The organism is Streptomyces narbonensis, from assembly GCF_014649015.1.
Classification (GTDB): domain Bacteria; phylum Actinomycetota; class Actinomycetes; order Streptomycetales; family Streptomycetaceae; genus Streptomyces; species Streptomyces narbonensis.
Genome location: NZ_BMSF01000006.1, coordinates 1 through 54,746, shown reverse-complemented (window position 1 = coordinate 54,746; position 54,746 = coordinate 1). Strand labels below are relative to the sequence as shown.

Below are 54,746 nucleotides of genomic sequence, written 5' to 3'. Positions count from 1 at the left end.
CCGTCGCCGGCCCCGCCCTCGCCCTCTGGCTGCACCGCTACGGCTTCACCCCCACCGTCGTCGAGCGCGCCCCCGAGCTCCGCACCGGCGGCTACAAGGTCGACATCCGCGGCACCGCGATCGAGGTCTGCCGGCGGATGGGCGTCCTCGACGAGATCCGCGCCAAGTCCACGGACATGCGCGGCGGTTCGTACGTGGACGACGCCGGCCGCACCATCGGCGAGCTGCCCGCGGACATCTTCGGCGGACGCGTCGAGGAGGACGACGAGATCATGCGCGGCGACCTCGCCCGCATCCTGTACGAGCGCACCCGCGACGACGTCGAGTACCTCTTCGACGACTCGATCGCCGCCCTCGCGGAGGACGCCCACGGCGTCACCGTGACCTTCGACAGCGGCACCGTCCGCCGTTTCGACCTCGTCGTCGGCGCCGACGGCCTCCACTCGAACACCCGCAAGCTCGCCTTCGGCCCGGAGGAGCGGTTCAAGCGCCACCTCGGCGCGTACATCTCCATCTTCACCGCCCCCAACCACCTGGGCCTGGACCGCTGGGAGACGTACCACGCCCTCCCGAAGAAGCTGCTCTGCGTCTACAGCGCCTCCGGCGAGACGGACGCCAAGAACCTCTTCATCTTCTCCGCGCCCGAGGACGTCCCCTACGACCTCCGGGACGTCACCGAGCAGAAGCGGCTGCTCGCCGACACGTTCGCGGGAGACGGCTGGGAGGTCCCCCGCCTCCTCGGCCACGCGGCCGACGCCGACGACTTCTACCTCGACTCCATGTCCCTCGTCGAGATGGACCGCTGGTCGCGGGGGCGCGTCGTCCTGCTCGGCGACGCCGCCCACTGCTCCTCCCCCGCCTCCGGGCAGGGCACCGGCCTCGCCCTCACCGGCGCGTACGTCCTGGCGGGCGAGCTGGCCCGGGCGGGCGGTGACCACACGGTGGCCTTCGCCCGCTACGAGGAGCGGATGCGGCCGGGCGTGGAGCAGAACCAGAAGATGGCCGAGGGCTTCGTGAAGGAGATGACGGTCGGCTCCAAGTGGAAGATCGCCCTGCGCATGCTCATGGTGCGGACCCTGCCGAAGACCCCCTGGAAGAACCTCATCGCGAAGAAGATCCGCGACGGGATCCAGGCGGCGGCCAACGCGGTCCCGATCGAGGACTACGGCGTCCCGACCGCCACGCCGACCGAGGCCCCGGCCACCGCACCGACCCCCGGCGCCCTCGCCACGCCGACCCCCACTCCGGCCGCCGGCGACGACACCCCGCGTCCTACCGTGACGGCATGACCGACTTCCACCACGCCCTCCACTCCCTCCGGGTCTGGGACACCGAGCTCCCCTCCTTCGACCCGGCCGGCGCCCCGCCCGAGCCCCTCGCCCTCTTCCACGGCTGGTTCACGGAGGCGGTCGCGGCCGGCCAGACCGAACCGCACACCCTCTCCCTCGCCACCGTGGACGAGGACGGCAGGCCCGACGTCCGTACGGTGATGCTGCACGACGCCGACGAGCGCGGCTGGCACTTCGCCTCGCACGCCACCAGCGCCAAGGGCCGCCAGCTCGCCGCCCGCCCCGAGGCCGCGCTCGGCTTCTACTGGCCGGTCCAGGGCCGCCAGGTCCGGATCCGGGGCACCGTCACCACCGGCACCCCCGAGGAGGCGTATGCGGACCTCCACGCCCGCACCACCGGCGCCCTCGCGTCGGCGCTCGTCGGCCGGCAGAGCGAGGTCCTGGACTCCCCGGAGACCCTCGCCGAGGCGAGCGCTGCGGCCTGGCGCCGGGCCGAGGCGGAACCGGACGCCCCCTCCCCCACCTGGACCCTGTACGTGGTCCAACCGACCGAGGTCGAGTTCTTCCAGGGCGACGCGCGGCGCCGCCACCTCCGCCTCCGCTACCGCCGCACGGACGAGCGCTGGATCCGCGAGCTGCTCTGGCCGTGAAACTAGAGAGCGGCCCCCGCCCCGTACATCTCGTCGATCTCGCGCGCGAAGTCCCGCAGCACGGCCCGCCGTTTGAGCTTCAGCGACGGGGTCAGATGGCCCGAGCGCTCCGAGAACTCGGTCGTCAGGAGCCGGAAGGCGCGGATCGACTCCGCCCGCGAGACCAGCCGGTTGGCGTCGTCCACGGCCCGCTGGACCGCGCCGAGCAGCTCCTCGTCCCGGGTCAGCTCCCAGAGCGCGAGATGGTCCTTGTGCCGCATCCGCCGCCAGTGCGTGAGGCCCTCGTGGTCGAGGGCGATCAGGGCCGTGACGTACGGACGGTCGTCGCCCACGACCATGCAGTGCGAGACCAGCGGGTGGGCGCGCAGCCAGTCCTCCAGCGGGGCGGGGGCCACGTTCTTGCCCGCCGAGGTGATGAGGATGTCCTTCTTGCGGCCGGTGATCCGCAGATAGCCGTCCTCGTCGAGCGAGCCCAGGTCGCCGGTGGGGAACCAGCCGTCGTCGGTGTACGGCACGGCCGCCCCGCGCTGGGCGTCCCAGTACCCGGCGAAGACGTGGGCACCCTTGAGCCAGACCTCGCCGTCGTCGGCGATCCGGACGGCCGTGCCCGGCAGGGGCCAGCCCACGGTGCCGGTGCGGGGCCGCCGCGGCGGGGTGACCGTCGAGGCGGCCGTGGTCTCCGTCAGGCCGTACCCCTCGAAGACCGCGACGCCCGCACCCGCGAAGAACTCGGCCAGCGGTGCGCCCAGCGGGGAGCCGCCGCAGATCACGTACTTCACCCGGCCGCCGAGCGCGGTGCGGATCCGCCGGTAGACGAGCGGGTCGTACAGCGCCCGCGCGAGACGCAGCCCGAGCGAGGGGGCGGAACTCCCGCCGTATCTGCGGGCGATGGTGGCGGCGCGGTCGAAGGCGGCGGCCTTGCCTCCGCGTTCGGCGGTGGCGCGGGCGGTGTTGAAGACCTTCTCCATGACGTACGGGATGGCGAGGAGGAAGGTGGGCCGGAAGGAGGCGAGGTCGGCGAGGAGTTCGTCGCCCTCGGCGGAGGGGGCGTGGCCGACGCGGACCCGGGCCCGCACGCAGCCGACGGAGACCATGCGGCCGAAGACGTGGGAGAGCGGCAGGAAGAGGAGGGTGGCGGCGGGCTCCGTGCTCTCCGAGACGAAGACGGGGTGGAGGAGCCGGACGGCGTTGTCGACCTCGGCGAAGAAGTTGGCGTGGGTGAGGGCGCAGCCCTTGGGGCGGCCGGTGGTGCCGGAGGTGTAGACGAGGGTGGCGAGGGTCTCGGGGGTGAGGAGGCCGCGCCGGGCGGTGACGGCCTCGTCGGCGACCCGGGAGCCGGCCCGGCGCAGCAGGTCGACGGCGCCGGTGTCGAGGGCCCAGAGGTGGGCGAGGCCGGGGAGCTGCCGCCGCTCGGCGGAGACCAGCCGGGCCTGTTCGGGGTCCTCGACGACGCAGGCTGCGGCGCCGGAGTCCTGGAGGATCCAGCGGGTCTGGAAGGCGGAGGAGCTGGGGTAGACGGGGACGGTGACGAGTCCGGCGGCCCAGGCGGCGAAGTCGATCAGGGTCCACTCGTAGGTGGTGCGCGCCATCAGGGCGAGCCGGTCGCCGGGGCGCAGGCCGTGGGCGATGAGCCCCTTGGCGACGGCGTGCACGTCGGCGGCGAAGCGGGCGGCGGTGACGTCGTACCACTGCCCGTCGGCGTCCTTCCGGGAGAAGAGGGCGGCCTCGGGGTCCTGGCGGGCGTTGTCGTACGGCAGGTCGGCGAGGGAGCCGCGGCGCACTTGGGGCACGAGGGCGGGGACGGAGGCCTCCCGTACCCGCCCGTCCACCAGCACCTTCTGTGGCTCGACCGGCTCGATCTCGGTTGCGGCGGTGACGACGGACACTGCGGCTCCTCGGTCTGCGCGATGAACTGAGGTCGTGCGTCGGTACGTTGAGCCCTACGATCCTTTGACTAGCCGGTAACCTTACTGCGCAGTAAGGCTCAACGGGGAGACCAGCGCTCGCTTTTCATGAGGTTCCCGAGCCCGGCCCACGCGAAGTTCATCAGCGTCGCGGCGGCCTCCTTCGCCGTCACCCCCGGCGTCTCGTCGGCCCACGTGGCCAGGGACTCGGCGGACCCCGCCAGCGCCTGCGCGAGCGCGTCCACGTCCCGCCCACCGCTCCCGCACGCCCCGCGGCAGCCGCCGCGTCCTCACCGCGTCACCCATGGCACCCACTCCTGTTTCCAAGATCAATCGGCTGCCCCGCAGAAGACTACGTGCCCCCTGCCGGACGGGGCAGGGGGCACGTAGGCGTTCAGGACAGGCCGTGCGGGACGGCCCTGCGGGGTCAGGCGGCGGCCGTGACCGCGACCTTCTCGTCGGTCTCGCCGACCGTGACCAGCTCGTCGATCGGGGACGCGGAGGCGTTCGCGTACGCGGTGTGGTCGAGGATCTTCTCGCGGGCGGCGACGATCACCGGGATCAGAGCCTGCCCGGCCACGTTCGTGGCCGTCCTCATCATGTCCAGGATCGGGTCGATCGCCATGAGCAGGCCGACGCCCTCCAGGGGGAGGCCCAGCGTGGAGAGGGTGAGGGTCAGCATGACCGTCGCGCCCGTCAGGCCGGCGGTGGCCGCCGAGCCGATGACCGAGACGAAGGCGATCAGCAGGTAGTCGCCGATGCCGAGCTGCACGTCGAAGATCTGCGCGATGAAGATCGCGGCGAGCGCCGGGTAGATCGCGGCGCAGCCGTCCATCTTGGTGGTGGCGCCGAACGGGACGGCGAAGGAGGCGTACTCCTTCGGGACGCCGAGGCGCTCGGTGACCTTCTGGGTGACCGGCATGGTGCCGACCGAGGAGCGGGAGACGAAGGCCAGCTGGATCGCGGGCCAGGCGCCCTTGAAGAACTGGATCGGGTTGACCTTGGCGACCGTCGCGAGCAGCAGCGGGTAGACGCCGAACATGACCAGGGCGCAGCCGATGTAGACGTCGGCGGTGAAGGTCGCGTACTTGCCGATCAGGTCCCAGCCGTAGTCGGCGATGGCGAAGCCGATGAGGCCGACGGTGCCGAGCGGGGCGAGGCGGATGACCCACCACAGGGCCTTCTGGAGGAGCTCCAGGACGGACTCGGAGAGGGTGAGGATCGGCTTGGCGCGGTCGCCCAGCTTGAGAGCGGCGATGCCGGCGACGGCGGCCATGAAGACGATCTGGAGGACGTTCAGCTCGGTGAAGGGCGTGATGACGTCCGTCGGGATGATGCCGGTGAGGAAATCGATCCAGGAGCCCTCGCGCTTCGGCAGCTTGCCGTCCTGCGGGGTGAGGCCGGTGCCGGCGCCCGGGTTGGTGATCAGGCCGATCGCGAGGCCGATGCCGACCGCGATCAGCGAGGTGATCATGAACCAGAGCAGGGTGCGGGTGGCGAGCCTGGCGGCGTTGTTCACCTTCCGCAGGTTGGTGATCGACACCAGGATCGCGAAGAAGACGAGCGGGGCGACGGCCAGCTTGAGCAGCTGGACGAAGATGTCGCCGACCTGGCCGAGGGTCTCCTTCAGCCAGGAGACGTCCTGGCTGCGGGCGATCCAGCCGAGGAGGGCGCCGAGGGCGAGACCGGCGATGATCTGGGCCCAGAAGGGGACCTTCGGTATGCGCGAGGAAGCCGGGGACTTCTGCGCGGGTGCGTTCGCGGACGCGGACACAGACACACTCCACAGGTGCGTATCGGGAAATACGGGACGGGGGTGCGGCACGCACGCGCTTTCACGCGGGCCGCTGCATGATGCCGGGTCAGAGCTCGCGGCAACAGACCGCGGACATACTGGGGGTCCCCCCTGCACGAGCGGAGCCGAGTCCTTGGGGGAGGCACAGATCGACGTGCAGGCGCGCCACGAGCGGGGTGCTCGCGGCATGAGAGGGGCGCACTGCTGTCGTCATGTCGAACACGTTAACACTTGAACTTTGAGAACCTCAAAGCCATTCTTTGGGATGCGGGAGCCTCGTTCCGCCTCCGAAACGCAGAACACCCCAGGCCGGAGCCTTGGAAGGCCCTACCTGGGGTGGATGTCTGTGAGGAAGCTTACGCAGCCTTTACGGCGCTACAGCATGTCCTCCTGGGACCGGTTCGAGGCGAGCCGGTCCTTGGCGCGGTCGACCTTCGCGACGACCTCGGCGCTCGCCTCCTCCCGCACCTTGCGCAGGAGGACGAAGCTGAGCGGGGCGGAGACGACGATGGCGAGGACGAGGACCCAGAGGAGGTTCGAGTCGCCCAGGCCGCGCGGCAGCGCGCCGACGTAGACGAGACCCCACAGGGCGAAGAAGCACCCGGCGAAGATGCCGAACCGCATCAGCGAGTAGCGGAGCATGTCAGTCAGTCCACTCTTCCGTTCCGAAAAGTTCCCATACGGGACGAGCGCGCCTCCAGTGAAGCACGGGCCGGGGCACGCGCCGGGAGCGGGGGGTTGGGCGGGGCGGGACCGGCACCCCTTGAGCCACACGGTAGGTAATAGGTAGTGTCTACTCATGACCCTTACGTTCGAGGTGGACCCGGCCGTCGACCGGACCCTGCGCGACGGCGTGCTCTCCCTCTGGGCCGACGTCTCCAACGCGGGCGGCGCCGTCGGCTTCGTACCCCCCGTGACCCCCGACGAGATCCGGCCCGCGCTGCTCAAGCACCTCGTCGCCATGACCGAGGGCGGTACGCGCCTGCTGGTCGGCCGCGACGAGGACGGCGAGGTCGCCGCCACCGCCTTCTTCACCTTCAACACCCACCCGCTGATGACCCACTGGGTGTGGCTCTACACGGTGATGGTCCACCCCCGCCACCAGGGCAAGGGGTACGGCGCCGACCTCATGGCCGCTGCCGAGCGGACGGCCCGCACCGCCCCGGGCTTCGAGGCGATCGAGGCGATCCGGCTGACCTGCCGGGGCGGCACCGGCGTCGACGGCTTCTACGCCAAGGCGGGCTACAAGGAGGTCGGCCGCGTCCCCGACGCGATCCGGGTCGCCCCCGGCGACGACCGCGACGACATCATCATGCTGCTGCCCCTGAACTGACCGGGGACGGAGGAAGGGCCGGCGGGACTTCCCGCCGGCCCTTCCTCCGTCCGTCACCCGAGGCGGTCGGAACCGCCTCGGAACCGCGTCAGAACCGCATCGACTGCGGCGTCTCGCGCCGGTCCGCGTCCGGGCCCGGGTACTCGCGGATGATCTCGTACCGCGTGTTCCGCTCGACCGGGCGGAAGCCGGCGTCACGGATGAGCTCCAGCAGGTCCTCGCGGCCCAGCTTGTTCGGCGTGCCGTAGTTGTCGGCGTCGTGCGTGATCTTGTACTCGACGACCGAGCCGTCCATGTCGTCCGCGCCGTGCTGAAGCGCCAGCTGCGCGGTCTGGACGCCGTGCATGACCCAGAAGACCTTGACGTGCGGCACGTTGTCGAAGAGGAGCCGGGAGACCGCGAAGGTCTTCAGGGCCTCGGCGCCGGTCGCCATGGTCGTGCGCGCCTGGAGCCTGTTGCGGACCTTGCCGTCCTGCATGTCGACGAAGTCGTGCTGGTAGCGCAGCGGGATGAAGACCTGGAAGCCGCCGGTCTCGTCCTGGAGCTCGCGGAGCCGCAGCACGTGGTCGACGCGGTGGCGGGGCTCCTCGATGTGCCCGTACAGCATCGTGCTCGGGGTCTTGAGACCCTTCTCGTGCGCGAGGCGGTGGATCCGGGACCAGTCCTCCCAGTGGGTGCGGTGGTCCACGATGTGCTGCCGGACCTCCCAGTCGAAGATCTCGGCGCCGCCGCCGGTGAGCGACTCCAGGCCGGCCTCGATCAGCTCGTCGAGGATGTCGGAGGCGGACATCCCGGAGATCGTCTCGAAGTGGTGGATCTCCGTGGCGGTGAAGGCCTTGAGGGAGACGTTCGGGAGGGCCTTCTTGAGCTCGGAGAGCGAGCGCGGGTAGTACCGCCAGGGCAGGTTGGGGTGGAGCCCGTTGACGATGTGCAGCTCGGTGAGGTTCTCGTTCTCCATCGCCTTCGCGAGGCGCACGGCCTCTTCGATGCGCATGGTGTACGCGTCCTTCTCGCCGGGCTTGCGCTGGAAGGAGCAGTAGGCGCAGGAGGCGGTGCACACGTTCGTCATGTTGAGGTGACGGTTGACGTTGAAGTGCACCACGTCGCCGTTCTTGCGGGTCCGGACCTCGTGGGCCAGCCCGCCGAGCCAGGCGAGGTCGTCGGACTCGTACAGGGCGATGCCGTCCTCGCGGCTCAGCCGCTCACCGTCCCGGACCTTCTGCTCAAGTTCGCGCTTGAGGCCCACATCTTTGATAGATGCAGTCATGTACGGCCGCCTCCCAGGTCTGACAAGTTCAAAGCTCCCCCACCGTACTCTCAGCCCTCTTCGGGCAGGTCTCCGACCCGGTTCTCCCACTTGGTGGAGAGCACGATCGTCGTACGGGTGCGGGAGACGCCCTTCGTGCCGCTGAGGCGGCGGATCGTCTTCTCCAGGCCGTCGACGTCGCTGACGCGGACCTTGAGCATGAACGAGTCGTCGCCGGCGATGAACCAGCAGTCCTCGATCTCCGCGAGGTCCTTGAGCCGGCGGGCCACGTCCTCGTGGTCGGCGGCGTCGGAGAGGGAGATGCCGATGAGGGCGGTGACGCCGAGGCCGAGCGAGGCGGCGTCGACGGTGGCGCGGTAGCCCGTGATGACTCCGGCCGCCTCAAGTCGGTTGATGCGGTCGGTGACGGAGGGGCCGGAGAGCCCGACGAGCCGGCCGAGCTCGGCGTACGAGGCACGACCGTTCTCGCGCAGAGCCTGGATGAGCTGCCTGTCCACGGCGTCCATAGGTATGAAGCCTTCCATTGTCCAGCGATACCGCGAGTTTAGGTATAGAATCTAAGGTACACAGGGAAGACGCCCTGTGAATCTTTCAGTAGATCAAAGACGATCTTTCAGGAGTGGTGTTCACCGTGTACACGATCGAGATGGCCTACGCCCGTATGCGCGAGCTGCAGGAACTGGCCAACCGCTCGCGTGCCCACCAGTCGGTCTCCGCCTCGAAGCGTGCCGCGAAGAAGCACGCCAAGAAGCGCTAATCAGCCCGGAGAGCAGCACCCAGCTCTCCCTCCCAGCGGCGGTACAGCCGGTGCGGCACCCTTGCCGCGTCCAGCACCCGCCCGGCGACGAAGTCCACCAGGTCCTGGATGTGCGTCGCCCCCGCGTAGAACGCCGGAGAGGCGGGCAGCACCACGGCGCCCGCCTCGTCCAGCGTCACCATGTGCTTGAGCGTCTGACCGGTCAGCGGGGTCTCCCGCACGGCGACCACCAGCGGCCTCCGCTCCTTCAGCGTGACGCTCGCGACCCGTTGCAGCAGGTCCTTCGAGAGCCCCAGTGCCACTCCCGCCACCGCGGCGGTCGAGGCGGGCACCACCAGCATCCCCTTCGCCGGGTACGAGCCCGAGGACGGCCCCGCGGCCAGGTCACCGGCCGCCCAGTACCGCACGTCCGCCAGGTCCGAGGCCGTCACGCCGAACGTGCCGGGCTTCCCGTCGGCGCCCCGCGCCAGCCAGGTCGCCAGGTCCTCGCGCCAGTGCGCGTCCCGGAAGGAGATGCCCGTCTCGTCGAGGAGCGTGAGCCGCGAGGCCCGCGACACGACGAGGTCGACGCTCTCCCCGGCGGCGAGCAGCCCCCTCAGCACGGCGGCGGCGTACGGGGTGCCCGACGCACCGGAGACCCCCACGATCCAGGGCCGACGACTCTTCAATTCCTGCGACTCCACGACAGAGAGCCTATCCGGCCAGGAAAAAGCGGGCCTGGGCACGGCACCCTCGCCACCTCCCCGGCCGGCCGTCCCGGTCGGGCGTCCAGGTCAGGCGTCCCGGAAGCGCAGCAGCCGCTTCGCCGTGCTCTTCACGAGCCGGTCCGCCTCCGTCAGGGGGAGGCGTTCGCGGCGGAAGCGGAGGGAGGGGAGCCCCTCGGCCCCGAAGCCCTCCTTGAAGAGCGCGAGCGAGGAGCCCGGCCGGGAGTCGCCCATGACGTAGGCCCGCCGGCCCTCGGCGCACGCGTCCTCGATCGCGCGCCGCTGCAGCAGGAAGTTCGCCCGCACCGGATGGGCCAGGTCCCGGTCCATCGCACCGCGCCAGTACTTGGCCTTGTCCCCGTACGACAGCACCACCACCCCGGCGGCCGGCTCCCCGCCGACCCGGGCCAGATAGACGGCGCACGAGTCGCCGAACCGGTCGGCGACCTCCTCCAGATACCGCCGGGGGAACGCCCTGGACCGGCGGAGCCGGGCCAGCGCCCTCGGCTCGTGCTGCTGCCCGGCCCAGCGCAGCATCGACGTCTCGTACAGCCCGTAGAACTCCCCCACCAGCCGGCCCCCGCGGTCGACCTCCACCTCGACGGGCGAGCGCTCTGCCTTGCGTGCGTCGCGCCGCACCCGCTGGCGGAAGCGGTGCCCCCAGACCTCGTCGAAGCCGCCGCCCAGGTCCAGCACGTACGTCGTCAGGGCCTCGGTGGCGAAGCCCGGGGCGGCGGCGGAGGACCACACCGGGCCGGCGCCCGGACCGAACCGCACGCCGACCCGCAGCGCCGGGCGCCGGGCGAGGTCGCGCAGGACGACGAGGGCCTCCTCCTCGTCGGGCGTGCCCGGGGCCGCCAGCGGTCCGCCGATACCCCAGCCGGACGGCCAGGACTCCTCGGCGGTCAGCCGTCCGGGCAGTCCGCGCCGTCGGACGAGGGGGACGACGAGCCGGCGGCCGCCCTCGAAGGCGTACAGCCGGCTGGCGTCCTCGTAGGGTCCCGTCGCGCAGACGCACTCGAGCCAGGTCGGCGTCTGGGTGACGAGCGTGGCCGGGTCCTCCTCGGCCAGCCGCCACCACTCCTCGCGCGGGGCCGGGGCCGTCACCCGCACCGGGCCCGCCCCCGTCGTCCGGTCGAGGACCTCCACCGTGCCCGCCGCCTCCCGGGTCACCGCCGCGCCACCTCGGTGAGGACCGGGACCACGTTCCCCGTCACCCAGCGGCGGCTGCGGCCGTAGCGCGCGGACTTGGCCGCGTTCCCCGCCACGTGCCACAGCCAGGTGAGCAGCGGCAGGAGGGCCTCGTCGGGCTCCTGGCCCGGGGGCGGGACGTCGGAGCGGGCGAGCAGGTCCCGGTCCTCGGGCAGCAGGCCGCCGCGGCGCACGGCGTCGGCGACGATCCGCCCCAGCTCCCGCCGCTCGCGCTGCTGCCGCAGGGTGAGGACGAAGAGATAGGAGTCGACGGCGCACGGCCCGTCGGGGCGCGCGTCCGCCCAGTCGATCACGCCGGACAGCGCTCCGCTCTCCTCGTCCACCAGGATGTTCCCCGGGTGGTAGTCGCCGTGGGTCCAGGCGGTGGTGAGGGTGCGCCCGGCCAGTCCGCCGAGGAGGCGGTCCCGCAGGGCCCGCACGGCGGTCGCGCCGCGCGCCCCGGCGCACCAGGGGACCTCCTCGGTCAGCACCGTGAGGCGGGCGTCCACCCAGTCGGCGGTCCTGCGATCGGCCCGCTCCGGGCGGCCGGTCGCGCGGTGGAGGGCCGCGACGGTGTCGAGCGCCGCGACGGCCAGGGGCAGGGTCCTGCCGGGTGTGCGCCGGAGGAGTACGTCCGCCTCGACGCCCGGCAGGCAGCGCTCGGCCACGAGGAGCAGCCGGCCCTCGTACCGCAGCTCCTCGGCCGGCGGCAGCAGCCGGCGCCACTCCCCGACCCGGTCGTCCCCGGTCAGCTCCCGCAGGGCCGCGCAGCCGTGGGTGAGGGATCCGGCGGCGCGGGCGCTGCGCGGGTGCTTGATCACGAGGGGGTCGGCGGCCCGGTCCTCCAGCCGGAAGACCAGCAGGTCGGAGACGGTCCGCTCCAGCCGGTGCAGATCGCGGAAGCGGACGGTCCCGCCGCGCAGGAGTACGGCGAGCCGGTGGGCCCGCACCAGGTCGGACGGGCGGGTCAGGAGCGGGTTCGGATCGAGCGGAAGGAGACTGTTCCATCCCGCACGTCCGGGGCCGGGCCGCTCCCCGGGCACGGTCCGGGGGAGAGCGGTGTCCACGGATCCTCCCGGCCACGCATCGAACCGTCGAGTCGTCGCGTTCGTCGAGTCGTCGCGTTCGTCGAGTCGTCAGGCTCGTCGAATCGGCGCACTCATCGAGTCGTCGCACTCGCCGAGTCGTCGCACTCGCCGAGTCGACTCATCGAACAAAATGCGAACATTTCACTCTAACGCGGCCATAGCGACCCCCGCGCGGCCCTGGCCCTCACGTCCCGCCCGATCCGGCGGGCGACGGTGCCGAGGAAGCGGACCGCCTCGGCCGCGGCCGGCAGCGGATCCTCACGGCTGAGCCAGGCGCGCTCGGCCTCCGGTCCCGGCAGCAGGGCGGGCGGGAGCCGGTGCTCCTCGCGCAGCCACGCCAGCACCGACGGCACGTCGAGCTGCCCCGCGACGAACACCCGCCCGTCGACCTGCGGGCCCTGCGGCACCTCACGGCCTGTCAGGTCGAGGTGCATGGCCCGTACGACGTCCACGCCGGCGACGTTCTCGAACAGCCGGAACTGCGCGCCGGTCCGCGGATTGAAGTCGACCAGCTTGTAGCGCTCGTCGCGGCGGTCGTAGCGCCAGTCGAGGTCCGCCGCACCGCTGTAGCCGATCCGGCGGCACAGGTCCGCGGCCAGCTTCACGAGCGTCGGGTTGCTCAGCGCCACGGCCCGGGTCGTCACCCCCGCGTGCGGCGGCCAGGAGCGCAGCTTCAGGCCGGTGAAGGCGACCCGGGTCTCGCCCCCGGTGCCGCAGTAGAGGTGGGTGATCCAGTCCTCCGCCCACTCCCCGGGGATGTACTCCTGCACCAGGAGCGGCGGCAGGACGCCAGGCTCGAACCGGTGCAGGAGCTCGCGCTCCTCGCGGACCGCGGTGGTGCCGCCCACGGCCGGGTTCCGCAGCCGCGTCCACGCGTCGCGGTTCTTCAGGACGACGGGGAGGCCCAGCTCACGCACCGCGTCGACGAGTTCGTCGCGGGTGACGGGCGCCCTGGTGCGCGGCGAGGCGACGCCCAGCTCCTCGCAGAGCACGTGCAGGCTCGCCTTCCCGGCCAGCAGCCGCGGGAGGGCCGGGGGCACCCGGGGCAGCAGGAAGCACTCCGAAAGGATCTCGAAGTGCTCGGCGAGAAGGATCGCGGCCTCGTCGTCGGTCGGCACGGGGACGCAGCGCGTGCCGACGGACCGGCCGACGTCGAGGAGGGCCGTGACGAGCGCGTCCTGCCGCTCCAGTCCGGTCGTCGGCCGGACGAAGGCGCGGGACAGGTGGCGGGAGAGCGCGACCGGGGTGAGCCGGTCCTCGACGACGGCGTGGACGGTGACGCCGGCCCGGCCGAGGGTGCGGACGACACCGAGCCCACCGTGGTGCTGGGGGTAGCCGCCGATCTTGACGAGGAGCGCGGGCACCGCCGGATCGAGGAGCGGGTCGTCCGGCGCGCGCGGCCTCACGGCACTCCCTTCGACGACCCCCCGAGACCCGACATCTCATCAGGCCCCGCAGCAGGGGGCGTTCTAGAATCACACCATAATGTCCCTTTCGCGGCTCACTGGAAGGTGCGGTCCCGCCGAACAGGTCATGGACGTGTTCCGGTGAGCGGGCCTCACGTCCGGGCCCCCGTCTCCGGCAGCGGATCCCGTACCCGGCCCGCCGCCGTCCGCGTCTGGACATCGCGGGTGATCCTCCCCGTGTCCCTCGCCCTCTGGCTGCTGTCGCTGCGCTCGGTCCCGATCGAGCGGATGCGCGACCTCGGACTGCTCCAGGTGCTGCCGCCGCTCTTCTGGGTGGCGGCGGCCCTGCTCACCCTGGGCTTCTGCCTGGCCCTGACCGACCGTCGCACCCACAGCGCCTGGCTGACCGGCTACGTACTCACGCTGATCGCCCTGCTCCACGCGACCCCCACCCTCCTCTACCCGACCCTGCGCTACTCCTGGGCCTGGAAACACCTGGCGGTCATCGACGCGATGATCCGCCACGGCGGCGAGGTGCCCTACGCGGACAAGTTCTCCGTGTACAACGACTGGCCGGGCTTCTTCCAGCTCCACGCGCTGTTCCTGCAAACCACCGGGCTCGATTCGAGCGTCGGGTACGCCGCCTGGACACCCCCCTTCGCCAACGCCCTGCTGCTCGCGCCGCTGCTCCTGCTGTACAGGTCCGTGACCCGCGACCGGCGGCTCGTATGGGGCGCGGTCTGGATCTTCTACAGCTGCTCCTGGGTGGGCCAGGACTACTTCGCGCCGCAGTCCTTCGCCTTCCTGCTCTTCCTGACCATCATCGCCCTCCTCTTCCGGCAGCTGCCGCCACCGGCGGCAACGGCGGCGTCCACGGCGGCGGCGAAACCGTCCGCCGACTCGAAACCGCCCGCCGACTCGAAACCGTCCGCCGCGGCCAAACCGTCCGCCGACTCGAAGTCGCCGGCCGCCGCGAAGTCGTCGGCCGCGTCGGAGGCGGTGGCGGACGCCCTCCTCCCGGGCCCCGACCCACGGCGGCGGACCGGCTGGCCACCCGGGCTGCTCGCGGCGGTCGTGGTGATCGTGGGCGCGATCGTGGTCTCCCACCCCCTCACACCCCTGATGCTGATCAGCGCCCTGGCGATGCTGTCCCTGCCCCGCCGCACCCGGCGCCTCGCGGTGCCGGTGCTGATCGCCGCGGTCGTCCTCACCGCCGCCTGGGACATGACCGTGGCGCGCTCGTACATCTCCGTCAACATCAGCAACCTCATCGATTCGCTCACCGAGCCCGACAAGAACGTCTCCTCCGGACTGGCGGCCCTGGGCAACGCCGCTCCGGGGCAGATCCTGCTGTCCTGGGTCGACCGCGGACTGTCGGCGGCCGTCGCCGTCCTGGCCCTGGCCGGTCTCCTGGTCCGCCGCTGGACCCGGCGCACCGGCCTGCCCCTGCTGGCCGCGGCCCCGCTGCCGCTGCTCGCCGTCAACGCCTACGGCGGCGAAATGCTCTTCCGGGCCTACCTCTTCGCGCTGCCCGCCGCCGCGTTCCTGGTGGCCGCGCTCCTGCTGCCACCGGGCGACCGGCGGCACGTGCCGCGCACGCTCGCCGTCTACCCCCTGTTCCTCGCCATGATCGGCGCGCTGGTGTTCGGCTACTACGGCAAGGAGGCCCTGAACCAGTACACCCTCAAGGAGGTCGCCGCCGCCCGCTACGTGATCGAGCACGCCCCGTCGGGCTCGACGTTCGTCACGCTCACCGAGGACGTTCCCGACCTCGACCTGGACTACGAGAAACACCATCGGGTCCAGCTGGCGTACCAGGAGAAGGACGAGTTGCAGCAGCTCGTGCACGACCCGCTGGAGGGAGTGGAGGGCTACGTCTACGGCGCCACCGACGAGAGCCCCGCGTACATCGTGCTCTCCCGCGCCCAGGACATGAACCTCTACGTCACCGGAGCACTGCCGGCCGACCTCCCGGAGCGCCTGGAGTCCGCGTTGTCGGGCGCGCCGGGCTTCACGAAGGTCTACGACAACGGTGACGCGATCGTCTACCGCTACGTGACTCCGCCGCCCGACTGAGGAGGCCCCATGACACCCGCGATCCTCGCCCGCCTGGGACTCGCCGCCTCCGGGTGGCTCGCGCTCCTCGCCATGTCGCTGCCCGACGCCGCCCCGCTGCGGGTGGCGGCCGTCACCGCGTTCCTGCTCGTCTGCCCGGGTCTCGCGGCCCTGCTCACGCTGCGGCCGGGCGGCCCGCCGGGCGGGCGCCCCGCGGCGATCCTGGAGACCGCCCTCGTCACCCTCGTGCTCGGCCTCGCCCTGACGACCCTCGTGGCCGTCGCGCTCTTCCTCGGCGGTGCCTTCACCGCCACCCGGTCCCTGCTCGCGCTCGCCGTCCTGACCTCCGTCCTGGCGCTGTCGTCCCTCCGTCCCGGCGCGCGGAACCGCGACACGGAGGTGCACGCTGGTTGAAGAGTCCTTCCTCGCAGGATCGCCGGATCACCGGATCGCCGGATCGCAGGAGAGGAGACGCGCGATGGCCCAGGACTCCCAGCAGTCCCCGGAGTCCCGCGGCTCCCGCCGCCGCCGGCTCCCCGTCGTGGTCGTCGGTGCCGGTCCGTTCGGACTCGCCACCGCCGCCTGGCTGCGTGCGGGCGACGCCCCCACGCGCGTCTTCGGCGAGCCGATGGAGACCTGGCGGGCCCACATGCCCGACGGCATGTTCCTCAAGTCCGTCCCGGCGGCGTCCTCGATCTCCGCCCCCGAGGACGGGCACCGGTTCGCGGACTTCCGTGCCGAGCGGGGCCTGCCGCCCGTGGGCGACACCTACCCCGTCCCGGTGGAGGAGTTCGTCGCGTACGGCCGGTGGTTCCAGGAGCGGCTCGTGCCGGACGTGGAGCGTACGGCGGTACGCGAGGTGCGACGCGCCGACGGCGGTTTCGCCGTATCCCTGGCCTCCGGGGAGGAGGTCGCCGCGCGGGCCGTGGTGGTGGCCACCGGGCTCGTCGCGTACGCCAACCGGCCGGCCGGACTCGCGCCGCTCGCCGCGGCGGGCCTCGCCTCCCACACGTGCGACCACCGGGACCTGGCCGTGTTCGCCGGCCGGCGCGTCGCCGTGGTCGGCGCCGGGCAGTCGGCCCTGGAGAGCGCCGCCCTGCTGCACGAGGCGGGCGCCCAGCCCGTCGTGATCGCCAGGACCCGGGCGCTGTGCTTCGGCGACCCGCCGTCGACGGACCGGCCGGCCGCCCGCTCCTGGACCGACCGGCTGCTCAAGCCCGGCTCCGCGCTAGGCCCCGGCTGGTCGCTCTTCGCGGTCAGCCGCGGCCCCGCCGCCTACCGCCGGCTGCCGCACCCGGCGCGGGCGTACTTCCTGCGCACCGTGCTCGGACCGTCGGGCGCGTGGTGGCTGAGGGACCGGGTCGACGGGCGCTTCCCGGTGCTGTGTCCGCGCCGGCTGGTGGCTGCCCGGCACGAGGACGGCGCCGTACGCCTGGCGCTCGCGGGCCCGGCGGGGCGGCGGGACGTCCTGCACACCGACCACGTCCTGGCGGCCACCGGCTACCAGGTGGACGTGGAGCGGATCCCCGTCCTGGAGCCGGCGCTGCGGACGTCGGTGCGGACCTGGCCCGGCGGCGCTCCGGTGCTCACGGCGGGCTTCGAGTCCTCGGTGCCCGGCCTGTACTTCACCGGCCTGGCCGCGGCCCCCACGTTCGGCCCGCTCCTGCGCTTCGTCCACGGCACGACCTTCGCCGCGCCCCGCGTCGCGGCCTCGGTCGCGGCCTCGACCTCGGCCTCGGCTTCCGCTTCCGCTTCGGCTGCGGACGGGGGCGGGGAGCGGTGAACGGGAAGGGCGCCCGCCGGTCCCTCCGCCGGGCCGCGGCACTGGCGCTGTCGTCCGTCCTGCTGCTGACGGCCGCCGCCTGCGGCGGCACCGCCGAGGGCAGCGGGGCCGGACCCACGGGCGCGGCCACCGCCGGGCCGACACCGCCCGACGACTGGCGGCTGGTCCTGGACGAGGACTTCGACGGTACGGAGCTCGACGACCGGATGTGGACGACCTGTTACGACTGGAACAAGGACGGCTGCACCAACAGCGGCAACGACGAACTGCAGTGGTACCTGCCGGAGCAGGTCTCCGTGCGGGACGGCGAACTGACCCTCACCGCCGAGCGGCGCGAGACGCGCGGCAGCGACGGCCGGACCTACCCGTGGACCTCCGGAATGATCTCCACCGGCCGGGACGACTGGTACGGAGAGCCCCGGCGGACGTTCACCTACGGCTACTTCGAGGCGTCGATCAGGATCCCGGCCGAGGCCGGCATGTTCCCCGCGTTCTGGTTGATGCCCGACTCCCGCTTCACCCCGCCGGAGATCGACATCATGGAGTTCCTGGACACCACCCGGGAAGTCAGCATGTACGTGCACTGGCGCGACGAGGACGGCGACGAGGACCGGCAGCGCGGCACGTACGGACCGGTCGACTTCCCGGCGGAGTTCCATGTGTTCGGTCTGCTGTGGGAGCCCCACAAGCTGGTCTGGTACGTGGACGGCGTCGAGCGCCTCCGCGTGACGGACACCCACCGGATCCCGGACGTGCCCATGGAGATCCTGATCAACCTGGCGGTCGGGGTGCCGAAGGCGCCTCCGGCCTCGGTCGACTCGGCCCGGATGGACGTGGACTGGGTGCGGGTGTGGGAGGAGCGCTGAGGGGGCGGTCCCGTGCCCCCGGCGCGGCGGTGGCCTCAGGCGAGGGCGGTGACGAGCAGGGTGAAGGCGGCGACGATGACGGCGACGCGGACGTAGTGGAGGCGTTCCCAGCGGTGCAGCTGCTGCTTCCAGTCGGCGGGCCGGTTCTCGGGGGTCCACGTCCTGTTCCGGTTGTTGATCGGGACGAGCAGCAGGACCGACATGGCCACGCTGAGGATCAGCAGTCCGGCGGCGACGACGACGAGTCCGGCGCCGTCCTGGTGCCGTCCGGCGACGGCCCAGACCGCGCTGAGGACGAGCGAGCCTATGTACCAGAAGGGCATCAGGGTTCCGAGCATCCGGCCGCCGTGGGCGTGGCCGAGCTGCCTGCTGTCCTCGGGGAGCGCGTTCAGGATCCGGTTCATGACGAAGGCGACGGAGAACTCCACCCCCACCATCAGGCCGACGACGACGGTGGTGACGACCTCGAGTGCGTTGAGCATGACGACCCCTCCACGAACTAGCGCTGCTAGATGATGAGGCAACGCTAGTACTGCTAACGCTCGATTGTCTAGCGGTGCTAGGGTCATGGCATGTCGGTAAAGGAACGCAAGGAGCGCGAACGGGCGGAGCGCGAGCGCCTCATCGTGGCGACGGCCCGCGAACTCGCCGAGCAGCAGGGGTGGGACGCCGTCACCACCCGCCGGCTCGCCGAGCGCATCGAATACAGCCAGCCCGTCCTCTACAGCCACTTCCGCGGCAAGCGCGAGATCATCGGCGCCGTCGCCCTGGAAGGCGCCGTCGAGCTGGCCGCGGCGGTACGCGCCGCGACCGCCGGGGCGGACGGCCCACGCGAGCGGGTCGCCGCACTCGCCCGCGCCTACCTCGACTTCGCCGAGCACAACCCCGCGGTCTACGACGCCCTGTTCCAGCTCGACGGCGGTCTGGCGTACGCGCAGGAGGACACCCCCGAGCCGCTGAAGGACGCCTTCGCCGCCCTGCTCGAATGCCTCGCCGAGGTCGCCGGCGACGGCGTCCACCCGGGGATGTTCACCGAGGTGTTCTGGGCGGCTCTGCACGGCCTGGCGACCCTGACCCGAACGGGCCGCCTGCTGCCCGAGGACGCCGCACCGAGGGTGGAGCTGCTGGTGGCCCGGCTCGCCGTGGTCTGACACACCGCCCCGGGCCCCAGGGAATGGGCAGACCGGCCCTAGGGGGTGTCTTGCCGATCAGGCCGGGCTCGCGGGGTCTGGCCTGATCGGCAAGACACCCCCTAGGACACCGCCTTGTACGGCATGCTCAGCCGGGCCCTCATCCGCCGGTAGGCGCGCCAGCCCTTGGTCCGGGGCCCTTCGGGGAAGGGCGCGACCGGCGCCCCGGCGCCCCGGGTCCACTGCCGGAACCGGTCGCGGTCCGTGTCGGCGCGGACCATCAGCCGGGCGATGCGGAGCGGATCGTCACCCGTCGAGCTGAACGCGTCGCGCACCGCCGTCGCCGAGGTCCACCCGGCCGCCCGCACCTGCTCGCGCACCGCCGGGCTGGAATAGCCGTGTGGATAGGCGAACGAGGTGACCCGACGCCCGAGGAAGTCCTCCAACTCGCGCCCGCAGCCCGCCACTTCGTCCCACACGCGCCGGGCGGGCAGGGTGTCGAGCTGGGGGTGGGTCCGCGTGTGGCCGCCGACCTCCACGCCGTACTCGTCCAGTCCGACGAGCTGGCGCCAGCCCAGCATCCGCGACTCGGGCGGGAAGACCTCGTCCGGCAGCCCGCCGCCCCGGCCGCGCAGAGCGCCGGTGGTGACGTACAGGGTGGCGGGGAAGCCGAAGCGGACGAGCAGGGGAAGCACGGTCGAGTGGAAGTCGGCGAAGCCGTCGTCGAAGGTGAGGACCGCGGAGCGGGCGGGGAGCGGCGGGCCACCGCGCAGCGCTTCCACCAGCAGGCGCAGTGGCACGAGCCGCAGTCCGCTGTCCGCGATCGCCTCCAGTTGCTCGACGAATTCGCGCGGGGCGACCGTGAACGGCGCGATCCAGGACGGCGGGTCGGTCGACACCGAGTGGTACAGGAAGACGGGTACCGCGGGTACGGCGGGTACGGCGGGCGCGGCGGTCATGGCAGCCCTCCGTCCGCCCCTCCCGCTCCCATGTCCGCACGCGCTCCCGCGTCCGCACCCGCCGGGCGCCGGGCCCGGCCCACGGCGTACCCCGCCACGGTCACCCCGACCCCGCCGACGAGCGCCGAGGCCGTGCGCAGCCCGCCGGGGCGGCCGGGCCACAGCGCCCGTACGAAGGCGCGCGGGACCGTCGACCGCAGATAGGCGCGCTCGCTGGACAGCGCCGCACGGGTGCTGCCGAGCTGGGCGACGCGCGCCTTCGACAGTCCCTCGGCGTAGCACCGCGCGAGGAAGTACGCCCAGGTGGCGCGGGCCGCGGGCACCCGGTGGCGGACCGCGGCGGCGGGTTCGTGGAGCAGGACGGCGGACGGGCGGCGGGCGGCGACGCGCAGACACAGCTCGGTCTCCTCGCAGCCGAGGGGTCGCTTGCCCACCCGCCCCAGGTCGGTGCGGAAGCCGCCGGCGGCGATCACCTCGGCGCGCCGGAAGGACATGTTGGCGCCGATGAAGTTCCGTACGGGGGAAGTCCGTTCGGGCAGGCCCCGGTAGGAGCAGCCGACGACCCAGTCGAACTCGCGCGGGAACCACACCGGCCGACGGGTGACCCACCAGGGCCGGACCAGACCGCCGACGCCCACGACGGCCCGGTCGGCATAGCGGTCGAGGAGCCGCGTGGACCAGTCCGGGTCGGCTGCCGCGTCGTCGTCGAGGAAGGCGACGATGTCGCAACGGGCGGTCGCCACCCCGGTGTTGCGCGCGCCGGACAGCCCCTGGCGCTCGCGGTTCTCAAGCACGCGCACCCCGGGGAAGGCGGCGGACGCCCGCGCGTACAGCTCAGGGCAGTGGTCCACGACCAGCACGGTCTCCTCCACGGGGCGCCGCTGGTCCCGCAGCGACCCGATCGCCGTCCGCAGGTCGTCCCAGCGGTCGAGGGTGTAGGCGCAGACGACGACGGTCAGGCTCGGCGCGTCGGTCGGGGTCTCGGTGTCGATGTCGGTGCCTGTGTCGGTCTCGGTGTCGATGTCGATGCCTGTGTCGGTCTCGGTGTCGATGTCGGTGCCTGTGTCGGTCTCGGTGTCGATGTCGGTGCCTGTGTCGGTCTCGGTGTCGATGTCGGTGCCTGTGTCGGTCTCGGTGTCGATGTCGGTGCCTGTGTCGGTCTCGGTGTCGGTCTCGGTGTTCACGAGGACCTCCGTGATCCGGTCGTGAGCCAGCGCGCCCGCCAGATCACGAGCGGCGCGGCGAGCAGGCACATGGTCACCAGCCAGGCGACGCCCGCCCCGGTGATCCCCAGCGTCGGCAGCAGCAGCTTGGTGAGCCCCAGGACCAGCACGCACATCGCGAACTGCACGCCGACCGCCCACCGCAGCCGCCGGCGCGCCCGCCACACGTCGATGGCGAGGCTGACCAGGATGTTCGGCAGGGCGGAGAGGGCGAGGAGCCGCAGCAGGGTGGTGCCGTGCTCGGCGTACTCGGGGCCGAAGAGGGAGAGGATCTGCGGCGCGAGCGCGGCGACGAGGACGATGGCCGCGCCGAGGAGCAGTCCCGTGTGGCGCAGCATCCGCATCGTGTGCTCGACCAGCCGCTCCGGGCTGCTCACCGCCTCCACGACGAGGGAGCTGCCCAGGTTGCGGGCGATCAGGTAGAGCACGTAGCCGACGATCCAGGCGAGCGAGAAGTAGGCGCTCTGCTCGGCGCCGAGGTTGTTCAGGACGAGCAGCGGGACGACGGTGTACGCCGCCATGCGGAAGAGCGAGCCGGCGTAGTCGGCGGCCGCGTACCGCAGCGCCCTGGACGGCCGCTGTGCCTCCGTCGACACCCGTACGTGGTCGGGCACGGCACGCCGCAGCAGGACGTAGTTGGCGACGAGGAGGGAGACCGCGAGCGCCCCGACCCAGGAGAGCAGGATGCCGGAGAACAGCGCGAGGGCCGCGCCCACACCGAGCAGCCCCATCTTCACGCAGGCGAAGACGACGTTCTCGGCGACCACCCAGCCGGGCCGCCGCACGGCGGTCAGGGCTCCGTCCTGCATGACGAAGACGGCGTATCCGGCGGTGGCGGCGACGAAGCAGGCGGCGGTCACGGGGGTGAGGAGGAAGTCGAGGCCGGGGGCGACCCTGGGGACGAGCAGCAGGAAGCCGATGGCCACCAGGGAGCTGACGACGGCACTCACCGCGTAGCAGAGGAGGATCAGCCGGCGGGTGTGGTGGCCGGCGGAGGGCACGAACCGGACGAGGAAGTCGGAGAGGTTGAGCTGTCCGATGCTCGCCAGCAGCAGGGTCATGGAGAGGGCGGAGTAGCTGAGGCCCACGACCTCGTCGTCGTACCAGTGCGTGGCCAGGACCCAGAAGATCGAGCCCAGCGCGGAGCTGACGAGGGAGCTGATCGCGAGGAGATGCCCGTTGCGCAGGAGCGGGTCGCGGGGGAACACGGCGGCGACGCCGGACCGGACGACCGCACCGAGGGAGCGCCGCGTGTCGATGGGGCCCTGTGCGCCCGCGGCCGCGGGATCGGCGACGAGGGCCGTGGGGGTGGGGGTGGGGGTGGGGCGTGCGGTGCGCGGCTCGGTCATCGTGATGCGCCCCGCCTCCGGGGGCCGGGGGCCGCGAGATCACCGTGCCGGTGTGCGGTCCCGGTCCGCCGGCGCAGCCGTCGCTCGATCAGACGGCTGCGCAGGTAGCCGTACGGGCCGTAGAGCAGGCCGCGCAGCTCCAGCCGGGCGAGCCGGGAGGGCCCGGACTTCGGCCCGGACTTCGGCCCCGACAAGGGGCCCGACATGGGGCCTGGCTGCGGCCCGGACATCGGCCCTGGCTGCGGCCCCGGGCCCTGTCCCGGGCCCTGTCCCGCCCGCTCGCGGTTCCTGGCGATCACGTACCGGACTCCGCCCGGCAGCCGGCGCAGCAACGCGGGCAGCATGCGGGGTTCGTGGGCGAGCGCCCCGGCGAGGTAGGCGCCGAAGCCCGCGCCGTAGCCGAAGGCCTGGGCGTCGAGGGCTTCGGGGGTGCGCCGGTGCCGGTGCCAGACGATCGCGGCGGGCTCGTAGGCGAGGGCGCGGCCGTGGGCCAGCACCCGGAAGAAGGAGAGCAGGTCGTCGCCGCCGTGCGCGGGGGTGCCGACACCGGTGGCGGGGTCGAAGCCACCGAGCTCGTGCAGCAGTTCCGTACGGAACGCCATGTTCGCGCCGGAGCCGAAGCGGCCGGCGGTGAACGGGAACAGCGGGTCGTCGGGCGGGGCGCGCAGCGACCAGGTCCGGGGGGCGTACCCCTTCCCGAAGGCGCCGTGGCGCTCCAGCGCGACCTGTGCCTCGGTGTCCAGCTCGGCGGGGACGATGAGGCCGGTGACGCAGCCGGTGCCGGGGTCCGCCAGGAAGGGCGCGGCGAGCGCGGTCAGCCACAGCGGGTCGACGAGGGTGTCGTCGTCCGTGAAGGCGCTGATCGCGCCACGGGCGGCGGTGAGCCCCCGGTTGTGGGCCCGGGCGAGACCGGGAACGGGCTCGCGCAGATAGCGGACGGCGGGGCCGCGCCCCCGCGGGGACCCGTCGTACTCCCTCCGGACGAGCTCCTCCGTGGAGGTGTCCGACGGGGCGTTGTCCACGACGATCACCTCGAAGCGCGGGTACTCCACCGCCAGCAGCGAGTCCAGGCAGTCGCGGAGCATCCGGGCGCGGTTCCGCGTGGCCACGATGACGCTGATCGCGGGCGCCCCGGCGAGCTGCGGCGCGCGCGCCGGTGTCCCCTCGTCGATCGGGAAGTCCCGCCGCGCCGAGGCCGCGAGGGCCTCCCACAGCTCCTCGGGACCGTCGCAGGACGCCTCTGCCATCGCCACCGGCCGCCCGTGGAGCCGTACGAGACCGAGCGCGCGGCCCGTCGGCCTGGTCCAGGCCCCCCCGCCCGGGCGCCGGAACGCCCCGGGCTCGGCGAGGTCGATGTCCACGACCGGCAGCGGCCCCGACAGCGCGAGCGGACGGACGGCCACGCCGGTCACGGCGTGCTCCGCTCCCGAGGTGCGGACGCGGGCCGTCCGTTCGCCGGCTGACCGCTTGCCGGCTGACCGTTCACAGGTTGCCCGTTCGCCTGCTGCCCGTTCACGGGCCGCCCGTTCGCCTTCTGGGCCTGGGCGCCCGGACGCTCGGACAGGAGCGTGCGCAGCACGCGGCGACCGTCGGAGATCGCGTGCAGGTTGGACTGGCCGTTGCGGCGGGGCAGTTCGAGGCTCGGGACCTCGGCGATCCGGAGTCCGGAGCGCAGCGCGTGCACGATCATCTCGGCCTCGATCTCGAAACCGGTGGCGTGCAGGTCGAGTTGGTCGAGGAAGCTGCGCCGGAACGCGCAGAAGCCGTAGCAGAGGTCGGTCAGCGTGGCGTCGTAGAGCCGGTTCACGAGGGCGAGCAGGGCGTGGTTGCCGAGGCTGCGGAAGCGGGTGATGTCGAGCGAGCCGCCGCCCTCGACGAAGCGCGAGCCTTTGACGAAGTCGTAGCCGTTCTCCAGGAAGTGCACGAAGTGCGGGATCTCGGCGGGGGACATGCTGCCGTCCGCGTCCATCATCACCACGTAGTCGCCGCGCGCCGCGAGGAAGCCGGTGCGCAGGGCGTTGCCCTTGCCCTTGCCGCTCTGCGGGATGCTGCGGACGGTGGGCAGGATGCGGGTCGCCACGCGGACCGTGGCGTCGTGGGAGTCGCCGTCGACGAGCAGGACCTCGCCGACGCAGTCCGGGATCTGTTCGAAGACCCAGGGGATGTTGCGTGCCTCGTTGAGGGCCGGGATCACCAGGCTCACGGCGGGGCGGGTCGGCTCCTTGTCCTCGGCGCGCCGCATCGGGTGCGGGGGCGGGTCGGTGGAGCGGCGGAGCGGGTGGTCGACGGGCCGGGAGTCTGTGCTCCGCGGCAGGGTCGGGTAAGTGGTCATGATGGCTCCGGATCGAATCGGTGCACGGTCGCGTGGTGCTGTCGTGCTGGCGTGCTGCGGAGGCCGTCCGCCGGAACGTGGCAATCGGTGGGTTCCCCCTGCCGATGCACCATACGTTTACGACGTATATGTACACTTTATCCCTGGATGTCCCACGGTCAAGGCGGGCGCATGGCGATCGAGAAGGACCCCCCGGCAGGACCGCCCGAGGCGGGACCGCCCGAGGCAGAGAACCCCAAGGCGGAGAACCCCAAGGCAGAGAACCCCGGGGCGGAGACCCCGGCGCCCGGGCGTCGCGCGCCGGGCCGCCGGGCCGGTGACCACGGGCGCTACGGCCGGCTGAGCCGCGAGCGCGTGATGGCCACCGCCCTGCAGCTGGTCGACCGCGAGGGACTCTCCGCGCTGAGCATGCGCAGGACCGGCGCGGAGCTCGGGGTCGAGGCCATGGCGCTGTACCGGTACGCGGCGGGGAAGGACGCGCTGCTCGACGGTCTGGTGGAGGCGCTCTACACGGAGCTGGAGGAACAGCTCGCCGCCTCCGACGAGGCACCCGAATGGCGGGACGAGCTCCAGCGGATCGCCGCCGCGACCTACCGGGTCGCCCTCGCCCACCCTCACGTGGCCCCGCTCCTGGCCACCCGCATGCTGGCGGTCCCGCTCGCCCGCCGTCCGCTCGCCGTCCTCCGGGACCACGAGCGGATCCTCGTGCTCCTGCGGCAGGCGGGGCTGGACGAGGAGGCGACGGTCATGGCCTTCCGGGCCGTCACGGGCTGGATCCTCGGCTACGTCCTCGGGGACCTGCGGGCGATGGTCGACAACCCCGACGAGCCCGAACCCGCCTTCCGCCTCGGCCTGCACCGCATGCCGGCCCGCGAGCTCCCCTGCCTGCGCGCCGCCGCCCCGACACTCGCCGAGCACGGCGGCCCGGAGGGCCTGGCCGCCGGCCTGGACGCCCTCCTGGACCGCTTCGCCCCCGGGACGGGCCCCGCTACGGGGTGAGCCCGCGGACCAGCAGGTCGAGCAGCGCGCACACGAACAGGCTGACCCCGATGAAACCGTTCGTCGTGAAGAACGCCCGGTTCAGCCGGGACAGGTCGTGCGGCTTCACGATCGAGTGCTCGTAGCAGAAGGCCGCCGCCACGATCACGAGACCGGTCCAGAAGAACAGCCCCGCGTCCGTGACCAGGGCGTACCAGACGAGCAGACCCGTCGTCACGACCGCCGAGGCGCGGGCGCCCCACAGGGCGGCCGGGATGCCGAACCGCGCCGGCACCGACATGACCCCGCCGGCCCGGTCGGCCTGCACGTCCTGGCAGGCGAAGATCAGGTCGAAGCCGCCGATCCAGATGCCGACCGCGAGGCCGAGGATCACCGCGTCCCAGGACCACTCGCCGCTGACCGCGAGCCAGGCGCCGATCGGCCCTATGGCCTGGGCGAGACCGAGGATGGCGTGCGGGAAGTTCGTGAACCGCTTGCCGTACGGATAGACGACCATCGGGATGACGGCGAGCGGCGCGAGCGCCAGGCAGAGCGGGTTGAGCAGGGCGGCGGCGCCGAGGAAGACGACGACGGCGATCCCGGCCCCGGTCCACGCGGACCGCACGGACACCGCGCCGGTCACCAGCTCGCGCCCCGCCGTCCGCGGATTGCGGGCGTCGATCTCGCGGTCGATGATCCGGTTGCAGGCCATGGCGAAGGTCCGCAGCCCCACCATGCACACCGTCACCAGGAACAGCGTCCACCAGTGGATGTTCTTGTCGAGCTGGAACATCGCGGTGAGCGAGGCGATGTAGGCGAAGGGCAGCGCGAAGACCGAGTGCTCGATCATCACGAGACGCAGGAACGCCTTCGTACGCCCCGGATCAGCGCCCGGTACTGCGGCCGTGGTCACAGCCCGTACTCCTTCCAGCGGCGGTCCACGAGGGCCGCCGTCGCCGGGTCGGACTCCACCATGTCCGGCCAGCCGCCGTCCCGGGTGTAGCCCTCCTCGGGCAGCTTCTTCGTCGCGTCGATACCGGCCTTGCCGCCCCAGAACTGCTGGTAGGAGGCGTGGTCGAGATGGTCGACGGGCCCTTCGACGACGGTCAGGTCGCGCGCGTAGTCGGTGTTCCCCAGCGCCCGCCAGGACACCTCGTGCAGGTCGTGCACGTCGCAGTCCTTGTCGACCACGATGATCAGCTTGGTCAGCGACATCATGTGCGCGCCCCAGATGGCGTGCATGACCTTCTGCGCGTGCTTCGGGTACTTCTTGTCGATCGAGACGATCGCGCAGTTGTGGAAGCCGCCCGACTCCGGCAGGTGGTAGTCGACGATGTCCGGCACGATGATCTTGAGGAGCGGGAGGAAGAACCGCTCGGTGGCCCGCCCCAGCGGCCCGTCCTCGGTCGGCGGCCGGCCGACGACGATCGACTGGAGCAGCGGACGCTTCCGCATGGTGATGCAGTCGATCTTCAGCGCGGGGAACGGTTCCTGCGGCGTGTAGAAGCCGGTGTGGTCGCCGAAGGGACCCTCGGGCAGCATCTCGCCGGGCTCCAGCCAGCCCTCGACGACGACCTCGGCGTTGGCCGGGACCTGGAGCGGGACGGTCTTGCAGTCGACCATCTCGATCCGCTTGCCCTGGACGAAGCCGGCGAAGAGGTACTCGTCGATGTCACCCGGCAGCGGTGCCGTCGAGGCGTACGTGACGGCCGGCGGGCAGCCGAAGGCGATGGCGACAGGCAGCCGCTCGCCCTTCGCGGCGGCGACGGCGTAGTGGTTGCGGCTGTCCTTGTGGATCTGCCAGTGCATGCCGATGGTGCGCTTGTCGTGCCGCTGGAGCCGGTAGAGCCCGAGGTTCCGGACGCCGGTCTCCGGGTGCTTGGTGTGCGTGAGCCCCAGGTTGAAGAAGGAGCCGCCGTCCTTGGGCCAGGTGAAGAGCGCGGGGAGCAGGTCGAGGTCGACGTCGTCCCCGGTGAGCACGACCTCCTGCACGGGCGCGGCGTCGGACTTCACCTTCTTCGGCGGCACGTGGACCATCGAGCCGAGCTTTCCGAAGGCCTCGCGGATGCCGACGAAACCCTGCGGAAGCTCGGGCTTCAGCAGCCCGCCGATCTTCTCGCTGATCTCGCCGTACGACTTCAGGCCGAGGGCCTTGAGCAGCCGGCGGTCGGTCCCGAAGACGTTCATCGCGAGCGGCATCGAGGAGCCCTTGACGTTCTCGAAGAGAAGCGCCGGGCCTCCTGCCTTGTTCACCCGGTCGACGATCTCCCCGACCTCCAGGTACGGGTCGACTTCGGCCTTGATGCGCTTGAGGTCGCCTTCGCGCTCCAGGGCCCTGAGCAGCGAGCGGAGATCGTCGTAAGCCATAAGGGCCAGTATCGGTCACCGGCTACCCTGGACCTGTCACCGGGGCCGCCGAAACGCGCCTCCGCCACCGCTTCCAGGGGGCTGTCCCACATGCTCAGGGCGCTGTTGTACATCCTGCCGCTGGCGCTGACGATCTACGCCTTCATCGACTGCCTGAACACCCCGGAGGAAGAGACCAAGCACCTGCCGAAGGTGGTCTGGGTCATCATCATCCTGCTGTTCTGGATCGTCGGGCCGATCGTCTGGATCTTCGCGGGCAAGGCGCGGCGCCCGGCCTCGGCGCGGGGCGGGTCGGGCGGCTGGGTCGCCCCCGACGACAACCCGGAGTTCCTGAAGTCCCTGAAACAGCAGGACGGCGCGGACGACGATGCCGTCCTCAAGGACTGGGAGGCGGACCTGCGCCGCCGCGAGGAAGAGCTGAAGAAGCGCGAGCGCGACGAGGACACCGAGAAGTGACGGGGCGCGGGGGAGGCAACGGAGCCCGGGAAGTGACGGAGCACGGCAGGTGATGGAGCTCAGGCTTCTCGTCACCTTCGAGAAGGTCGCCGACGTCCTCTCCTTCACCCGGGCCGCGGCCGACCTCGGATACGCCCAGTCCAGCGTCACCGCCCAGATCCGCTCCCTGGAGACCTCCCTGGGCGTCGACCTCTTCGAGCGGCTGGGCTCCCGCATCCGCCTCACCGAGGCCGGCGAACGCCTCCTCCCCTACGCCCGCCGGATGACCGAGCTGGCCGAGGAGGCCCGGGCGGCCGTCGCGAGTGCGGGCGACCCCTCGGGGACGATCGCCGTCGGCACGATGGAGTCGCTCACCTCCTACCGGCTGCCGCCACTCCTGGAGTACTTCCACCACCGCTACCCGAAGGTGCGGCTCACCCTGCGGCCCACGCTGGGCGACGCGACCCGGCAGGCGCTGCGCCAGGGCACGTACGACGTGGGCTTCCTGATGGAGCCGGACACGGAGCACGAGGGCCTGGAGTCGGAGGTCCTCGCACCCGAGCCGCTGGTCCTGGTGGCCGGCCCGGGCCACCCTCTCGCGGGGCGTACGGGGCTGACCAGCGCGGACCTGGCGGCGGCGCACCTCGTGGGCACCGAGCCGGGCTGCCCGTACCGCGACCTCTTCGAGGAGGAGCTGCGGGAGTGGGCGCCGCCGTTCATGGAGTTCGGCACGATCGAGGCGACGAAGCGGGGCGTGACCTCGGGCCTGGGCGTGGCGCTGCTCCCCCGCGTGGCGGTCGCGGAGGAGCTGGCGTCGGGCGCCCTCGTCGCCCTGGACTGGGAGGCCCCGTTCACGCTCTTCACGCAGCTCGCGTGGCGACGGGGGAAGCGGCTTCCGGCGCATGTCCGGCTGTTCGTGGAGCAGGCGCGGCGACTGGTGTCCGAGCAGAGCCGGCCAGCGTGACCTTGAGGCTGGCGAGGACGATGAGCGGGACGCCGAGCGCCTGCACGATCCCGATGTGGTGCCCGTACACGGCCCAGTCGACGCCCATGGCGACGGCGGGATAGGTGAAGGCGAGAACGGCGATCTTGGCGGTCGGCAGCTTGGCGTAGGCGGCGTACATCAGGACGTACATCAGACCGGTGTGGATCAGCCCGAGCCCCGCCAGCCACGCCCACCCGGCACCGAGGCCCGCCGTGGCGGAAAGGTCCGTGAAGGGCAGCAGCAGAGGCAGCCCGACGAGGACCTGGACGAGTGCGACGAGGTGCGGCCGTATGCCGGTGATCCGCTTGGTGACGAAGGTCGCGAGGGCGTAGAGCACGGCGGCGGCGAGGGCGAAGCCGAGCCCCTTGAGGGAGGCGGTGTCCCCGGGCCGCACCCCGGACACGAGCACGAGCCCGGCGAAGGCGACCGCGAGCCACCCGAGCTTCGCGCCGGAGATCCGCTCCCGCATGAACACCGCCCCGAGCAGCACGAGGAAGAACGGCTGCGTGTGGTAGACGACGGTGGCGAGGGAGATCGAGGTGGCCTCGTAGGCCTCGAAGAGGAACACCCAGTTGAAGACGATGAAGACGCCACCGAGCGCGGCGAGCCCCAGCTTCCTCGCGGTGAACCCGTGCCCGGTGAAGAACCCCCGGGCGAGGCTGTAGGCCCCGAGCGCGGCGGCCCCGAAGAGGCACCGGAAGAACACGACCTCGAAGGGCGACGCCCCGGACTCGACGACGAAGACGCCGAGCGTGCCGGAGAGCACCATGGCGAGGGTGAGTTCGACGGTTCCCCTGGTCTCGTTTCTCATGACGACGACGCTACGAGCGGCGCCGATCCCGGTCCACGAGCCAGTGACCCGTCCTCCCGATGCCCCCCATCGGCGCGGCCGATGGACACCCCGTCGGCCAAGCCGATGAGGCTCCGGGCCTACTCGGCAACGGGCAGGGACTCCCGCAGCGCGTTCGCGGTGGCGGCCGGGTCGTAGCCGACGGGGACGCCCTCGACGAGAACGATGTCGGCGGGCATGTGGCGGTACCTCAGCGGCGCGATCTCCTGGTACGCCGGCGAGTCCCACCATGCCCGCGCCTCGGCGATCCCGGGGAACCCGATCATCACCACGGCCCCCGGCCACTCCCCCTCCTTCACCTCGTGCACCGCCCCGTGCACGAGGAAGCAACCGCCGAACGGCTCGAAGGTGCCGGGGATGCGCTCGATGTACTCGACGACCTCGGCGTGCGGGGTCTCGGTGTTCAGCTTCGCGATGGCGTAGGCGGTCATGGTGCTGGTGTCCTTCCGGTCGGCCGGGCTGGTACGGAACCGATCGTGACACCGACCCGCCGCGACGGTCGATGACCTCCCAGGTAATGCCCCCGGGTCTCTAGCCGGCTTCCAGAGCGACGAGGAGCCTGGTCCGCAGGAGCTGGGCGGCCGGGGGGTGCTGGCCTCGGCGGGTGATGAGCCCCAGCCGGGCGTGCGTGGCGGCGTCGGTGAGCGGGACCGTCCGCAGGTCGGCGCCTCGCGTGGAGGACGCGCTGAGCACGGCGACACCCGCACCGCGCTCGGCGAGACGGAGCACGGTGACCGGAGAACTGGCGTCGATGTCCACGCGCGGGTCGAGACCGAGCCTGCGGCAGGAGTCCTCGTAGGCGGCGCGGATGCCGGTGCCTGGGGAGAGGCAGAGGATCTTCTCGCCTCGCAGGTCGCCGAGGCGCAGGTCCGGCCGGTCGAGGGGGTGCCCGGCAGGGACGGCCGCGGCAACCGGCTCGTCGACGACGACGCTCGCCTCCAGGCCTTGGGCGACGGTGCCCGAGTAGCCGATCAGGGCGAGGTCGAGAGAGCCGGCGAGGACCTGGGCCTGGAGGTCGTCGGAGTAGCCCTCGTGAAGGCTGACCTCGATGTCGGGGTGGGTGCGGCCGAGGTCGGCGACGGTGTCGAGGAAAGCCGGGATCGAGCAGCCCATGATCATGCCGAGACGGACCCGGCCGCGGACGGCATCGGCGAACTCGCCGGCGGTGTGCTTGATGGCCTCGAAAGCGGCGAGAGCGTTCTTCGCAAGAGGAAGAACGGCTTCACCAGCCGGGGTGAGGCGGATGTGACGGCTGGAGCGGTCGAGCAGCCGCTGCCCCAGTTCCGCCTCCAGCTTGGCCACTTGGGTGCTGATGCCGGACTGGCTGACATGCAGTCGGTGGGCGGCAGCTGTGAAGGTGCCCTCATCCACGATCGCGGCGAAGTAGCGCAGCTGATGCATCTCCATATCCAGTAATGATAGATGCCATCTGATCCATCTGTTGGACGGATCGATCGGAGGGCTGGAGGATGAAGGCATGACGACGACGAGGACTGCGCGAGAGCTGGCCGAGACCTACTTCACCGCCTGGGAGGCGGGCGATTTCGACACCGTGCGGGGGTTGCTCGCCGAGGACGTCGACTTCGTCGGAGCGCTGGGCACGGCGTCGGGGGCAGAGGCGGCACTGGCCGGGCTGAAGGGGCTCGGCCAGGTGCTGGAGAAGATCGACGTGAAGGCGCGGGTGGCGGAAGGCGGCGAAGTGATCACCTGGTTCGATCTGCACACAAGCGTCGCACCGCCTGCCCCGACGGCGAACTGGATGCACGTGGACGACGGGAAGGTCACCCGCATCCGGGTGACCTTCGACCCCCGCGAGCTGCTGGCGGGACTCACGACGCGGAACTGAGCGGGAAGCCGGACACCCCTAGGGGTGTCCGGCGTCGTCGGAAGCGCGGCCGCCGCAGGTAGGTCCGTTCCGGAGATCGGGTCCCACTTGCCGCGCTCCCCCTCGCCCGGCCGGCCCGTCAGCAGATCTCACCCGGCGCGGCCACGACAGCCCGCAGCAGGTCTCGCACGAGATCGAGATCGACGTCCTCCGGCTTACGGAACCGCAGGCAGCCCTTGCCCATGTCCCGGCCGGCCAGCCGCTCCTCGAAAGCCTCCCGGACGTCGCTCCTCATGAGGTAGAAGGAGATGTACTGCTTCTGACTCGCGAAGGCGATCTCGGCGGCGCCCTCCCGCACGTACGTGGGCATGCCGTACGCCATGACCTCGTCGAACCCCTTGAGTTCGGCCCGGCACAACCGCCGCAACCCGGCCAGCGCGTCCCTGCGCCCCTCCGGCACCTCGGCCAGATAGGCGTCGACGTCTTCCGCACTGCTCTGCACCATGCGGCGAGCCTATGGCTCACCCATGGCAGAGGCACCCGCACACGAGGTAGCGGACCCCCTGTACGCCGCTGTCGCGGGGCACGTGGTCCCGGCAGCGGTCGTGGCGGCCGACGATGCAGCGGGGCGACCGGTACTCCGGCTCGGGTGGGGCCGTCAGGGCGCGGGTCAGCAGGGACACGGTCACCGCGTCGGCGATCTCCGGTGTCACCCACCAGCCGTCACCCGCCCGATCCCGGTGCGGACCGTCGTGCCCGGCGGCGAGCAGACAGACCGAGCCGCCCCACACCGGCCGCACCACTTCGGCGACGTCGAACACGGACCGCCGCGCCCCGCAGCGGCTCATCGGGCGCTCCCGGCGTGGATGTTCCGCTGGTCGACGTCCACCCCGACCGTGGCCAGCCACAAGGCTCGCCGGCGCCTGCGCTGCTCGGCCCGCAGGTAGGGCCGCTCCAGCGGCGACCGGGACCCGTCGAGGAGCTGCGCCTGCTCCTGGGCGTAGGGAGACCGCCGGGCGGGCGCACGATGCCGGGGTGCGCGCGCCGGCGCGGCCGGACGGGGCCGGTGCCGGCCGGTGGGCGGGAGGGTGAGCATGAGCAGCCCGAGCAGTACGGGGATCAGCGCCCTGCCGAGTACGCGCGCGATAGGGTTCCGCACGTCATCAACTCCTTGGAAGTTGGTGGCCATGCCCCGGGACCGGTAGGACGGTCGCCGGGGTCTTCGATTTCGTGGCCACACCCTCGTGCGCACTACACAGTGCTACATAGCTACGTAGCTAGATCCATCCGAACGTGTCTTTGTATGACTATCTACTGTTGACGTATGAGCCTTGACCCCAAGTCGGGACGTCCGCTGTACATGCAGCTGGCCGACGTGATCGCGGCGAAGATCGCCAGCGGGGAGTACGCCCCGGACCGGATGGTTCCCGCACCGGCTCGCCTCGCCCAGGAGTACGGCATCGCCGTACTGACCGCCCGAAGGGCCATGCAAAAGCTCGCCGAGCACGAGCTGATCTACACAGTGCCCGGCAAGGGCTCCTACGTCATGCCCACCACCGGGGAGGCCGCCGCTCCCAGCAATCCGGGCACTCCTCCCATGGATCAGGAACTGGCACGGCAATGGCTGACCACCGCCCTCGACGAAGCCCGTGCCGGGCTCGGCGAAGGCGGCATCCCCATCGGGGCCGCGCTCTACGGGGCCGACGGCGCGCTCCTCGGGCGGGGGCACAATCGCCGCGTACAGGACGGGGACCCCTCCCTGCACGCCGAGACCGCCGCCTTCCGGGCCGCCGGGAGGCAACGTTCGTACCGGGGGACGACGATGGTCACCACCCTGTCGCCGTGCTGGTACTGCTCCGGTCTCGTCCGGCAGTTCGGGATCTCTCGGGTCGTCGTCGGCGAGGCCGAGACCTTCCACGGCGGGCACGACTGGCTCGCGGCGCACGGCGTCGAGGTGATCGTGCTCGACGACCCCGCATGCACGTCCCTCATGCGGGAGTTCATCGCCGCGCACCCCGCGCTCTGGCACGAGGACATCGGGGAGGACGCCCCCTAGCAGTCGGCCCCGCCTAGAGCGAACATCCTTGGATACGGGGCCAGTTGCAGGAAAGCTGAGAGGCCACGTCCCGGATCCCGGAGGTCCCGCATGAGCGCCGAGCACGCGAAGCACACCGACACCCTGTACGAGGCCGTGGGCGGCGCCGAGGCGCTGCGGCGGCTTTCCTCGACGTTCTACGAGGGCGTCCTGGCCGACCCCCTCCTCGCGCCCGTCTTCGCCGACTTCACCGCCACCCACGTGGAGCACGTCGCCGTGTGGCTGGCGGAGGTCTTCTCGGGGCCGGCCGGCTTCACCGCCGAGCACGGCGGGCACCAGGCCCTGCTCCGCGCCCATCTCGGGCTCGGCATCACCGAGGAGCAGCGGCTGCGCTGGATGGAGCTGATGACGGCCGCCGTGGAGAAGGAGCTGCCGGACGACGCCCTGCTGCGCCGCAGGGTCGTGGAGTACTTCGACTGGGGCACGCGGATCGCCAAGGACGTCTCCGCCTCGGCGCCCGGCACGGACCTCGGCGACCCCGGCCCCACCCCGCGCTGGGGCTGGGACGGCCTCGCCTGACGCGCCCGCTCCCCGCGGGGAAACCTCCCGCCGGCCCGCACAGCAACCTCGCAAAGGCTGGCGTGTTCCCAACACCCTGTCGATATCCTGAACTTGACGATGTGACGGGGCACATCTCGTGGGGTAGCAGGGGGAAGCAGGGGGGTGGCGGGTGGACAGGGAGCTCTACGGCCGCGAGGCGGTCCTGCACGACAGCGGTCTCGTCGCACGGCTCAGCGGACTCACCCGGCACGGCGCCGCGCGGGTCGCGTACGAGCACGGCGACGATCCGCCGGTCACGGTGTTCACGGGCGGGCGCGGCATGGGGAAGACCGCCCTGCTCAAGGAGGTCCGCAACCGCTACAAGGGCTACACCCCGCTCGCCCTGCTCGACTGCGCGCACGTCGAGCCGCCCGCCGACCACGGCCCCGGCTGGAGCGAGGTCACCGGCGCGCTCACCGAGCTCGCCGTACAGCTGTCGCCGAAGGTGCTCGCCGCGAAGCCCGTGCAGTTCCCGCGGCTCTCGCTCGGGCTCGTCGCCGTCGCCTCGCTCGGCTGGTCCCAGGAGGACGACGAGCGGGCCAGGAACGACCTCCTGCGGCTCGGGCCGCTGCTCGCGACCGTCGACGCGACGAAGGGCGCCGCCGGGAACTGGGTCGCCAAGGTCCTCTCCAAGCTGGCCGCCAACTTCGCCGAGGCCGCCGCCCCGATGGCCGGGGTGCTCGCCGAGGCGACCGTGGAGACCGTCCTGGAGGAGGTCTTCGGCCGCTTCCAGCGGGCCTCCGAGAACTGGTACGGCAGCTATCGCAACGCCGGCGGCCGCGGCAAGGCCGGTCTCCGCCAGCTCGCGATCGACTTCGAGCAGGGCGGCCGGCGCCGCCGCGAGGCCGAGGACTTCCTCGTCGGCGCCCTCACCGAGGACCTGCTCCACGCCTATACGGGCCTACGGCGCGGCACCCGCATCGGCAGACCGGTCCTGCTCCTCGACAACGCCCACGAGCAGCTCGGCCGGCAGCTCGTCGAACCGATTCTGCGGGCCCGCGCCGACGGACGCCGCGACCGCGTCGTCGTCCTCGCCGCCTCCCGGGTCCGCGAGCACGAGGGGCTGCGGCATGCCACCAGGACCCGGCTGCCGGAGACCGCGCACCGCGCGCCCTGCCCGCGCGGGACGAGCGTCGGCTCCGGCATCCTCGCCGTCGAGCTCACGCCGCTCTCCCCCGCCCAGACCCGCGCCGCCTTCGACCGCCAGGACCCGGCCGGCCGCACGCCCGCCGAACTGTCCCGCGCCGTCCACCGCCTGACCGGCGGCCGGCCGCTCGGCGTGGCGCTCCTCGGCCGGGCCGCCGGCGAGGCCCCGGCGGAGCTGCGGTCCGGTCTCACCCCGGGCGGGCTCCTCGACCTGACGGTGGAGCTGCGCGAGGACACCCCGCCGGTGCCCGTGGCCCCCACCCTCCTGGCCGAGCTGCTCCCGGTGCGCCGCCCCGGCCCGTACGCGGTGCTGGCCGCCACCCACGACGAGGAGTCCGCGCGGGTGCTCGCCCACGCCCGGCTCCAGGGCGAGTCCCTGGACGGGGACGTGGCGCTGCGGGTCCGCGACCGGCTCCGCTCCGAGGACTGGCAGGAAGGCCCGCGCCACTTCGTCGCCGACCCCCTCCTGCGCGCCCTGCTCCTGCACCGGCTGCGCTTCGAGGACGCCGACGAGCCGCGGTACGCGGCCTGGCGCGCGGTCCACGAGACCCTGCACCGGCACTACGGCCCCGAGCCCGGCCCGTACCGCCTCCACCACGACCTCGCGCTCGGCCGCACCGAGGAAGCCGTCACCCACCTGCGGGTCACCTTCCCCGAGCAGGACGTCCTCGGCTGGCTCGGGCGGCTGCGGTTCGTCGCCGCCGCCCCGTACCCGCGCGAGCGGAACCGGCCGGGGCCCGACCCGCGCCGGGCCGTCGCACTGGGGCAGGCCCCGGCCGGCGAACTGCCCTCAGGACTCGACGCCGACAGCACCGAACTCCACCTGTCCTTACGGCGCTTGCTGCACGCCGTATGGCTGCTCACCGATCCGCTCGCACTGCCCGACGACGATGTCGCCGACCGGCTCGCGCACGAGCTGCGCAGGCTCTCCGGCCGCCATCTGACGGGCAGCGGTTCACTCTGGGACGCGGCCACCCACTGGCCGCGCGACATCCGCGCCTGGCGGGAGCTCTCGCTGCCGCCCGGCCGCGAGGACGGAGTCTGACGCCATGCCCGACCGTCTGACCGACCGGCTGCGCCGGCGCGTCCGCACACCCCGCCAGAAGCTCGTCGCCGCACTCGCCACGGCCGCCGTCGTCATCGGTCTCGGCGGATACGGGATCGCCCGGCTCACCACCCCGGAGGACCGTTCCTGCGCGGCCGGCGTCGACCGCACCGAGACCGGCTCCGAGTGCGTCGGCGTCAACGGCGACGGCTACGACTTCGGCATCCCCGAACTCACCGAGATCGCCGGGGCCATCGGCGCCGAGAACGCCACCCTCCAGCCCGGCGAGTACGCCACCGTCGCCGTGCTCCTGCCCCTGACCTCCCCCGACGGAGGCATGCGGACCAAGGTCCTCCACGAGCTGCAGGGCGCCTACGCCTACCAGTACCGCGCCAACCACGAGTCCAACAGCCAGACCCCGAAGATCCGGCTCGTCCTCGCCAACACCGGCCGGGGCAACGCCTACTGGCAGGCCACCACGCTGCAACTCACGTCCATGACCGGCGCGCCCGACCGCCTGCGGGTCGTCTCCGGCGTCGCCACCTCCTCGACCGAGATGCGGCAGGCGGTGACCGCGCTGACCGGAGCCGGGATCGCCGTCGTCGGCACCACCATCACCGCCGACGACATCGCCAACGGCCCCGGCGCCGGGAACAACCGCTTCCCCGGCCTCGCCCGCGTCTCCCCCACCAACAGCGACGAGGCCAAGGCCCTCGCCCACTACGGCCGCGTCGACGCCGCCAAGGCGCTCCTCGTCCAGGACACCCGCAGCGGTGACCACTACACCGACACCCTCAAGTCCGCCTTCGCCGCCTCCCTCAAGGGCGCGCCCTACGAACCGCAGCTCTTCACCTCGCCGCCCGACCCGACCGACGAGGGCACGACCGCCAACACCTTCCGCCAGATCACCCACCTGATCTGCGACACCCGCGCCGAGACGGTCTTCTTCGCCGGCCGCCACACCCAGCTCCGCCAGTTCATCAACGCCCTGGGCTCCCGCGGCTGCACCGACCGCGCCTTCACGATCCTGACCGGCGACGAGGGCTCGTACCTGGGCGCCGACGGGAAGCTCGACCGGGACGCGCTCCGGACGAAGCTGACCGTGCGCTACGCCTCGCTCGCCCACCCCGACGCGTGGAAGGAGGCCCCGGGGCGGCGCGTCCCGGTGACGGGCGGCTCGGTGGCGGCGTACTCGACCTTCGAGACGGACATCGCCCGCGCCTCGAAGAAGCCGGTGGCGCTCGCGGACGGGCAGGCCATCGTCGCGTACGACGCGATGGCGACGGCCGTCCACGCGATCCGCCAGGCCACCCCGCGCGACGCCCAGTACCCGGAGCTCGCGGACGTGGTCACGCAGTGGCCGCAGGTGAAGGGCTCGCTGCGGGTGAACGGCGCGAGCGGCTGGATCTGCCTCGACAACCACGGCAACCCGTACAACAAGGCGGTCCCGATCGTGGAACTGGCCCCGGACGGCTCACAGCGCTTCGTCCAGATCGCCTGGCCGGAGAAGAACCCCCCGAACACGTCCTGCCTCCCGCCGAAGCGGGGCTAGGGGCCAGGAGCCAGGAGCCAGGAGCCACGGGCCAGGGGCCAGGGGCCCGGTGGGTCACGGGCCCGGTGGGTCACGGCACCCACTTCGGCCAGGGCGCCTCGTCCCGCTCGTACAGCGCCCGCAGATCGCGCCAGCGGTCCGGCGACCACGCGGCCCAGTCCGTCCGGCGCCCGTCCAGCGCCGCCGCGAGCCGCTCGAAGTGGTCGTGCCACCCCGCCAGGCAGTCCAGGCGGTACTCCCGCGTCCCCCGGAACTCGTTGGTGAAACGCAGCACGGTCGACCCGCCGCCGCCGGACCCCGGCTCCAGATGGAACCGGATCCGGCCGTGCGGCGGATCGACCGTGTACTCGGCGACGTACTCGGGGTCCCAGGCGGTCACCCACCCCGAGACCTCCGTCTCGCTGTTCTGCCAGCGGAGCGTGACCCGGCCGCCGAGCCGTGGCTCCAGCGGGTCCGCCGCGCACAGCCAGCCCGGCAGGCCCTCGGCGGTGGCGACGGCCTGCCAGACCTCCGCGGGCGGATGCGGGAGCTCCATGACGTACCGCAGCAGATGCGTGTCGCCGTCGTGGGTCTCGCACCTGCCCCGGGGTATCGCGCTCATACCTCCAGCGTGGCCCCGGGGTCCCCCACCCGCTACTCCGCGCCCGCTACTCCACGCCCGCGTAGGAGTGCTTGCTGGTGACGAAGATGTTGACGCCGTAGTAGTTGAAGAGGAAGCAGCCGAAGGCGATGAGCGCGATGTACGCGGCCTTCCGCCCCTTCCAGCCGGCCGTCGCGCGCGCGTGCAGGTACGCGGCGTAGGCGACCCAGGTGATGAAGGACCAGACCTCCTTGGCGTCCCAGCCCCAGTAGCGGCCCCAGGCGTCGCCGGCCCAGATCGCGCCCGCGATGATCGTGAACGTCCACAGCGGGAAGATGGCGGCGTTGACGCGGTACGAGAACTTGTCGAGCGAGGCCGCCGAGGGCAGCCGCTCCATGACCGAGCGGGCGAAGGAGCCGGGGTTCCCGCCGGTCGCGAGCTTGTTCTCGTACGAGTCGCGGAAGAGGTAGAGCAGGGTGCCGACCGCGCCGAGGTAGAAGACCGCGCCGCAGAAGATCGCGGTGGAGACGTGGATCCACAGCCAGTACGAGTCGAGCGCCGGAACCAGCTGGTCGCTGGGGGTCTTCAGCCAGGTGGTGGCCAGGCCCAGGTCGAGCAGGACGGTGGTCACCAGGGGCAGACCGATCCAGCGGACGTTCTTCTTGGCGAGGAGGAAGCCGAGGTACGCGCCGACCGCCACCGTGGAGAAGGTCGTGGAGAACTCGTACATGTTGCCCCACGGGGCACGCTGCACGGAGAGCGCGCGGGTGACCACGCCCGAGGCCTCGACCAGGAAGGCGAGGACGGTCAGCGAGACGGCGATCCGGCCGTACAGGTCGCCCTTGACCGTGCCGCCGGCCGCACCGGGGCCGTCCGGCACGTCCCGGGCTCCGGCCGCGGAGCGGGTGACGACCTGCGGCTTGTCGAGTACGGCGGTGCCGCCGGCCTGCTTGACCTGGACGGTCACGGCCGGGGCGGCGGGGCGCTGCGTGAGGGCGGCGGCGGTGCGGCCGACCTTGCTGCGGCTGCCGAACACCCACTCGGCGATGTGGGCGAAGAAGGCCAGGGTGTAGACGGCCATCGAGGAGTAGATGAGCAGGTCGCTCGTCTGCGCCAGGCTCTCGTTGGTCGTGGCGGCGAGGATCACTTGTCGGCCTCTCCAGAAGGGGCAGGGTCTTCTGCGGGTTCTTCCGCGGGTTCCGGTACGTCTTCCGGATCGGCTTCGGCTTCCGGACCGGCCGCGGTCACGGCTTCCGGACCGGCTTCTGTCACGGCTTCCGGACCGGCCGCGGTCACGGCTTCCGGACCGGCTTCTGTCACGGCTTCCGGACCGGCCGCGGTCACGGCTTCCGGACCGGCTTCTGTCACGGCTTCCGGACCGGCCGCGGTCACGGCTTCCGGACCGGCTTCTGTCACGGCTTCCGGACCTTCTGTCACGGCTTCCGGACCGGCTGGGGGTGCCGGCGGCGCGTCCGCCGTGAGCGCGACCGCGAGGTCACCCAGCTCCTCGGGGAGCCTGGCGGACTCGCTCCGGCCCAGGCCCGCCATCTCGACGACGGTCACACCGTCCTCGCCGCGCACGGCCCGGACCCAGACCCGGCGCCGCTGGATGAAGAGCGAACCGGTCAGACCGGCGATGGCGGCGACCGCGCCGGCGAGGGCGAGGCCGTTGCCGGGCTGCTGCGAGATCTGGAAGCTCGCCCACTCCTTGATCTCCTTCTCGAAGGTGATCGAGCCGGCGCCGCCGGGCAGCGTCATGGTCGCGCCGGGCACGAGCCGCTGGGCGAGCTTGTTGCCCGACGCGTCCTGGAACTGCTTCAGCTTGGTCTTGTCGAGCTGGTACACGTTCTGCGGCAGACCGGAGTCCACGCCCAGGCTGCCGTGGTAGGCGGTGAGCGCCATGGCCGGGGAGACGAGCGCGGGGAACTGGGAGAACATCGTGCCCTGGCCGGCGCCGGCGAAGGTCGGCACGAAGAAGGCCTGGAAGCCCAGCTGCTCCTTCTTGCCGTTCTTGTCGCGGTAGCCGTCCATCACCTTGATCGCGCCGGTGGAGGTGATGTTGTTGTCGATGGGCAGGAGCGGCACGGCGCCGTGGTAGACGACCTTGCCACGGCCGTCCTTGACGGTGACGACGGGGGCGTAGCCGTGGGCGATCAGATAGACCTTGGAGTCGCCGACCTCGAGCGGCTCGTTGACCCGGATGACCGCCTTCTTCTCCACGCCGGCGCCCTCGGAGTACCTGACGGCCGCCTCGAAGGTGCGGGGCGTGCCGCGCTGCGGGCCCTTCATCTCGTACGTGCCGTCGAAGGAGTCGAGGGTGAAGTCGAACGGCTCCAGCTCGTCGATGCCGAACTGCGAACCGGACTTGAAGTCGTCGTACTGGGTGAGCGTGTTGGAGAAGCCGTCGCCCTCGACGATCAGCTTGCCGCCCTCGGACTTGAAGAGCTGGCCCCAGGCGAAGGCGACGAGCATGACGATCAGGGCGACGTGGAAGGCCAGGTTGCCGACCTCGCGGAGGTAGCCCTTCTCGGCGGAGACGGCGTCGCCCGCCGTGTGGGCGCGGAAGCGGCGGCCCTTGAGGACGGTGAGCGCGGCCTGCCGGACCTGCTCGGGCTCGGCCTCGGTGCGCCAGGTGGTGTACGCGGGGAGCCGGTCGAGGCGCCGGGGGGCGCCCGGCGGGCGGCTGCGGAGCTGGCCGACGAACTGCCAGGTGCGCGGCACGATGCAGCCGATGAGGGAGACGAACAGCAGGATGTAGATCGCGGAGAACCACACCGAGCTGTAGACGTCGAAGAACTGGAGCTTCTCGTAGATCGGCGTGAGGGTCTCGTGGGCTTCCTTGAAGGTCTGCACCTTCAGCTCGTCCGCGCTGGTCTGCGGGATGAGGGAGCCCGGGACCGCGCCCAGGGAGAGCATGAAGAGCAGGATGAGCGCGACCCGCATGGAGGTCAGCTGCCGCCAGAACCAGCGGATCCAGCCGACGACCCCGAGGACGGGGCCGCCGATGGCGGTGTCGCCGCGGTCCTCGGTGGGGGCGGTGGAGAGCTGGGCGCCGGCCGCTTCGTCGCCGGCGCGCTCGGTCTCCGTCGTATCGGTCTTGCTCATGGAACTCAGATCCCCACCGTGAAACCGCTGGACCAGCTCTGCATCGTGGCGACCATGTTGTCCCACGCTCCCGTGAGGAGCAGGACGCCGGTGAGGATCATCATCCCGCCGCCGATCCGCATCACCCAGACATAGTGCTTCTTGACCCACCCGAACGCGCCGAGCGCCTTGCGGAAGGCGATGGCGGCGAGCACGAACGGGACGCCGAGGCCGAGGCAGTACGCGAACGCGAGTATCGCGCCGCGTCCCGCGCTGGCCTGGTCCAGGGCGAGGGCGTTGACCGAGGCGAGCGTCGGGCCGATGCACGGAGCCCAGCCGATGCCGAAGAGCGCCCCGAGGACCGGCGCGCCGACGAGGCCGGCGACGGGCTTCTTGTGGAAGCGGAACTCGCGCTGGGTGAACCAGGGCATCAGGCCGAGGAAGAACACGCCCATGAGGATCATGAGCACGCCGAGGACCAGGTTGAGCGTGTCGCTGTACTGCTGGAGGTACGTCCCGAAGTAGCCGAAGAGGGCGCCGCCGGAGACGAACACGGCGCTGAAGCCGAGGACGAAGAGGAGGGCGCCGGCCGTCATCCGGCCGCGGCGGTTCTCGGCGAGGTCGGTGCCGGTGACCCCGGTCACGTACGACAGATAGCCCGGGACGAGCGGCAGCACGCACGGCGAGAAGAAGGAGACCAGACCGCCGAGGACCGCGATGGGCACGGCGAGCAGCAGGGCTCCGCTGGTGACCGTCTCGTTCACGGGCTCACTTCTCCTTGAGGAGAGGCTCGATCATCGACCGGAGCTTCGTCTCGTCGAGCGCCATGAGCGAACGGGCGGCGATCTTGCCCTCCTTGTCGAGGACGACGGTGGAGGGGATGCCCTGGAGGCTGAGGGTGCCCTTGGGGAAGCCGTAGAGGATCAGCTTGCCCTTCAGGTCGTAGAGGCTGGGGTAGGGCACCCCGTAGTCCTCTTCGAAGGCGAGGGCGGGCTGCTTGTTGGGGTCGCGGGTGTTGAGGCCGACGAACTCCACGCCCTGGCCCTTGAAGTCCTTGGCGACCTTCGCGAAATGGGGGGCCTCGGCGCGGCAGGGGGCGCACCAGGAGCCCCAGGCGTTGAGGACGACGACCTTGCCCTTGAGGTCGGCGACGTCCAGCTGCTCGCCCTGGAGGGTCTCGCCGGCGAGCTTCCCGGGGGTCGCCCGCTCGCCCTTGGCGGCGGTGGAGATACCGCCCGTGCTGGTCACGAAGTTGGTGTCGCCACCGCCGCCGGACAAGCCGTTGCTGTCGCCGCTGCAGGCCGAGAGCGTGAGGGCGGCGGACAGCACTCCGACGGCGAGCAGGGTGCGTCGTGGGGCACGGCTGGCACGGCTAAGGCTCATGTGAAAAGTTTCGCATGGGCGTTTGGGGGATCTTGGGCACCCCCCTACGTGCCCGTAAAGCCCCTTGTCAAGATCGCCTAAGCGGTCTTGAGGAAAGCGTTCCACCCGCCCGTGGGCTTCTGTCCGACCTCCAGCGTACGGAGCTTCGTGAGGATCTTCGGGTCCTGGACGTCGAGCCAGTCCACGAACTGGCGGAAGGAGACGAGCCGGACGTCCTTCTTCCCGGCCATGCCCTTGAGGGCGTCCTCGACGGCGTCCATGTAGATGCCGCCGTTCCACTGCTCGAAGTGGTTGCCGATGAAGAAGGGCGCGCGGTTCGATCCGTACGCGCGCTCGAAGCCGCCCAGGAGGGCCTCGGTGGCCTGCTTGCGCCAGCCCGGGTAGCGGGACGGCATGCCCTTGGTCGTGTTCTTCGACTGGTTGGCGAGCATGTTGTAGTCCATGGAGAGGACCTCGAAGGAGTGCCCGGGGAAGGGCACGGCCTGCAGCGGGAGGTCCCAGATGCCCTGGCGCTTGGTGGGCCACATCTGCCGGCCGCCGGGCGAGCTGGCGTCGTAGCGCCAGTTGAGGCGCTTGGCGGTGGGCAGCAGGTTGTCCTGGCCGAGGAGGCAGGGCGTACGGCCGCCGACGAGCTCCTTCGAGTAGTCGAAGGGCAGCGGGTCGAGGTCGGTCCAGCCGCTGTTGGTCTTCCACTCGGTGACGAACTTCATCGCCTGGTCGATCTCGCTCTGCCACTGGGCGGGGGTCCAGTTGCCGACGGAGCCGGAGCCGCCGCAGAAGTGCCCGTTGAAGTGGGTGCCGATCTCGTGGCCTTCCAGCCAGGCCTGCCGGACGTACTTCAGCGTGTCCTTGATGTGGTCGTCGGTGAGGTAGCCGATGTCGGAGGCGCCGACGCGGTTGTTCGGCGGGCGGTAGAGGTTCTTCTTCGACTCGGGGAGGAGGTAGACCCCGGAGAGGAAGAAGGTCATCGCCGCGTCGTGGTTCTTGGCGAGTTCGAGGAAGCGGGGGAAGAGACCGTTGCCGACCTCGCCGGCGCCGTCCCAGGAGAAGATCACGAACTGCGGCGGGGTCTGGCCGGGTTCGAGCGGCACGGGGGTGTCGGGCTGGTGCGGCTGCTTGCCGGTGTCGGCGGTGGAACCGTCGCCGATGAGCTTGGCGTCGTCCTTGGTCGGAGCGGGTGTGGTCGGCCGTCCCGACGCGTCACCACCCTTGCCGGGTCCGGAACGTCCCGGCTTGTCCCCGTCATTGCCTCCGCAGCCGGCGACCCCCAGAGCCGCGGCGGCACCAACGCCCGCCCCGAGGAGCCCCCTTCGACTGATCCCGCTGATCCCGCGCATGACATCCCCATTCGCGCTGACGTATGAACCCACCGTCATCCAAACCGACAATGAGTGAGATGCCGGGCGGAACACGGAGGTTCCGGAAATTCGCACATAAATTTCAGGCGTGGGAGCCGGGTACGGATCTGGACATGACTCAGGGCGGCCGGATGGCATGTACACCACCTGACCGCCCTGACGATGGACCTCTTCACCCCCGCTGTCCAGAGGGGCCGGAGAGGGAGGGCGGGGACCGCGGCGCGAAGCCGGACCGCGGACCGCCGGGACTACGCCCCGAAGGCCTTCGACTTCCCCTTGACCGGCTTCGCCCCGGCCAGCAGGTGCGCCGGGACGAGGTCCCGGGCCGGCTCGCTGTACCCGACCGAGACGATCTTGTCGCCCCGGTACGTGAACGAGGTCAGCGAGGCCAGCGTGCACTGCCGCCGCCGCGGGTCGTGCCACAGCCGCCGCTTCTCCACGAAGCTCCGGACGATCCAGATCGGCAGCTGGTGGCTGACACAGACCGCCTCGTGCCCGCGGGCCGCGTCCTTCGCCGCGTCCAGCGCGCCCATCATGCGGACGACCTGCTCGACGTACGGCTCGCCCCAGGACGGCTGGAACGGATTGGTCAGGTGCTTCCAGTTCCCCGGCTTGCGCAGGGCCCCGTCCCCGACCCCGAAGGTCTTGCCCTCGAAGACGTTCGCCGCCTCGATGAGCCGGCCGTCGCTCGCCAGGTCCAGACCGCGCGCCTTGGCGACCGGCATCGCCGTCTCCTGCGCCCGCTCCAGCGGGGAGGCGACGACGTACGTGATGTCCCGCTCGGCCAGGTGCTCGGCGACCCGGTCCGCCATCTGCCGGCCGAGCTCGGAGAGGTGGTAGCCGGCGCGGCGGCCGTAGAGGACCCCGTCCGGGTTGTGGACCTCGCCGTGCCGCATCAGATGGACGACGGTGATGTCCTCGTCGCTCTTCGGGGAGCTCGTCACGTCGCTCATGCCGTCGCCTCCGCGGCGGCGCGGGCGGCGGCCGGCAGCGCGGCGGCGATCCGCTCGATCGCCCGCTCGTCGTGCGCGGCCGAGACGAACCAGGACTCGAAGGCGGACGGCGGCAGGTAGACGCCGTCGGCCAGCATCGAGTGGAAGAAGGCGTTGAAGCGGAAGGCCTCCTGCTGCTTCGCCTCGTCGTAGTTCCGCACCTCGTCGGCCGTGAAGAAGACCGAGAACATGTTGGAGGCGGTCTGCAGCCGGTGCGCGACGCCCTCCTTCGCCAGGGCTCCGGTGACCAGCCCCTGGATCTCCTTCGACACCGCGTTCACCTTCTCGTACGCGGCGTCGTCGAGCAGCCGGAGCTGCGCGAGCCCGGCGGCGGTGGCGATCGGGTTACCGGAGAGCGTGCCCGCCTGGTAGACCGGCCCGGCCGGGGCCAGGTGCCCCATGACGTCGGCGCGGCCACCGAACGCGGCGGCCGGGAAGCCGCCGCCCATGACCTTGCCGAAGGTCAGCAGGTCGGGCTTGACGCCGTCGACGCCGTACCAGCCGGCCCGCGAGGTACGGAATCCGGTCATCACCTCGTCGGAGATGTACAGCGCGCCGTTCTCCCGGCACACGTCCGCCAGGCCCTGGTTGAAGCCCTCCGCCGGCGGCACGACGCCCATGTTGCCCGGCGAGGCCTCGGTGATCACACAGGCGATCTCGCCCGGGTGCGCGGCGAAGGCCGCCCGCACCGCTTCGAGGTCGTTGTACGGCAGCACGATGGTGTCCCCGGCCTGCGCGCCGGTCACGCCGGGCGTGTCCGGAAGGCCCAGGGTCGCGACGCCGGAACCGGCCGCGGCAAGGAGCGCGTCCACGTGACCGTGGTAGCAGCCGGCGAACTTGACGACCTTGGCGCGCCCGGTGAAGCCGCGGGCGAGCCGGATCGCGGACATCGTGGCCTCCGTACCGGAGGAGACGAGCCGGACCTGCTCGACGGGCTCGACGCGCGCGACGATCTCCTCCGCGAGCGCGACCTCGCCCTCGCCCGGCGTACCGAAGGAGGTGCCGCGGGCCACGGCGGCCTGCACCGCGGCGGTGACCTCGGGGTGCGCGTGGCCGAGAATCATCGGCCCCCACGAGCAGACGAGGTCGACGTACTCACGACCGTCCGCGTCGGTGAGGTACGGACCGGTACCGGAGACCATGAACCGGGGCGTACCGCCCACGGCTCGGAAGGCACGCACCGGTGAGTTCACGCCGCCGGGCGTCACGAGGGACGCGCGGTCGAAAAGCGTCTGTGAGACTGGGGCTTCGTATGAATACGGCACTGTGATCCTGACCTGCGAGTACGGCTGCGAGTACGGCTTCGAGTACAGAGGAACGGTGTGGGCACCCTGGACATCACGCCGGGGCGGCTGTCGGCCGCGTCTGCGAAACTGGGGCGTCAGAGGGATGGCTCACGGAATCCATGGTGTCAGAGGCCACGGCGTTCTTGCGGACAGGTGTTTCACCGTACGAACGCGGGGGAGGTCACTGACACGATGATCGGGTCGCGCGGCGGGGTCGTGTTGCCGAGAAAAAGCAGTCGGGTGGAGATATGCATCGCGGTGGCGGACCGGGCGAGGGGACGGGCGACCTGGGTCCGGAGTCTGCCCGGCGGGGGAGGCACCGGCGCCGGCGGGCGGACGGGACGACTCCCGGCGCGCCCGGCACTCCGGGAAGCCCTGACGCACCGGGGTCACCGGGAGAACCGGCGCCCGGAAGCGGAAGCGGCCGGTCGTTGGGAGTGACGTACAAGTACTTCGGCGCGCCCGACGGCGCCACCGCGGCCCGGGTCCCGATCTCGATGCGCCCGGAGGAGCTCGGCGGTGACGAGCTCGGCATGGGCGGCATGTTCACCAAGATCAAGCCGGAGACGATAGCGGCGATGGTCCTGACGGGCATCCAGGGCATGCCCCTGCACAAGGTGCCCCCGCTGGAGCTCGTCGTGCTCCACCCGGACTACGCCGTCGTGAAGCTCCCGATGACCGTGGTCGACCCGCTGCGCGGGATCGGCGAGGAGTCGGTCGGCGCCGCCGCCTTCATCTGGTCCACGGTCCCCGACCGCGGCGGCCCGCGCGACGCCTTCGACGTCTACCAGCTGCTCCACGAATGGCAGGACTTCTCCGTCCGCCTCCACGAAGCGGGTCACCAGCCGTACTGCCTGGTCTGGCCGTAGGGGTTCGCTCCAGAGGCCGACGCGAGGGTCGACCCTGGGCAGCGCGTAGGCGTTTCGCCGCACTTCCCGTGCTCATAAGTGCTGAAGTTAGGACGAATCGGATGTAATGCGCGGAGGTCGCGCCCCGCGGAAGCCCTCTACGAGGAAGGACTCACGCGTGAGCGGAGCACGGAGCGGAGTACGGATGGCCGGCGAGCCCATGCAGATCGGCGAGGTCGCCGCACGGACGGAGCTGTCCCTGCGCACGATCCGCCAGTACGAGGACAACGGCCTGGTGGTGCCCTCCGCGGCCTCGCCCGGCGGCTTTCCCCTCTACACGGACGCGGACGTCTCCCGGCTGATGGTGATCCGCCGGATGAAGCCGCTCGGCTTCACCCTCGACGAGACCCGCGAACTGCTCACGGCCGTGGACCGGCTCACCGAGGACCACCCCGGCACGGACACGGAGCTCGCGCCGGAGGACCGCTCGACGCTCGTGACCCGCGTCCGCCGCTACGAACAGGCGGCCGCGGAGCGGGTCACCGAACTGCGGACCCAGCTGGCCCGCGCGGAGGAGTTCGCCACGTCCCTCCGCACCCGTCTCGCCTCGACCCCGGCCTGATCGGCAAGACACCCCCTAGGAATGTCCGAAAAGTCCCGCCTGGCCCGTGGGCAGACGGCGCTGCTTTCCGGACACCCCCTGGACGCTCAGGCGGCCAGGGCCTCCGCCAGCTCGCGGAAGAACCGCGCGTAGGCGGCAGGGCTGGGCGGGATCTCCGGGTTCCACGCGGCAAGACGGGTGCCGGGCGGGGTCTCGTACGGCGGGACGGCGTGGAAGCGGTTGTCGAAGAGGATCAGATCGGGACGGAGCTCGGCGACCCGGCCCCAGTCGGCGGTGAGCCAGTTGGCGCCGGGCCCCGGGCCGGGATCGAGCAGCCTGACGCCGAGCGCGGCCAGCCGCGCCAGCTCGGGCCAGGCCTGCGGACGGGCAAGATGGACCTGGTCGGGACCGGCCCCGGAGAGTGCGAGGACGGCCGACCCGGTCCGCCCCGCGACCCCCCGCAGGCCGGCCTCGGCCTCCTCCACACCCCCCGGCACCACCGCTCCTGCACTCAGCGAGACGGCCAGCTCCCCGAAACGGCCGAGGATCGCCGGAAGGGTCAGCTCGTTGCCGACGGAGAGCGCGATGAGCGGCACCCCGAGCCGGTCGGCGACCGCCTCGTCCAGCGCGTAGGGGCTCTTCCCGTCGTACGTGACGTCGACGATCACGTCCGGCCGCAGCTCCCGCAGCGGCCCCTCGTCCAGGCTCCGGCCGGGACCGAGGTACGGGACCCCGGCCGCTTCGAGACCGCCCGCCTTGGCCGGGTCGTACCCCGGGCCGTCGTGCCCGGAGCCGTAGACGGCGACCGGCGTCACCCCCAGGTCGAGCAGCGCCGCCCCGGCCCGTACGTACGCGACGACCCGCTCCGGCACACGGGCCGCCCCCAGCTCCGTACCCCTGTCATCCGTGAATCCCCATGGCTGCGCTCCGGACATACGGCTGCTCCCTCCCCGGCCGAGACTGCCTGCTGCCTGCCCCGACACCTTGGAGCGGTTGCCCGGCCCGCACAAGAGGGCCTGCGGCGACTCCGGAGAGCCACCGCCGCCCGGCCGGGACTTTGGTCCCGGACCCCCCTGCCGAAAGTCCCCCAGGTTGGTGTTAACTGAACGGGTCGGGAGGAAGCAGTAGGAATCGTCGCCGGCGCCTCCGTTCACGCCCGCCACCTGCCGGGGCGCGGCCCGCACGGACGGCCCTCACGTCCTGGAGTGAGCCATGCCCTTGCCCGACCAGCTCTCCGACCCCCGCGTCCTCACGCTCTTCGGGCTGCTCGCCGTCTCGACGGCGGTGTGGCTGACCCTGGGCCTGCGTGCCCGCGCCCGGACGCGCCGCGGCCGGACGGCCGGCCCGCTGGCTCGCGTCTGGCACCCACAGGAGTCGGTGCAGCTGACCCCCGCGGAGGAGCACGCCTTCGGCCAGGTCGTCTCCCGCCTCTCCTTCGGCTCCCCGGGCCGCCTGCGCTGACCCGGGGCACACCGCGAGCGAGCGAGCACGCGGTCGAGCGGCCACGCGAGCCACGGGCACGCGAGCACGCGAGCACGCGAGCGGGCACGCCGGCTCGCGGGCACGCCGTCGAGCACCACCCGGGCACGGAGCACGCCGTCGAGCGCGCGCACCCGGGCGCGCGGGCACGCGGGCACGCGGGCACGCGGGCACGCGGTACTCAGACCGCCCAGACGCGCGGGTCGCGTCCCGTCACGGCAAGGAGCCGCTCGAACGGCGTCGCTCCCTCGGACAGGTCGACGCTCTCCCCGAAGACGTTCATCTTCCGGGCCATCGGCGCCATGCTCTCCACCTCCTCCACGAGTCCGGCCACCACGGCCGGGTCCGGTTCGAAGCCACGTCCGGTGGCCCGGGCCAGGTCCCAGACGTGCACGGTCAGGTCCAGCAGGACCATCGACCCGACCGTCCGCGCGGGCAGCCCCATGGCCCCCGACGTCCCCTCCTCCGCGCCGGGCGCCGACCAGGCGGCGACCAGCTTCCCGGTCTCCACCGAGAACCGCTCGCGCCAGCGGTCCTCCGCGAGCCGGTCCGGGGTCTCGGAGAAGTCGGCCGGCTCCTTGGCCGCGAGGGCCTGGAAGTTCACGACGACGGAGAAGAGGTGGTTCAGCAGGGCGCGCACGTCGTACTCGGCGCACGGCGTGGGCGCGCCGAGCGACTCGTCGGTGGTGGTGGCGACCATCGGCGCGGCGTGGGCGGCGGCGGAGCGGAGCAGATCGCCGATGCGGGGCGGGGCTTCGTACGTCATGCGTCGACGCTAGGGGAACCAGCCCGCGCCGGTCTTGAAGAAACGCGCCGGGTCTCCCCCGGCCCCCGAGATCTCCCCGAAGGGATCTCTCTGAGGTGCTCTCCCGCGGGTTCCACCCGAGGGCCCTACCATGCGGATCATGTCCGCCGCCGCTGCCCCGTCCCCGCGCCGGGACACCCGGGGCATCGTCGACCCCGCCGAGCTGTTCACCCGCGTCCGCTTCCGCCGCCACACCCCGGCACCGGAGCTGCGGCCCTATCTGGAGCACTACTGGCTGATCGACTGGGAGCTGACGGAGCCGTACGTCACGCAGGTCGTCCCGCACCCGTCGGTGAACATCGTCTTCCAGCGGTACGGCCCGCTCTCAGGACCGGCGGAGGCCGCGGAGGCGGCGGAGGAGGCGGAGGAGGCGGAGGAGGCGGAGGAGGCGTCGTCGGCCGAGGTCTCCGGGATCGGGCTCGGCCTGTTCACCCAGGAGCTGACGGGCCTGGGCAGGGTCTGCGGGATCCAGTTCCGCCCCGGCGGCTTCCGACCGTTCGCGCCCGCGTGGCCGGTGTCGACATGGACGGGCCGCCGGGTCCCCCTCGCCGAGGTGTTCGCGTCCGCGGCGGGCGAGGGCACGGTCCTGTCCCCCGAGGACGACCACGCGCGCGTGGCGGCGCTCGACGCGTTCCTCCTGGCCCAGGGCCCCGCCCCCGACCGGGACGCCGAGCAGGCCATGCAGCTCGTGGACCTGATCCGCACGGACCGGGAGCTGCGCAAGGTGTCCCTGCTGGCCGCGGCCTCCGGCCTGTCGACCCGCTCGCTCCAGCGCCTCTTCGCCGGCCATGTCGGCGTCGGGCCGAAGTGGGTCATCCTGCGCTACCGCATCCACGAGGCCCTGGAGCGCGCCGAGTCCGCGGGGGCGACGATCGCCCCGGACTGGTCCCGCCTCGCGGCCGAGCTCGGCTACAGCGACCAGGCCCATCTCGTACGGGACTTCACGGCGACGATCGGCCTGCCCCCGACCGCGTACGCCCGCGCGGTGTCGGCGCCCTGACTAGGTCCTGTCGTCCTGGCCGCCGAGCGGCCGGGAGAAGTTGAAGGCCGTGATGTCGAAGCGCTCGCGCAGGTAGAAGCGGTGGGCTCCGGTGCGGTGGGTGCCGGAGTCGAGGTTGAGCTCGTGGCAGCCGGCCGCGCGGGCGTGATTCTCCAGGTGGGCGATGAGCGCGTGGCCGACGCCGGCGGAGCGCTCGGCGGCGGCGGTCACCAGGTCGTCGACGTAGAGCTTGCGCAGGGAGCTGGTGTTGTTGACGATCCGCCAGCCGGCGGCGCCGACGCAGCTCCCGGCGTCGCTGTAGGCGGCGCTGAACCGCAGCCCCTCGGAGTGCCCGGCCTCGTACACCTCGCGGAGGAGCTCCGGGGTGAGGTGGGGACGGAGCTCGGAGAGGACCGGCAGGAGGTCGCTCTCCAGCCGGGGATCGCCCGGCTCAAGGTCGATGATCTTCATGCGGGGACGGTACCCCAGGATTCTTCGGGGTTGACGGATGAGGCAAGCCCACGGATATTTATCTGCGTCACGCAGATTCTTCATCACGCAGTGAAGAGCCATTCCTCTCCGAAGGGACACCTCATGACTGTTCTCGTCACCGGCAGCCGCGGCCGCGTCGCCTCGACCCTGATCGCCCTGCTCGACGCGGCGGGCGTCAAGGTCACCGCCGCCTCCAAGGACCCCGCGAACCTCTCCCCACCCCCCGGGGTCGGCACCGCGCACTGCGACCTCACCGATCCGGCCACCTTCGACACCGCTCTGGACGGCGTCGACGCCGTCTTCCTGTACGCCGAGGCCGCACACATCGACACCTTCGCGGCCCGGGCCCGGGCCGCCGGCGTCGAGCACGTCGTGCTCCTCTCCTCCAGCTCCGTCCTCGCCCCGGACGCCGCCCGGAGCGCGATCGCCGCACCCCACCTGGCCGCCGAGCGCGCCCTGTCGGCCGCCGCGGACACCGGAGCCTTCGAGGCCACGCACCTCCAGCCCGGCGCCTTCGCCTCCAACGCCCTCCAGTGGTCACGGGCGCTGCGGAGCGGGCAGGCACCGGCCCTCCCCTATCCGCACGCGTACGGGGATCCGATCCACGAGCGCGACATCGCCGAGGCCGCCCTCGCCGTCCTCACCGAGCCCCGGCTGCGCGGCTCCTCCTACCTGCTGACGGGCCCCGAGTCACTGGACTTCACCGAGCAGCTCGCGATCCTGGCCGAGGTGACGGGCCGGCCCGCACCCCACACCACGCCCACCCCCGAGGAATGGAAGGCATCGGTCGCCGGCTTCATACCGGAGGTGTTCGCCGACGCCCTCCTGGCGTACTGGGCCTCGCACGACGGCCGGCCGACACCGCTGACCCGGACCGTCGAGGACCTGACCGGCCACCCCGCCCGTACCTTCACGACCTGGGCCTCCGACCACGCCGCCGCCTTCCGCCCCTGACGAATTCCCTGGCCCCCCACCGAGCCCCGGTGCCATCCTGTCCCCGTGAACGGACCGGAGATCCACATCAGATTCGCCCCCGGCCTGCGGCTCTTCGTCTCTGCGGAGCGGCGCTCGGGACACACTCCCGTGACCACCGACGGCGCCTCCTCCCTGGGGCACGTGGTGGAGTCGCTCGGCGTGCCCCTCACCGAAGCGGGACGGCTCGTCGTCGACGGCCGGACCGTCACGCCCGCGCACGTCCCGGCCGCGGGCGAGACGATCGAGGTGGAGGAGGTCACCCGGCCCCAGCCGGTGCCGGGCGCGCCGCTCCGGTTCCTGCTCGACGTACACCTCGGCACCCTGGCCCGCCGGCTGCGCCTGCTCGGCGTGGACGCGGCGTACGAGAGCGAGGACATCGGCGACCCCGCGCTGGCCGCGCTCTCCGCGCAGGAGCAGCGGGTCATGCTCTCGCGCGACCGCGGCCTGCTGCGCCGCCGGGAACTGTGGGCGGGCGCCTATGTGTACAGCGACCGGCCGGACGACCAGCTCCGCGACGTACTGGAGCGGTTCGCGCCGCCCCTGGCGCCCTGGACCCGCTGCACGGCGTGCAACGGACAGCTGTCCGACGCCGACAAGGACGCGGTCCGCGAGCGACTGGAGCAGGGCACGGAGAAGACGTACGACGTCTTCGCGGAGTGCGTGGAATGCGGCCGGGTCTACTGGCGTGGCGCCCACCACGCCCGCCTGGAGGCGATCGTCTCGGAAGCGGTCCGCGAGTTCGGCGGCGCGACGGCCCGCTAGGGGGTGTCTTGTCGATCAGGCCGGATCAGGGAGCGGCGTCCGGTGCGGTGCATCGCAAGGCGCCGGAGCGACTTGATAGCGGAGCTATTCAGGCGTTTCGGCAACGCGGCGAGGTGCCGTGCCGGACGCCGCGAGCCCGGCATGATCGACAAGACACCCCCTAGGACTTGTCCGGCCGATCATGTTCGGAGCCAGATGGTGAGGGCTGCGGCGGTTGCGGTGC

57 protein-coding genes and 2 pseudogenes (1 of these 59 running past the window's edge) are annotated in these 54,746 nt (G+C 72.0%); 24 read left to right on the top strand and 35 right to left on the bottom strand.

The window, feature by feature from the left end; translation table 11 throughout:
• Window positions 1-1,289: the 3' portion of an FAD-dependent monooxygenase gene (locus IE124_RS12945; RefSeq protein WP_189507874.1), read on the top strand. 52 nt of this gene lie to the left of the window's left edge; the window shows 1,289 of its 1,341 coding nt (coding positions 53-1,341); its start codon lies beyond the left edge, outside the window; its stop codon occupies window positions 1,287-1,289.
• Complete coding sequence (locus tag IE124_RS12940) at window positions 1,286-1,939, top strand: pyridoxine/pyridoxamine 5'-phosphate oxidase (protein ID WP_189507873.1); 654 nt, start codon at window positions 1,286-1,288, stop codon at window positions 1,937-1,939. The genes IE124_RS12945 and IE124_RS12940 overlap by 4 nt, the downstream gene beginning before the upstream one ends.
• 2 nt (window positions 1,940-1,941) lie before the next feature.
• On the opposite strand, the gene IE124_RS12935 is transcribed toward IE124_RS12940, so the two are convergent.
• The 4 genes and pseudogenes from IE124_RS12935 to IE124_RS12920 all read right to left on the bottom strand — a co-directional run bounded on the left by IE124_RS12935 (window position 1,942) and on the right by IE124_RS12920 (window position 6,280).
• The gene (locus tag IE124_RS12935) at window positions 1,942-3,825 is read right to left on the bottom strand and encodes an AMP-dependent synthetase/ligase (RefSeq protein WP_189507872.1); all 1,884 of its coding nucleotides are present in this window, start codon (window positions 3,823-3,825) and stop codon (window positions 1,942-1,944) included.
• Between the two features lie 98 nt (window positions 3,826-3,923).
• A pseudogene (locus IE124_RS12930) lies at window positions 3,924-4,100 on the bottom strand (TetR/AcrR family transcriptional regulator); the annotation flags it as partial.
• 170 nt (window positions 4,101-4,270) lie between these two features.
• Complete coding sequence (locus IE124_RS12925; protein ID WP_229832416.1) at window positions 4,271-5,617, bottom strand: dicarboxylate/amino acid:cation symporter; 1,347 nt, start codon at window positions 5,615-5,617, stop codon at window positions 4,271-4,273.
• Between the two features lie 396 nt (window positions 5,618-6,013).
• Window positions 6,014-6,280 carry a DUF4229 domain-containing protein gene (locus tag IE124_RS12920; RefSeq protein ID WP_189507870.1) on the bottom strand — a complete coding sequence of 89 codons (267 nt, stop codon included), beginning with the start codon at window positions 6,278-6,280 and terminating at the stop codon, window positions 6,014-6,016.
• A gap of 157 nt (window positions 6,281-6,437) precedes the next feature.
• On the opposite strand from IE124_RS12920, the gene IE124_RS12915 reads away from it, so the two are divergent.
• Window positions 6,438-6,971: a GNAT family N-acetyltransferase gene (locus IE124_RS12915; protein WP_189507869.1), complete on the top strand. Its 534-nt coding sequence runs from the start codon at window positions 6,438-6,440 to the stop codon at window positions 6,969-6,971.
• Window positions 6,972-7,059: 88 nt separating this feature from the next.
• On the opposite strand, the gene mqnE is transcribed toward IE124_RS12915, so the two are convergent.
• On the bottom strand, window positions 7,060-8,238 hold the full coding sequence (mqnE, locus tag IE124_RS12910) for an aminofutalosine synthase MqnE (protein WP_189507868.1): 1,179 nt from the start codon (window positions 8,236-8,238) through the stop codon (window positions 7,060-7,062).
• 50 nt (window positions 8,239-8,288) lie between these two features.
• Window positions 8,289-8,744: an Lrp/AsnC family transcriptional regulator gene (locus IE124_RS12905; protein WP_055642891.1), complete on the bottom strand. Its 456-nt coding sequence runs from the start codon at window positions 8,742-8,744 to the stop codon at window positions 8,289-8,291.
• 125 nt (window positions 8,745-8,869) lie between these two features.
• Here IE124_RS12905 and IE124_RS35365 point away from each other — a divergent pair, with 125 nt between their 5' ends.
• Window positions 8,870-8,995 (top strand): hypothetical protein, encoded by a 126-nt coding sequence (locus IE124_RS35365; RefSeq protein WP_268246724.1) that lies wholly within the window; start codon window positions 8,870-8,872, stop codon window positions 8,993-8,995.
• Here IE124_RS35365 and IE124_RS12900 read toward each other — a convergent pair.
• The 4 genes from IE124_RS12900 to IE124_RS12885 form a co-directional block, all read right to left on the bottom strand.
• A complete protein-coding gene (locus IE124_RS12900) occupies window positions 8,992-9,663 on the bottom strand; it encodes a UbiX family flavin prenyltransferase (RefSeq protein WP_189508129.1) in 672 nt (223 codons plus the stop codon). The genes IE124_RS35365 and IE124_RS12900 overlap by 4 nt on opposite strands.
• Before the next feature lie 105 nt (window positions 9,664-9,768).
• Complete coding sequence (locus tag IE124_RS12895) at window positions 9,769-10,872, bottom strand: GNAT family N-acetyltransferase (protein WP_189507867.1); 1,104 nt, start codon at window positions 10,870-10,872, stop codon at window positions 9,769-9,771.
• A complete protein-coding gene (locus IE124_RS12890; protein ID WP_189507866.1) occupies window positions 10,869-11,957 on the bottom strand; it encodes a phosphotransferase family protein in 1,089 nt (362 codons plus the stop codon). Before IE124_RS12890 ends, IE124_RS12895 begins: the two co-directional genes overlap by 4 nt.
• Before the next feature lie 167 nt (window positions 11,958-12,124).
• Window positions 12,125-13,384, bottom strand: a complete 1,260-nt coding sequence (locus IE124_RS12885) for a carboxylate--amine ligase (protein WP_189507865.1) — start codon at window positions 13,382-13,384, stop codon at window positions 12,125-12,127.
• A gap of 141 nt (window positions 13,385-13,525) precedes the next feature.
• Here IE124_RS12885 and IE124_RS12880 point away from each other — a divergent pair, with 141 nt between their 5' ends.
• From IE124_RS12880 to IE124_RS12865, 4 genes are all read left to right on the top strand, one after another.
• On the top strand, window positions 13,526-15,460 hold the full coding sequence (locus IE124_RS12880) for a glycosyltransferase (RefSeq protein WP_189507864.1): 1,935 nt from the start codon (window positions 13,526-13,528) through the stop codon (window positions 15,458-15,460).
• Between the two features lie 9 nt (window positions 15,461-15,469).
• A complete protein-coding gene (locus tag IE124_RS12875; protein WP_189507863.1) occupies window positions 15,470-15,853 on the top strand; it encodes a hypothetical protein in 384 nt (127 codons plus the stop codon).
• A 64-nt stretch (window positions 15,854-15,917) separates the two neighbouring features.
• Window positions 15,918-17,222, top strand: a complete 1,305-nt coding sequence (locus tag IE124_RS12870) for an NAD(P)-binding domain-containing protein (protein WP_189507862.1) — start codon at window positions 15,918-15,920, stop codon at window positions 17,220-17,222.
• Entirely contained in the window at window positions 17,219-18,088 is an 870-nt protein-coding gene (locus IE124_RS12865; RefSeq protein WP_189507861.1) for a glycoside hydrolase family 16 protein, read from the top strand. Before IE124_RS12870 ends, IE124_RS12865 begins: the two co-directional genes overlap by 4 nt.
• Before the next feature lie 35 nt (window positions 18,089-18,123).
• On the opposite strand, the gene IE124_RS12860 is transcribed toward IE124_RS12865, so the two are convergent.
• Window positions 18,124-18,570, bottom strand: a complete 447-nt coding sequence (locus IE124_RS12860) for an anthrone oxygenase family protein (RefSeq protein ID WP_189507860.1) — start codon at window positions 18,568-18,570, stop codon at window positions 18,124-18,126.
• A 90-nt stretch (window positions 18,571-18,660) separates the two neighbouring features.
• Between IE124_RS12860 and IE124_RS12855 the strand changes: the two genes are divergently transcribed.
• Complete coding sequence (locus tag IE124_RS12855; RefSeq protein WP_189507859.1) at window positions 18,661-19,239, top strand: TetR/AcrR family transcriptional regulator; 579 nt, start codon at window positions 18,661-18,663, stop codon at window positions 19,237-19,239.
• A gap of 101 nt (window positions 19,240-19,340) precedes the next feature.
• Here IE124_RS12855 and IE124_RS12850 read toward each other — a convergent pair whose 3' ends face one another.
• From IE124_RS12850 to IE124_RS12830, 5 genes are read right to left on the bottom strand one after another with little or no spacing between them, the layout of a single operon-like run.
• On the bottom strand, window positions 19,341-20,177 hold the full coding sequence (locus tag IE124_RS12850; protein WP_189507858.1) for a polysaccharide deacetylase family protein: 837 nt from the start codon (window positions 20,175-20,177) through the stop codon (window positions 19,341-19,343).
• A complete protein-coding gene (locus IE124_RS12845) occupies window positions 20,174-21,361 on the bottom strand; it encodes a glycosyltransferase family 2 protein (RefSeq protein ID WP_229832414.1) in 1,188 nt (395 codons plus the stop codon). The genes IE124_RS12850 and IE124_RS12845 overlap by 4 nt, the downstream gene beginning before the upstream one ends.
• On the bottom strand, window positions 21,358-22,749 hold the full coding sequence (locus tag IE124_RS12840) for a lipopolysaccharide biosynthesis protein (protein WP_189507857.1): 1,392 nt from the start codon (window positions 22,747-22,749) through the stop codon (window positions 21,358-21,360). Before IE124_RS12840 ends, IE124_RS12845 begins: the two co-directional genes overlap by 4 nt.
• Window positions 22,746-24,161, bottom strand: coding sequence for a glycosyltransferase family 2 protein (locus IE124_RS35360; RefSeq protein ID WP_268246721.1), 1,416 nt, complete (start codon window positions 24,159-24,161; stop codon window positions 22,746-22,748). Before IE124_RS35360 ends, IE124_RS12840 begins: the two co-directional genes overlap by 4 nt.
• A complete protein-coding gene (locus IE124_RS12830; protein ID WP_229832413.1) occupies window positions 24,158-25,081 on the bottom strand; it encodes a glycosyltransferase family 2 protein in 924 nt (307 codons plus the stop codon). The genes IE124_RS35360 and IE124_RS12830 overlap by 4 nt, the downstream gene beginning before the upstream one ends.
• A gap of 171 nt (window positions 25,082-25,252) precedes the next feature.
• Here IE124_RS12830 and IE124_RS12825 point away from each other — a divergent pair, with 171 nt between their 5' ends.
• Window positions 25,253-26,080, top strand: a complete 828-nt coding sequence (locus IE124_RS12825; RefSeq protein ID WP_229832412.1) for a TetR/AcrR family transcriptional regulator — start codon at window positions 25,253-25,255, stop codon at window positions 26,078-26,080.
• On the opposite strand, the gene mqnP is transcribed toward IE124_RS12825, so the two are convergent.
• Window positions 26,070-26,972: a menaquinone biosynthesis prenyltransferase MqnP gene (gene mqnP / locus IE124_RS12820; RefSeq protein ID WP_189507856.1), complete on the bottom strand. Its 903-nt coding sequence runs from the start codon at window positions 26,970-26,972 to the stop codon at window positions 26,070-26,072. The two genes, IE124_RS12825 and mqnP, sit on opposite strands and share 11 nt — an antisense overlap.
• Window positions 26,969-28,426 carry a menaquinone biosynthesis decarboxylase gene (locus IE124_RS12815; RefSeq protein ID WP_189507855.1) on the bottom strand — a complete coding sequence of 486 codons (1,458 nt, stop codon included), beginning with the start codon at window positions 28,424-28,426 and terminating at the stop codon, window positions 26,969-26,971. The genes mqnP and IE124_RS12815 overlap by 4 nt, the downstream gene beginning before the upstream one ends.
• A gap of 90 nt (window positions 28,427-28,516) precedes the next feature.
• Between IE124_RS12815 and IE124_RS12810 the strand changes: the two genes are divergently transcribed.
• Window positions 28,517-28,882 carry a PLD nuclease N-terminal domain-containing protein gene (locus IE124_RS12810; protein ID WP_189507854.1) on the top strand — a complete coding sequence of 122 codons (366 nt, stop codon included), beginning with the start codon at window positions 28,517-28,519 and terminating at the stop codon, window positions 28,880-28,882.
• Window positions 28,883-28,934: 52 nt separating this feature from the next.
• On the top strand, window positions 28,935-29,825 hold the full coding sequence (locus IE124_RS12805) for a LysR family transcriptional regulator (RefSeq protein WP_189507853.1): 891 nt from the start codon (window positions 28,935-28,937) through the stop codon (window positions 29,823-29,825).
• On the opposite strand, the gene IE124_RS12800 is transcribed toward IE124_RS12805, so the two are convergent.
• From IE124_RS12800 to IE124_RS12790, 3 genes are all read right to left on the bottom strand, one after another.
• Window positions 29,722-30,657 carry a DMT family transporter gene (locus tag IE124_RS12800; protein ID WP_189507852.1) on the bottom strand — a complete coding sequence of 312 codons (936 nt, stop codon included), beginning with the start codon at window positions 30,655-30,657 and terminating at the stop codon, window positions 29,722-29,724. The genes IE124_RS12805 and IE124_RS12800 overlap by 104 nt on opposite strands.
• Before the next feature lie 119 nt (window positions 30,658-30,776).
• Window positions 30,777-31,127, bottom strand: coding sequence for a DUF1330 domain-containing protein (locus IE124_RS12795; protein ID WP_189507851.1), 351 nt, complete (start codon window positions 31,125-31,127; stop codon window positions 30,777-30,779).
• Between the two features lie 100 nt (window positions 31,128-31,227).
• Window positions 31,228-32,103, bottom strand: a complete 876-nt coding sequence (locus tag IE124_RS12790; protein ID WP_189507850.1) for a LysR family transcriptional regulator — start codon at window positions 32,101-32,103, stop codon at window positions 31,228-31,230.
• A 70-nt stretch (window positions 32,104-32,173) separates the two neighbouring features.
• Between IE124_RS12790 and IE124_RS12785 the strand changes: the two genes are divergently transcribed.
• Window positions 32,174-32,542 (top strand): nuclear transport factor 2 family protein, encoded by a 369-nt coding sequence (locus IE124_RS12785; protein ID WP_189507849.1) that lies wholly within the window; start codon window positions 32,174-32,176, stop codon window positions 32,540-32,542.
• A 118-nt stretch (window positions 32,543-32,660) separates the two neighbouring features.
• Here the strand turns inward: IE124_RS12785 and IE124_RS12780 are convergent, their stop codons facing one another.
• Genes IE124_RS12780 through IE124_RS12770 form a run of 3 tightly spaced genes read right to left on the bottom strand, consistent with a single transcriptional unit; the run spans window position 32,661 to window position 33,680 of the window.
• A complete protein-coding gene (locus IE124_RS12780) occupies window positions 32,661-33,026 on the bottom strand; it encodes an iron chaperone (RefSeq protein ID WP_189507848.1) in 366 nt (121 codons plus the stop codon).
• A 16-nt stretch (window positions 33,027-33,042) separates the two neighbouring features.
• Window positions 33,043-33,369 carry a hypothetical protein gene (locus tag IE124_RS12775; RefSeq protein ID WP_189507847.1) on the bottom strand — a complete coding sequence of 109 codons (327 nt, stop codon included), beginning with the start codon at window positions 33,367-33,369 and terminating at the stop codon, window positions 33,043-33,045.
• A complete protein-coding gene (locus IE124_RS12770) occupies window positions 33,366-33,680 on the bottom strand; it encodes a hypothetical protein (protein ID WP_189508172.1) in 315 nt (104 codons plus the stop codon). The genes IE124_RS12775 and IE124_RS12770 overlap by 4 nt, the downstream gene beginning before the upstream one ends.
• A gap of 165 nt (window positions 33,681-33,845) precedes the next feature.
• On the opposite strand from IE124_RS12770, the pseudogene IE124_RS34840 reads away from it, so the two are divergent.
• From IE124_RS34840 to IE124_RS12750, 5 genes and pseudogenes are all read left to right on the top strand, one after another.
• Window positions 33,846-34,055 (top strand): annotated as a pseudogene (locus IE124_RS34840) (GntR family transcriptional regulator); the annotation flags it as partial.
• Between the two features lie 63 nt (window positions 34,056-34,118).
• Window positions 34,119-34,577: a nucleoside deaminase gene (locus tag IE124_RS34835; RefSeq protein ID WP_229832452.1), complete on the top strand. Its 459-nt coding sequence runs from the start codon at window positions 34,119-34,121 to the stop codon at window positions 34,575-34,577.
• Window positions 34,578-34,667: 90 nt separating this feature from the next.
• A complete protein-coding gene (locus IE124_RS12760) occupies window positions 34,668-35,135 on the top strand; it encodes a group II truncated hemoglobin (RefSeq protein ID WP_189507845.1) in 468 nt (155 codons plus the stop codon).
• 151 nt (window positions 35,136-35,286) lie between these two features.
• Complete coding sequence (locus IE124_RS12755) at window positions 35,287-37,347, top strand: hypothetical protein (RefSeq protein ID WP_189507844.1); 2,061 nt, start codon at window positions 35,287-35,289, stop codon at window positions 37,345-37,347.
• A gap of 4 nt (window positions 37,348-37,351) precedes the next feature.
• Entirely contained in the window at window positions 37,352-38,899 is a 1,548-nt protein-coding gene (locus tag IE124_RS12750; RefSeq protein WP_229832411.1) for a type 1 periplasmic-binding domain-containing protein, read from the top strand.
• 70 nt (window positions 38,900-38,969) lie between these two features.
• Here the strand turns inward: IE124_RS12750 and IE124_RS12745 are convergent, their stop codons facing one another.
• From IE124_RS12745 to hemL, 8 genes are all read right to left on the bottom strand, one after another.
• Window positions 38,970-39,500: an SRPBCC domain-containing protein gene (locus IE124_RS12745; protein WP_189507843.1), complete on the bottom strand. Its 531-nt coding sequence runs from the start codon at window positions 39,498-39,500 to the stop codon at window positions 38,970-38,972.
• Window positions 39,501-39,546: 46 nt separating this feature from the next.
• Window positions 39,547-40,626, bottom strand: coding sequence for a c-type cytochrome biogenesis protein CcsB (ccsB, locus tag IE124_RS12740; RefSeq protein WP_189507842.1), 1,080 nt, complete (start codon window positions 40,624-40,626; stop codon window positions 39,547-39,549).
• Window positions 40,623-42,584 (bottom strand): cytochrome c biogenesis protein ResB, encoded by a 1,962-nt coding sequence (resB, locus tag IE124_RS12735; RefSeq protein ID WP_189507841.1) that lies wholly within the window; start codon window positions 42,582-42,584, stop codon window positions 40,623-40,625. The genes ccsB and resB overlap by 4 nt, the downstream gene beginning before the upstream one ends.
• A gap of 5 nt (window positions 42,585-42,589) precedes the next feature.
• Window positions 42,590-43,327, bottom strand: a complete 738-nt coding sequence (locus IE124_RS12730; RefSeq protein ID WP_189507840.1) for a cytochrome c biogenesis CcdA family protein — start codon at window positions 43,325-43,327, stop codon at window positions 42,590-42,592.
• A 4-nt stretch (window positions 43,328-43,331) separates the two neighbouring features.
• The gene (locus IE124_RS12725; RefSeq protein WP_189507839.1) at window positions 43,332-43,946 is read right to left on the bottom strand and encodes a TlpA family protein disulfide reductase; all 615 of its coding nucleotides are present in this window, start codon (window positions 43,944-43,946) and stop codon (window positions 43,332-43,334) included.
• Between the two features lie 77 nt (window positions 43,947-44,023).
• Complete coding sequence (locus IE124_RS12720) at window positions 44,024-45,274, bottom strand: polysaccharide deacetylase family protein (protein WP_189508125.1); 1,251 nt, start codon at window positions 45,272-45,274, stop codon at window positions 44,024-44,026.
• A 278-nt stretch (window positions 45,275-45,552) separates the two neighbouring features.
• On the bottom strand, window positions 45,553-46,257 hold the full coding sequence (locus IE124_RS12715; protein WP_189507838.1) for a histidine phosphatase family protein: 705 nt from the start codon (window positions 46,255-46,257) through the stop codon (window positions 45,553-45,555).
• Window positions 46,254-47,561 (bottom strand): glutamate-1-semialdehyde 2,1-aminomutase, encoded by a 1,308-nt coding sequence (hemL, locus tag IE124_RS12710; RefSeq protein WP_229832410.1) that lies wholly within the window; start codon window positions 47,559-47,561, stop codon window positions 46,254-46,256. Before hemL ends, IE124_RS12715 begins: the two co-directional genes overlap by 4 nt.
• A 269-nt stretch (window positions 47,562-47,830) precedes the next feature.
• Between hemL and IE124_RS12705 the strand changes: the two genes are divergently transcribed.
• The gene (locus tag IE124_RS12705) at window positions 47,831-48,451 is read left to right on the top strand and encodes a hypothetical protein (RefSeq protein WP_189507837.1); all 621 of its coding nucleotides are present in this window, start codon (window positions 47,831-47,833) and stop codon (window positions 48,449-48,451) included.
• A gap of 184 nt (window positions 48,452-48,635) precedes the next feature.
• A complete protein-coding gene (locus IE124_RS12700; protein ID WP_189508123.1) occupies window positions 48,636-49,052 on the top strand; it encodes a MerR family transcriptional regulator in 417 nt (138 codons plus the stop codon).
• 86 nt (window positions 49,053-49,138) lie between these two features.
• Here IE124_RS12700 and IE124_RS12695 read toward each other — a convergent pair whose 3' ends face one another.
• Window positions 49,139-49,966 (bottom strand): substrate-binding domain-containing protein, encoded by an 828-nt coding sequence (locus IE124_RS12695; protein ID WP_189507836.1) that lies wholly within the window; start codon window positions 49,964-49,966, stop codon window positions 49,139-49,141.
• Window positions 49,967-50,243: 277 nt separating this feature from the next.
• Between IE124_RS12695 and IE124_RS12690 the strand changes: the two genes are divergently transcribed.
• Window positions 50,244-50,492 (top strand): hypothetical protein, encoded by a 249-nt coding sequence (locus IE124_RS12690; protein ID WP_189507835.1) that lies wholly within the window; start codon window positions 50,244-50,246, stop codon window positions 50,490-50,492.
• Between the two features lie 199 nt (window positions 50,493-50,691).
• Here IE124_RS12690 and IE124_RS12685 read toward each other — a convergent pair whose 3' ends face one another.
• Window positions 50,692-51,276, bottom strand: a complete 585-nt coding sequence (locus IE124_RS12685; RefSeq protein WP_189507834.1) for a TIGR03086 family metal-binding protein — start codon at window positions 51,274-51,276, stop codon at window positions 50,692-50,694.
• 139 nt (window positions 51,277-51,415) lie between these two features.
• On the opposite strand from IE124_RS12685, the gene IE124_RS12680 reads away from it, so the two are divergent.
• Window positions 51,416-52,315, top strand: coding sequence for a helix-turn-helix domain-containing protein (locus tag IE124_RS12680; protein ID WP_189507833.1), 900 nt, complete (start codon window positions 51,416-51,418; stop codon window positions 52,313-52,315).
• Here the strand turns inward: IE124_RS12680 and IE124_RS12675 are convergent, their stop codons facing one another.
• Window positions 52,316-52,765: a GNAT family N-acetyltransferase gene (locus IE124_RS12675; RefSeq protein WP_189507832.1), complete on the bottom strand. Its 450-nt coding sequence runs from the start codon at window positions 52,763-52,765 to the stop codon at window positions 52,316-52,318. It lies immediately after the preceding gene.
• 123 nt (window positions 52,766-52,888) lie between these two features.
• Between IE124_RS12675 and IE124_RS12670 the strand changes: the two genes are divergently transcribed.
• Complete coding sequence (locus IE124_RS12670) at window positions 52,889-53,740, top strand: NAD(P)H-binding protein (protein ID WP_189507831.1); 852 nt, start codon at window positions 52,889-52,891, stop codon at window positions 53,738-53,740.
• A 45-nt stretch (window positions 53,741-53,785) separates the two neighbouring features.
• Window positions 53,786-54,523: a Mut7-C RNAse domain-containing protein gene (locus IE124_RS12665; protein WP_189507830.1), complete on the top strand. Its 738-nt coding sequence runs from the start codon at window positions 53,786-53,788 to the stop codon at window positions 54,521-54,523.
• Window positions 54,524-54,746: the final 223 nt, after the last annotated feature.

Bases quoted from the DNA above. Each gene is read 5' to 3' on its own strand.
- IE124_RS12940 (WP_189507873.1), top strand. From the start codon at position 1,286: ATGACCGACTTCCACCACGCCCTCCACTCCCTCCGGGTCTGGGACACC.
- IE124_RS12920 (WP_189507870.1), bottom strand. From the start codon at position 6,280: ATGCTCCGCTACTCGCTGATGCGGTTCGGCATCTTCGCCGGGTGCTTC.
- IE124_RS12915 (WP_189507869.1), top strand. From the start codon at position 6,438: ATGACCCTTACGTTCGAGGTGGACCCGGCCGTCGACCGGACCCTGCGC.
- mqnE (WP_189507868.1), bottom strand. From the start codon at position 8,238: ATGACTGCATCTATCAAAGATGTGGGCCTCAAGCGCGAACTTGAGCAG.
- IE124_RS12905 (WP_055642891.1), bottom strand. From the start codon at position 8,744: ATGGACGCCGTGGACAGGCAGCTCATCCAGGCTCTGCGCGAGAACGGT.
- IE124_RS12875 (WP_189507863.1), top strand. From the start codon at position 15,470: ATGACACCCGCGATCCTCGCCCGCCTGGGACTCGCCGCCTCCGGGTGG.
- IE124_RS12870 (WP_189507862.1), top strand. From the start codon at position 15,918: ATGGCCCAGGACTCCCAGCAGTCCCCGGAGTCCCGCGGCTCCCGCCGC.
- IE124_RS12860 (WP_189507860.1), bottom strand. From the start codon at position 18,570: ATGCTCAACGCACTCGAGGTCGTCACCACCGTCGTCGTCGGCCTGATG.
- IE124_RS12855 (WP_189507859.1), top strand. From the start codon at position 18,661: ATGTCGGTAAAGGAACGCAAGGAGCGCGAACGGGCGGAGCGCGAGCGC.
- IE124_RS12850 (WP_189507858.1), bottom strand. From the start codon at position 20,177: ATGACCGCCGCGCCCGCCGTACCCGCCGTACCCGCGGTACCCGTCTTC.
- IE124_RS12840 (WP_189507857.1), bottom strand. From the start codon at position 22,749: ATGACCGAGCCGCGCACCGCACGCCCCACCCCCACCCCCACCCCCACG.
- IE124_RS12830 (WP_229832413.1), bottom strand. From the start codon at position 25,081: ATGACCACTTACCCGACCCTGCCGCGGAGCACAGACTCCCGGCCCGTC.
- IE124_RS12825 (WP_229832412.1), top strand. From the start codon at position 25,253: ATGGCGATCGAGAAGGACCCCCCGGCAGGACCGCCCGAGGCGGGACCG.
- IE124_RS12815 (WP_189507855.1), bottom strand. From the start codon at position 28,426: ATGGCTTACGACGATCTCCGCTCGCTGCTCAGGGCCCTGGAGCGCGAA.
- IE124_RS12810 (WP_189507854.1), top strand. From the start codon at position 28,517: ATGCTCAGGGCGCTGTTGTACATCCTGCCGCTGGCGCTGACGATCTAC.
- IE124_RS12805 (WP_189507853.1), top strand. From the start codon at position 28,935: ATGGAGCTCAGGCTTCTCGTCACCTTCGAGAAGGTCGCCGACGTCCTC.
- IE124_RS12800 (WP_189507852.1), bottom strand. From the start codon at position 30,657: ATGAGAAACGAGACCAGGGGAACCGTCGAACTCACCCTCGCCATGGTG.
- IE124_RS12795 (WP_189507851.1), bottom strand. From the start codon at position 31,127: ATGACCGCCTACGCCATCGCGAAGCTGAACACCGAGACCCCGCACGCC.
- IE124_RS12790 (WP_189507850.1), bottom strand. From the start codon at position 32,103: ATGGAGATGCATCAGCTGCGCTACTTCGCCGCGATCGTGGATGAGGGC.
- IE124_RS12785 (WP_189507849.1), top strand. From the start codon at position 32,174: ATGACGACGACGAGGACTGCGCGAGAGCTGGCCGAGACCTACTTCACC.
- IE124_RS12780 (WP_189507848.1), bottom strand. From the start codon at position 33,026: ATGGTGCAGAGCAGTGCGGAAGACGTCGACGCCTATCTGGCCGAGGTG.
- IE124_RS12775 (WP_189507847.1), bottom strand. From the start codon at position 33,369: ATGAGCCGCTGCGGGGCGCGGCGGTCCGTGTTCGACGTCGCCGAAGTG.
- IE124_RS34835 (WP_229832452.1), top strand. From the start codon at position 34,119: ATGGATCAGGAACTGGCACGGCAATGGCTGACCACCGCCCTCGACGAA.
- IE124_RS12760 (WP_189507845.1), top strand. From the start codon at position 34,668: ATGAGCGCCGAGCACGCGAAGCACACCGACACCCTGTACGAGGCCGTG.
- IE124_RS12750 (WP_229832411.1), top strand. From the start codon at position 37,352: ATGCCCGACCGTCTGACCGACCGGCTGCGCCGGCGCGTCCGCACACCC.
- IE124_RS12745 (WP_189507843.1), bottom strand. From the start codon at position 39,500: ATGAGCGCGATACCCCGGGGCAGGTGCGAGACCCACGACGGCGACACG.
- resB (WP_189507841.1), bottom strand. From the start codon at position 42,584: ATGAGCAAGACCGATACGACGGAGACCGAGCGCGCCGGCGACGAAGCG.
- IE124_RS12725 (WP_189507839.1), bottom strand. From the start codon at position 43,946: ATGAGCCTTAGCCGTGCCAGCCGTGCCCCACGACGCACCCTGCTCGCC.
- IE124_RS12715 (WP_189507838.1), bottom strand. From the start codon at position 46,257: ATGAGCGACGTGACGAGCTCCCCGAAGAGCGACGAGGACATCACCGTC.
- IE124_RS12705 (WP_189507837.1), top strand. From the start codon at position 47,831: ATGCATCGCGGTGGCGGACCGGGCGAGGGGACGGGCGACCTGGGTCCG.
- IE124_RS12700 (WP_189508123.1), top strand. From the start codon at position 48,636: ATGGCCGGCGAGCCCATGCAGATCGGCGAGGTCGCCGCACGGACGGAG.
- IE124_RS12695 (WP_189507836.1), bottom strand. From the start codon at position 49,966: ATGTCCGGAGCGCAGCCATGGGGATTCACGGATGACAGGGGTACGGAG.
- IE124_RS12690 (WP_189507835.1), top strand. From the start codon at position 50,244: ATGCCCTTGCCCGACCAGCTCTCCGACCCCCGCGTCCTCACGCTCTTC.
- IE124_RS12685 (WP_189507834.1), bottom strand. From the start codon at position 51,276: ATGACGTACGAAGCCCCGCCCCGCATCGGCGATCTGCTCCGCTCCGCC.
- IE124_RS12680 (WP_189507833.1), top strand. From the start codon at position 51,416: ATGTCCGCCGCCGCTGCCCCGTCCCCGCGCCGGGACACCCGGGGCATC.
- IE124_RS12675 (WP_189507832.1), bottom strand. From the start codon at position 52,765: ATGAAGATCATCGACCTTGAGCCGGGCGATCCCCGGCTGGAGAGCGAC.
- IE124_RS12670 (WP_189507831.1), top strand. From the start codon at position 52,889: ATGACTGTTCTCGTCACCGGCAGCCGCGGCCGCGTCGCCTCGACCCTG.